General features: G+C 34.9%; 52 protein-coding genes, 1 pseudogene and 2 riboswitches (2 of these 55 running past the window's edge). Of the genes and pseudogenes, 43 read left to right on the top strand and 10 right to left on the bottom strand.

The window, feature by feature from the left end:
- Together CaldiYA01_RS07050 and CaldiYA01_RS07045 are read left to right on the top strand one after the other, a co-directional pair.
- A protein-coding gene (locus tag CaldiYA01_RS07050; RefSeq protein ID WP_207178219.1) for a VanW family protein crosses the window boundary here: on the top strand, positions 1–680 show its final stretch. It extends 697 nt beyond the left edge of the window; only the last 680 of its 1,377 coding nucleotides appear in the window; its start codon lies beyond the left edge, outside the window; its stop codon occupies positions 678–680.
- 19 nt (positions 681–699) lie between these two features.
- Positions 700–1,365, top strand: a complete 666-nt coding sequence (locus CaldiYA01_RS07045) for a DUF2225 domain-containing protein (RefSeq protein ID WP_207178217.1) — start codon at positions 700–702, stop codon at positions 1,363–1,365.
- Positions 1,366–1,611: 246 nt separating this feature from the next.
- On the opposite strand, the gene CaldiYA01_RS07040 is transcribed toward CaldiYA01_RS07045, so the two are convergent.
- Positions 1,612–2,841 carry an IS256 family transposase gene (locus tag CaldiYA01_RS07040; RefSeq protein WP_207178215.1) on the bottom strand — a complete coding sequence of 410 codons (1,230 nt, stop codon included), beginning with the start codon at positions 2,839–2,841 and terminating at the stop codon, positions 1,612–1,614.
- Between the two features lie 70 nt (positions 2,842–2,911).
- Here CaldiYA01_RS07040 and CaldiYA01_RS07035 point away from each other — a divergent pair.
- Positions 2,912–3,184 (top strand): annotated as a pseudogene (locus CaldiYA01_RS07035) (hypothetical protein); the annotation flags it as partial.
- Between the two features lie 104 nt (positions 3,185–3,288).
- Here CaldiYA01_RS07035 and CaldiYA01_RS07030 read toward each other — a convergent pair.
- Positions 3,289–4,203: an ArsR/SmtB family transcription factor gene (locus CaldiYA01_RS07030; protein WP_207178213.1), complete on the bottom strand. Its 915-nt coding sequence runs from the start codon at positions 4,201–4,203 to the stop codon at positions 3,289–3,291.
- Between the two features lie 253 nt (positions 4,204–4,456).
- On the opposite strand from CaldiYA01_RS07030, the gene CaldiYA01_RS07025 reads away from it, so the two are divergent.
- From CaldiYA01_RS07025 to melA, 11 genes are all read left to right on the top strand, one after another.
- Positions 4,457–5,806 (top strand): ABC transporter substrate-binding protein, encoded by a 1,350-nt coding sequence (locus CaldiYA01_RS07025; protein ID WP_207178211.1) that lies wholly within the window; start codon positions 4,457–4,459, stop codon positions 5,804–5,806.
- A 126-nt stretch (positions 5,807–5,932) separates the two neighbouring features.
- Positions 5,933–6,820, top strand: a complete 888-nt coding sequence (locus tag CaldiYA01_RS07020; RefSeq protein WP_013403509.1) for a carbohydrate ABC transporter permease — start codon at positions 5,933–5,935, stop codon at positions 6,818–6,820.
- A 30-nt stretch (positions 6,821–6,850) separates the two neighbouring features.
- The gene (locus tag CaldiYA01_RS07015; RefSeq protein WP_013403508.1) at positions 6,851–7,705 is read left to right on the top strand and encodes a carbohydrate ABC transporter permease; all 855 of its coding nucleotides are present in this window, start codon (positions 6,851–6,853) and stop codon (positions 7,703–7,705) included.
- Between the two features lie 685 nt (positions 7,706–8,390).
- Positions 8,391–12,713: a LamG-like jellyroll fold domain-containing protein gene (locus CaldiYA01_RS12470; protein WP_207178209.1), complete on the top strand. Its 4,323-nt coding sequence runs from the start codon at positions 8,391–8,393 to the stop codon at positions 12,711–12,713.
- Between the two features lie 272 nt (positions 12,714–12,985).
- Positions 12,986–13,882 (top strand): carbohydrate ABC transporter permease, encoded by an 897-nt coding sequence (locus CaldiYA01_RS07005; protein WP_013403506.1) that lies wholly within the window; start codon positions 12,986–12,988, stop codon positions 13,880–13,882.
- Positions 13,883–13,903: 21 nt separating this feature from the next.
- The gene (locus tag CaldiYA01_RS07000) at positions 13,904–15,538 is read left to right on the top strand and encodes an ABC transporter substrate-binding protein (protein ID WP_207178207.1); all 1,635 of its coding nucleotides are present in this window, start codon (positions 13,904–13,906) and stop codon (positions 15,536–15,538) included.
- Between the two features lie 128 nt (positions 15,539–15,666).
- Positions 15,667–16,626, top strand: a complete 960-nt coding sequence (locus CaldiYA01_RS06995; RefSeq protein WP_013403504.1) for an ABC transporter permease — start codon at positions 15,667–15,669, stop codon at positions 16,624–16,626.
- A gap of 104 nt (positions 16,627–16,730) precedes the next feature.
- Positions 16,731–19,178, top strand: coding sequence for an alpha-L-arabinofuranosidase C-terminal domain-containing protein (locus CaldiYA01_RS06990; RefSeq protein WP_238480488.1), 2,448 nt, complete (start codon positions 16,731–16,733; stop codon positions 19,176–19,178).
- Between the two features lie 14 nt (positions 19,179–19,192).
- Positions 19,193–20,689, top strand: a complete 1,497-nt coding sequence (locus CaldiYA01_RS06985) for an arabinan endo-1,5-alpha-L-arabinosidase (RefSeq protein ID WP_207178203.1) — start codon at positions 19,193–19,195, stop codon at positions 20,687–20,689.
- A 118-nt stretch (positions 20,690–20,807) separates the two neighbouring features.
- On the top strand, positions 20,808–22,325 hold the full coding sequence (gene arfA / locus CaldiYA01_RS06980) for an arabinosylfuranosidase ArfA (protein ID WP_207178201.1): 1,518 nt from the start codon (positions 20,808–20,810) through the stop codon (positions 22,323–22,325).
- Positions 22,326–22,489: 164 nt separating this feature from the next.
- Entirely contained in the window at positions 22,490–23,806 is a 1,317-nt protein-coding gene (melA, locus tag CaldiYA01_RS06975; protein ID WP_207178199.1) for an alpha-glucosidase/alpha-galactosidase, read from the top strand.
- 90 nt (positions 23,807–23,896) lie between these two features.
- On the opposite strand, the gene CaldiYA01_RS06970 is transcribed toward melA, so the two are convergent.
- Positions 23,897–24,379 carry a GNAT family N-acetyltransferase gene (locus CaldiYA01_RS06970; RefSeq protein ID WP_011917090.1) on the bottom strand — a complete coding sequence of 161 codons (483 nt, stop codon included), beginning with the start codon at positions 24,377–24,379 and terminating at the stop codon, positions 23,897–23,899.
- 158 nt (positions 24,380–24,537) lie between these two features.
- Here CaldiYA01_RS06970 and ruvC point away from each other — a divergent pair, with 158 nt between their 5' ends.
- The 16 genes from ruvC to purB all read left to right on the top strand — a co-directional run bounded on the left by ruvC (position 24,538) and on the right by purB (position 37,727).
- Positions 24,538–25,038 (top strand): crossover junction endodeoxyribonuclease RuvC, encoded by a 501-nt coding sequence (ruvC, locus tag CaldiYA01_RS06965; protein WP_207178197.1) that lies wholly within the window; start codon positions 24,538–24,540, stop codon positions 25,036–25,038.
- Positions 25,035–25,628, top strand: a complete 594-nt coding sequence (gene ruvA / locus CaldiYA01_RS06960; protein ID WP_207178195.1) for a Holliday junction branch migration protein RuvA — start codon at positions 25,035–25,037, stop codon at positions 25,626–25,628. The genes ruvC and ruvA overlap by 4 nt, the downstream gene beginning before the upstream one ends.
- 33 nt (positions 25,629–25,661) lie before the next feature.
- Positions 25,662–26,678 (top strand): Holliday junction branch migration DNA helicase RuvB, encoded by a 1,017-nt coding sequence (gene ruvB / locus CaldiYA01_RS06955; protein ID WP_207178193.1) that lies wholly within the window; start codon positions 25,662–25,664, stop codon positions 26,676–26,678.
- Positions 26,675–27,211 carry an epoxyqueuosine reductase QueH gene (locus CaldiYA01_RS06950; protein ID WP_207178191.1) on the top strand — a complete coding sequence of 179 codons (537 nt, stop codon included), beginning with the start codon at positions 26,675–26,677 and terminating at the stop codon, positions 27,209–27,211. Before ruvB ends, CaldiYA01_RS06950 begins: the two co-directional genes overlap by 4 nt.
- A gap of 167 nt (positions 27,212–27,378) precedes the next feature.
- Positions 27,379–27,690: a 50S ribosomal protein L21 gene (gene rplU, locus CaldiYA01_RS06945; protein WP_207182762.1), complete on the top strand. Its 312-nt coding sequence runs from the start codon at positions 27,379–27,381 to the stop codon at positions 27,688–27,690.
- A gap of 15 nt (positions 27,691–27,705) precedes the next feature.
- On the top strand, positions 27,706–28,047 hold the full coding sequence (locus CaldiYA01_RS06940) for a ribosomal-processing cysteine protease Prp (RefSeq protein ID WP_207178189.1): 342 nt from the start codon (positions 27,706–27,708) through the stop codon (positions 28,045–28,047).
- Complete coding sequence (rpmA, locus tag CaldiYA01_RS06935; RefSeq protein WP_207178187.1) at positions 28,031–28,330, top strand: 50S ribosomal protein L27; 300 nt, start codon at positions 28,031–28,033, stop codon at positions 28,328–28,330. Before CaldiYA01_RS06940 ends, rpmA begins: the two co-directional genes overlap by 17 nt.
- Before the next feature lie 104 nt (positions 28,331–28,434).
- Complete coding sequence (obgE, locus tag CaldiYA01_RS06930) at positions 28,435–29,718, top strand: GTPase ObgE (protein WP_207182761.1); 1,284 nt, start codon at positions 28,435–28,437, stop codon at positions 29,716–29,718.
- A gap of 108 nt (positions 29,719–29,826) precedes the next feature.
- Positions 29,827–30,012 (top strand): hypothetical protein, encoded by a 186-nt coding sequence (locus tag CaldiYA01_RS06925; RefSeq protein WP_011917100.1) that lies wholly within the window; start codon positions 29,827–29,829, stop codon positions 30,010–30,012.
- Between the two features lie 113 nt (positions 30,013–30,125).
- A complete protein-coding gene (locus tag CaldiYA01_RS06920) occupies positions 30,126–30,413 on the top strand; it encodes a YhbY family RNA-binding protein (RefSeq protein WP_207178185.1) in 288 nt (95 codons plus the stop codon).
- 72 nt (positions 30,414–30,485) lie between these two features.
- Positions 30,486–30,608, top strand: a riboswitch (SAM riboswitch).
- 112 nt (positions 30,609–30,720) lie between these two features.
- A complete protein-coding gene (locus CaldiYA01_RS06915) occupies positions 30,721–31,998 on the top strand; it encodes an O-acetylhomoserine aminocarboxypropyltransferase/cysteine synthase family protein (RefSeq protein ID WP_207178183.1) in 1,278 nt (425 codons plus the stop codon).
- Between the two features lie 123 nt (positions 31,999–32,121).
- Entirely contained in the window at positions 32,122–33,267 is a 1,146-nt protein-coding gene (metX, locus tag CaldiYA01_RS06910; RefSeq protein ID WP_207178181.1) for a homoserine O-acetyltransferase MetX, read from the top strand.
- Positions 33,264–33,986 carry an MBL fold metallo-hydrolase gene (locus tag CaldiYA01_RS06905; RefSeq protein ID WP_207178179.1) on the top strand — a complete coding sequence of 241 codons (723 nt, stop codon included), beginning with the start codon at positions 33,264–33,266 and terminating at the stop codon, positions 33,984–33,986. The genes metX and CaldiYA01_RS06905 overlap by 4 nt, the downstream gene beginning before the upstream one ends.
- Positions 33,987–34,019: 33 nt before the next feature.
- The gene (locus CaldiYA01_RS06900; RefSeq protein WP_207178177.1) at positions 34,020–34,913 is read left to right on the top strand and encodes a dipeptidase; all 894 of its coding nucleotides are present in this window, start codon (positions 34,020–34,022) and stop codon (positions 34,911–34,913) included.
- A 129-nt stretch (positions 34,914–35,042) separates the two neighbouring features.
- Positions 35,043–36,236, top strand: a complete 1,194-nt coding sequence (locus CaldiYA01_RS06895) for a pyridoxal phosphate-dependent aminotransferase (RefSeq protein WP_207178175.1) — start codon at positions 35,043–35,045, stop codon at positions 36,234–36,236.
- A 60-nt stretch (positions 36,237–36,296) separates the two neighbouring features.
- Complete coding sequence (gene purB / locus CaldiYA01_RS06890; RefSeq protein ID WP_207178173.1) at positions 36,297–37,727, top strand: adenylosuccinate lyase; 1,431 nt, start codon at positions 36,297–36,299, stop codon at positions 37,725–37,727.
- Positions 37,728–37,776: 49 nt separating this feature from the next.
- Here purB and CaldiYA01_RS06885 read toward each other — a convergent pair whose 3' ends face one another.
- From CaldiYA01_RS06885 to CaldiYA01_RS06860, 6 genes are all read right to left on the bottom strand, one after another.
- The gene (locus tag CaldiYA01_RS06885; protein WP_207178171.1) at positions 37,777–39,492 is read right to left on the bottom strand and encodes a methyl-accepting chemotaxis protein; all 1,716 of its coding nucleotides are present in this window, start codon (positions 39,490–39,492) and stop codon (positions 37,777–37,779) included.
- A gap of 89 nt (positions 39,493–39,581) precedes the next feature.
- The gene (rgy, locus tag CaldiYA01_RS06880; protein ID WP_207178169.1) at positions 39,582–42,950 is read right to left on the bottom strand and encodes a reverse gyrase; all 3,369 of its coding nucleotides are present in this window, start codon (positions 42,948–42,950) and stop codon (positions 39,582–39,584) included.
- 137 nt (positions 42,951–43,087) lie between these two features.
- Complete coding sequence (locus CaldiYA01_RS06875; protein WP_013432426.1) at positions 43,088–43,555, bottom strand: ACT domain-containing protein; 468 nt, start codon at positions 43,553–43,555, stop codon at positions 43,088–43,090.
- 12 nt (positions 43,556–43,567) lie between these two features.
- Entirely contained in the window at positions 43,568–44,326 is a 759-nt protein-coding gene (dapB, locus tag CaldiYA01_RS06870; RefSeq protein WP_207178167.1) for a 4-hydroxy-tetrahydrodipicolinate reductase, read from the bottom strand.
- Between the two features lie 37 nt (positions 44,327–44,363).
- Positions 44,364–45,251, bottom strand: a complete 888-nt coding sequence (gene dapA / locus CaldiYA01_RS06865) for a 4-hydroxy-tetrahydrodipicolinate synthase (RefSeq protein ID WP_207178165.1) — start codon at positions 45,249–45,251, stop codon at positions 44,364–44,366.
- A 53-nt stretch (positions 45,252–45,304) separates the two neighbouring features.
- Complete coding sequence (locus tag CaldiYA01_RS06860) at positions 45,305–46,288, bottom strand: aspartate-semialdehyde dehydrogenase (protein ID WP_307729600.1); 984 nt, start codon at positions 46,286–46,288, stop codon at positions 45,305–45,307.
- Positions 46,289–46,424: 136 nt separating this feature from the next.
- Positions 46,425–46,608: riboswitch (Lysine riboswitch) on the bottom strand.
- 156 nt (positions 46,609–46,764) lie between these two features.
- Here CaldiYA01_RS06860 and CaldiYA01_RS06855 point away from each other — a divergent pair.
- The 12 genes from CaldiYA01_RS06855 to CaldiYA01_RS06800 all read left to right on the top strand — a co-directional run bounded on the left by CaldiYA01_RS06855 (position 46,765) and on the right by CaldiYA01_RS06800 (position 56,938).
- Complete coding sequence (locus CaldiYA01_RS06855; RefSeq protein WP_207178161.1) at positions 46,765–47,157, top strand: nucleotidyltransferase substrate binding protein; 393 nt, start codon at positions 46,765–46,767, stop codon at positions 47,155–47,157.
- Complete coding sequence (locus CaldiYA01_RS06850) at positions 47,154–47,453, top strand: nucleotidyltransferase family protein (RefSeq protein WP_045165812.1); 300 nt, start codon at positions 47,154–47,156, stop codon at positions 47,451–47,453. The genes CaldiYA01_RS06855 and CaldiYA01_RS06850 overlap by 4 nt, the downstream gene beginning before the upstream one ends.
- 5 nt (positions 47,454–47,458) lie before the next feature.
- Positions 47,459–47,932 (top strand): 2-C-methyl-D-erythritol 2,4-cyclodiphosphate synthase, encoded by a 474-nt coding sequence (gene ispF, locus CaldiYA01_RS06845; RefSeq protein WP_207178159.1) that lies wholly within the window; start codon positions 47,459–47,461, stop codon positions 47,930–47,932.
- Between the two features lie 65 nt (positions 47,933–47,997).
- Positions 47,998–49,170, top strand: a complete 1,173-nt coding sequence (locus CaldiYA01_RS06840) for a DNA double-strand break repair nuclease NurA (protein ID WP_207178157.1) — start codon at positions 47,998–48,000, stop codon at positions 49,168–49,170.
- Between the two features lie 17 nt (positions 49,171–49,187).
- The gene (locus CaldiYA01_RS06835) at positions 49,188–49,781 is read left to right on the top strand and encodes a hypothetical protein (protein WP_207178155.1); all 594 of its coding nucleotides are present in this window, start codon (positions 49,188–49,190) and stop codon (positions 49,779–49,781) included.
- A 7-nt stretch (positions 49,782–49,788) separates the two neighbouring features.
- Positions 49,789–51,453 (top strand): ATP-binding protein, encoded by a 1,665-nt coding sequence (locus tag CaldiYA01_RS06830; RefSeq protein WP_207178153.1) that lies wholly within the window; start codon positions 49,789–49,791, stop codon positions 51,451–51,453.
- A gap of 26 nt (positions 51,454–51,479) precedes the next feature.
- The gene (locus CaldiYA01_RS06825) at positions 51,480–52,751 is read left to right on the top strand and encodes a metallophosphoesterase family protein (RefSeq protein WP_207178150.1); all 1,272 of its coding nucleotides are present in this window, start codon (positions 51,480–51,482) and stop codon (positions 52,749–52,751) included.
- 16 nt (positions 52,752–52,767) lie between these two features.
- Positions 52,768–55,341 carry an AAA family ATPase gene (locus CaldiYA01_RS06820; RefSeq protein ID WP_207178148.1) on the top strand — a complete coding sequence of 858 codons (2,574 nt, stop codon included), beginning with the start codon at positions 52,768–52,770 and terminating at the stop codon, positions 55,339–55,341.
- Between the two features lie 54 nt (positions 55,342–55,395).
- Positions 55,396–55,737 (top strand): YbaB/EbfC family nucleoid-associated protein, encoded by a 342-nt coding sequence (locus CaldiYA01_RS06815; protein ID WP_207178146.1) that lies wholly within the window; start codon positions 55,396–55,398, stop codon positions 55,735–55,737.
- An 18-nt stretch (positions 55,738–55,755) separates the two neighbouring features.
- A complete protein-coding gene (gene recR / locus CaldiYA01_RS06810) occupies positions 55,756–56,355 on the top strand; it encodes a recombination mediator RecR (RefSeq protein WP_207178144.1) in 600 nt (199 codons plus the stop codon).
- Between the two features lie 76 nt (positions 56,356–56,431).
- On the top strand, positions 56,432–56,680 hold the full coding sequence (locus CaldiYA01_RS06805; RefSeq protein ID WP_207178142.1) for a hypothetical protein: 249 nt from the start codon (positions 56,432–56,434) through the stop codon (positions 56,678–56,680).
- A gap of 75 nt (positions 56,681–56,755) precedes the next feature.
- Complete coding sequence (locus CaldiYA01_RS06800) at positions 56,756–56,938, top strand: pro-sigmaK processing inhibitor BofA family protein (protein ID WP_207178140.1); 183 nt, start codon at positions 56,756–56,758, stop codon at positions 56,936–56,938.
- Here CaldiYA01_RS06800 and CaldiYA01_RS06795 read toward each other — a convergent pair.
- Positions 56,882–57,472, bottom strand: coding sequence for a hypothetical protein (locus CaldiYA01_RS06795; RefSeq protein ID WP_207178139.1), 591 nt, complete (start codon positions 57,470–57,472; stop codon positions 56,882–56,884). The two genes, CaldiYA01_RS06800 and CaldiYA01_RS06795, sit on opposite strands and share 57 nt — an antisense overlap.
- 127 nt (positions 57,473–57,599) lie before the next feature.
- On the opposite strand from CaldiYA01_RS06795, the gene CaldiYA01_RS06790 reads away from it, so the two are divergent.
- Positions 57,600–57,671, top strand: partial view of an NAD-dependent epimerase/dehydratase family protein gene (locus tag CaldiYA01_RS06790; RefSeq protein WP_207178137.1) — the start only. 846 nt of this gene lie beyond the right edge of the window; the window shows 72 of its 918 coding nt (coding positions 1–72); its start codon is at positions 57,600–57,602; the stop codon falls past the right edge of the window.

Raw genomic sequence — 57,671 nt, 5'->3', positions numbered from 1 at the left:
TTGCAAGAAGCGAAAATATAAGGGTGGCTGCCCAAAAGATAAACGGTAGCTTAGTAATGCCGGGCGAAATATTTTCGCTGTCAAAGGCAATTGGACCTGTAACAGTTGAGAATGGTTTTAAGATTGCAAAAGTTATTGTCAATAATGAGTTTGTAGACGGTGTTGGTGGAGGGCTTTGTCAAATAGCAACCACTATGTACAATGCAGTTTTGATGGCCCAGCTGAAGATTGTGGAAAGAGCACCACATTCAGCTCTAATTTCGTACGTGCCACCTGGCAGGGATGCAACAATTGCTTCAGGTTCAATAGATTTTAAATTCAAAAATACAACAAATGCGCCTATCTATGTTGAAAGTTATACTTCCAAGAATACTGTGACAGTCAACCTCTATGGCAAAAACAGTCATAAAGATGAAATTGTCAAATTCGAATCGGAAATAATTGAAAGGGTACCTTATAAAAAAGTCTACAAAAATGATCCAACACTTCCTCAAGGAGTAGAAAAGCTTTCCAATAAACCCCAGAATGGCTTAAAGGTAAAAACTTATATGCTTGTTTATAAAGATGGCAGGTTAATAGAAAGAAAGCTTCTGTCCTATGACTATTATAAACCTGTAAATGCTGTGATACTGGTTGGAACAAAAGCAAAAGAGACCGTCTCTTCATCTGTTTATGAGTGAAAGGGAGAGGATAAGAAAAATGGACATTTATGAAAAGACATTAGAGTGCCCTGTATGCGGTAGCACAATCAAAGCACCATTTGTAAAAAGTTCAGCAATTTATGTAGAAAGCCGGGATACTGACCTTTGTGTTTACTACAAGGGCGTCAATCCTCTTTTGTATGATGTTATTGTCTGCGGGGAATGTGGTTATGCAGCGCTTAGCAAAAATTTTGGGAAACTTACAAAATGGGATGTAGAATCATTAAAAGAAAAGGTTGCTTCAAAGTGGGTAAAAAGAGAAGTCCCGTTTGAAAGAACCGTAGATGATGCCATTACATTGTACAAGTTGGCTTTGATTACGGCAACATCTAAAAGAAAAGTTAACAAATATGAGGTTGCAGGAATTTTGCTGAGAATTTCATGGCTCTACAGGCTAAGTCAAGATAAAGAAAAAGAGCTTGAATTTCAAAAACTTGCTCTTCAAACATATAAGGATGCATTTGAACATGAAGAAGGGGCAGCTGATGAAATAGATTTGGCAACTGTCATGTATTTGATAGGTGAGCTTTCAAGACGAGTAGGTGACCTTGACGAGGCAAGAAAATGGTTTTCAAGGCTTATATCAAGCAAAGAAGCACGAAACAATCCTCACATTCTTGAACTTGCAAGAGACCAGATTCAGGTTATGAAAGATATGGAATAAAATACAAGGAAATTGGTAGAAGAAATATAATATAATCTTTCTATAAAATTTGAAAACTCAGGAGGCAAAAAAATGCCAGAAATTGATGTCCTGCAAGCTATATTTACAACCCTTGAAAAGATTAATGGGCGACTTGATACTATTGAGAAAAGATTAGATAAGATTGAGCAGAGGCTTGACAAAGTAGAAGAAAGACTCGATAAAGTAGAAAAAAGACTTGATATTGTGGAGATGAGAGGAGACTTGTCAAGAATTTTGTGTTTCCAATTTATAACGCAAGTTGTAAAGTTGGGTTATGTTATTGATGCATTTTCTAATACTGGGAACTCCATTTTTCCATTTTGTACGGCGTAAGTTCTCTCGCTGTAAGTAAATATTAATTTCTAAGACTTCAACAGACTGAAAGTATCCACCTGAATTTACTCTAATCTTTTCAATCATGCTATTTACACTTTCAACGGCGTTTGTGGTGTAGATATGCTTCCTTAATTCCTCAGGGTATTTCATATGGGCAAGATAAAACTCTGCTTTTTCTGATATTGCTTTAATAAATCGAGGATATTTTGAAAGGTATCCATCGCAAAGTTCTTTAAATTTCAGTACAGCTTCGTCAAAATCGGAGGAAGAAATTCTAAGTCTGTCTAAACTCTTGTTAAAAGCTGAAGCATCCTCTTTTGTCATATGTTTTCTGACATTACGTTGGAGGTGGACAAAACACAGTTGATGGTCAGCAAGAGGATAAGCAAGTTTGACAGCATCTATAATACCAGGGAAGTCATCACTTATGACAATTAGAATCTCTTTTAGCCCTCTTGTAATTAAGTCTTCAAATACTTTCATCCAATCAGCCTTATTTTCTTTGCCGAAGAAAGTGTAGACACCGAAAATGTCTTTTTTACCTTCTAAGTCGATACCGAGGACAACATAACAAGTAGCTTGTTTAACCTTAGAATTATCCTTAACTTCACAATGATAACCATCGATGATGAGAGCAAAAGCACTTGTTGGTAGTTCTCTTTGTTTGAATAACTGAAGCTCATTTTTAAGGTCTTCTTTGATTTTTAGTATTTCATTTTCGGAATATGGAAGATTCAAAGCTTTCAAAGTCTGGACAAGGGAACTTTCGGAATAACCATTGACGACTAAAGACATAAGCAGGTCAGTGTATGAACTATCAACTCTTTTGTAGCGGTCAGGGAGGATAGAAGGTCGGAAATTACCAGTACGTGTGCGAGGGACAGAGATTTCAAGACTGCCAACAGGTGTTGCAAGTTTTCTATCGTAAAAACCATTGCCTTTGTCATTGTCATTTTTAGCAAGGTACACTGATCTTTCCGATAACATAAAGCAATCGAGCAAGTTTTCTAAGAGTTGCTTTAGAGCTGGGCGGTTAGGATCATCTTTGGAGCAATACATATTTAATACTTGCTCTACAGCCATGTTTTTAGCAGTCTCAATAATTTCGTTTTTATTCATTTTAAGTAGCCCCCTTGATAATTATTTCAATACTAATTATACAGTGGACACAATTTTATTTTAACTCCCGATGAGATTGGATAAGCTTGAAGAGAGGGTTGCAAAATTAGAAGAAGATGTTCAGGTTATCAAACAGGACATTGTTATATTAAAAGAAAATGACAAAGAGCTAACAAGAAGAATGAACGCTGTATATGACCAGGTTGCGTTTCTAACTGAATTTCGAACAGAGATGATTATGTTCAGAGATGAGGTGTACAAGAGATTTGACAATTTAGAGCAGCAGACAGGAAGATTAAAAGAAGGGTTTGAGTATTTATGTGACATGACAGTTGAGCATTAAATTGATATTCGATTTTTAAAAAGAGTTGTGAGAGCTTCATAGTTTATATAGAAAATGATTAAAAGCTTGAGAGCACGAAAGAGGGGAACATTCCCCTCTTTTGTTTAAATTTCTTCATAAAATATTCGGAACTTTATATCCTGGTCATAGTTTCCAAAGTTTCTTCCAAAAAGAGTAACTCCTCCAATGTTCTTTGCGTGATCAGGTACAGCAACTCTGAACCTTATTTCATTTTTGGACTCAATATCAATATCTTTTATAGTGACATTAGAAATTTTAAATCCGTCTATATATGTCCCATCTTCTGAAACTGAAAGAAGTTTTAAAAGTCCATACTGGTTCCAGTTAGGGAACCACCAGTCAGGTGTAAAGATTCCTTTAGTCTCTCCTCCGAAATCCCCTGGGCTTGTCCAGTAACCAAGTTCAACTCCATTTAAGTAAAAGTATATATCTGAAGGCCAGTTTTCACTAACACCTGGGGCTTCTGAAGAAATTTCAAATGAAATCTGAATTTCAACAGCTTTTTGATTTTGGCGCAGAAAATTGGGGATTATATATTCTACATAACCCTTTGTAAACCAGATAATATCACAGTTAACATGCTCAGGATGAGCAAAGTATTTGGGGTCATCCACCTCTCCGATTAACTTGTCTTTTGTAGCAAGTCCACAGGTTGGATAAACCTCAAAGATAGAATAATTACCAACTTTGATTTCGCACTCATATAATTTTTGAGGATGCTTTGTGACAATGTTAATAATTATTTTGTCTTCAACAAGACGGCAAATCTTTTGATTGCCATGTTTTCCTGCAGCCGCACTGATTGTAACAATCCCAGCAGCAATTAGCTTTTTCATGTGCTGAGTAACTGCGCCATTTGTAAGTCCAAGTTTTTGCGCAATTTCATTCATATTCATTTCACGATGTTTACTCAGAAGGTTTATAATTTCTAATCTTGCATCAGAAGCTAAAGCTTCAAAAAGTATTTTTGCTTCTTTGAGATTGTCTATTTGTATCATATGTCTTACCACCCTTGAATTTATTTAGGGAGAAACCTTTTTTATTTTACATCATTTTAAAACAAAAAGCAACTTAAAGTACAATATAAAATTTTAAATATTTTTTTAAAAAAAGCTAAAATGAAGGTAGATAATAAATAAAAAAATTAAAAAATATATTGACAAGTTTATAAAAAATCTATATAATAAAACTAAAAAGTTTAGCTATATAAAAATTATTTTAGAAAAAATTAAAACAAAGGAGGTTAGCTTCATGTTAAAAAAATTTAAAAAAGCGTTAAGTTTAGTTGTGTGTCTTATCATTTTTCTTTCATTATTCACTGTCATCAACATTAACAACTCGTCAGTAGAGGCATCCTCAAAAATAAAAATAACATGGATGGGATTTGGGCAACCTCATGAAAAAGAATTGTACACTAAATTGGTAAAAAAATTTATGGAAAGGTACAAAAATATCACCGTTGATTATATCTGTACTGCCCCCGGACAAGAGTATGGGATGAAAATTCAGGCTGCAATGGCTTCTGGAAAATTACCGGATGTATTTTATGTTCCACCCGAAAATTTAAGAGCATGGGTTGATGCGGGAAAACTCTTAAAAATAACTAAATACGTTAAGGCATCAAAAGAAATTAACCTAAATAATATATGGCCGCAAGCTATTTCACGCTATATGTATGATGGTAAAACTATAGGTAAAGGTGATATTTACGCTTTACCAAAGGATGTAGGTCCGTTTGCATTTGGTTACAACAAAACTATGTTTAAAAGGGAAGGTATTCCACTTCCAGATCCCAAGAAACCATATACGTGGGAAGAATTTACCAAGATATGTAAAAAAGTTACAAAAGATACAAATGGTGATGGTAAATTAGATCAATGGGGAACAGATTTGGATGTTAACTGGACACTTCATATGTTTGTATGGTCCAATGGAGCAGATTGGTTAGATAACACAAAAACTAAGGTTACAATTGACGATCCAAAATTCATTGAAGCATTACAGTTTTTTGCAGATCTACGTAACAAATATAAAGTAACTCCAACTGCAGTGCAAGGACAATCTATAAGCGGATACCAAAGATGGTTAAATGGACAATTAGCATTCTTCCCTGTTGGACCATGGGATGTACCAGTTTATAATAAGCTTAAATTTGAGTATGATTTGATACCACCTCCAGTTAGTCCAAGAACTAAAAAGCCTGCAACATGGTTAGGATCGCTTGGTTTTGGAGTAGCATCAACAACTAAATATCCACAACAAGCTGTGGATTTGGCTGCTTTTCTTTCAACAGATAGAGAAGGACAAAGAATGGCTTACCAGATGGGATTACAAATACCAAACTTAATTGATATGGCAAAAAATGAATATGCAAAATGGAAGGAAAAACCAAATAATAAAATGGAATTTATACGTGTAGTTGAAGATTATGGAAGAAGGTTCCCGTTTGAATACACTTATGATAGAGAGTGGTATGATACCTTCTATAGTGGATTACAACCAGTCCTGGACGGAAAAATGACAGCAGAACAATATTGCAAACAAGTAAAATCTAAGATTCAGAAATTGCTTGATAAAGCAAATCAGAAAGCAAAGAAGTAAATTATTTAACGATTTTTCCACTCCAGAGGTTAACATATTGCCTCTGGAGTGGCACATTTTGAATTGTTAGTGAATTATACTAACAACTATTTTTGAATATATTTCAAAAGGTCAGGTGTCTTAAAGATGAAATTTTCAATTTATAACAAAGAGAAAGTGGTAGGATATTTATTTATTTTAGCGCCAATTCTCCAATTCTTTATCTTTGCGTTGGGACCATTAATTTACTCCTTTTATGCCAGCTTTACCGATTGGGATGGTCTTACCCAGCCAAGTTTTATAGGATTAGAGAACTATAAAGAAATTGTACTTGATGATCGATTTTGGAAAGCTCTTTATAATACAATCTTCTACATGATAGGTATACCTATAGGAATGTTTTTGTCAATTATATTAGCAATACTTATGAATCAGAAATTAAGAGGTATAAGCATCTATAGAGTAATTTATTACATTCCCAATATTTCCTCATTAGTAGCAATAGCAATCTTGTGGCAATGGATATATAATCCGGATTATGGTATTTTAAATAACATGCTATATAAGTTGTTTCATATACAAGGGCCCAATTGGTTATATAATACAACATGGGTAAAACCAGCAATTATTATTGTAACTGTTTGGCGAGGCTTAGGATATTCAACTCTTCTCTATTTAGCTGGACTTCAGAATATACCACATGTTTATTATGAGGCAGCAGAAATTGATGGTGCCAGCTCGTTAAAGAAGTTCATTTATATAACATTGCCTTTATTAACGCCAACAAGTTTTTACATAGTTGTAACAACATGCATAGGTGGATTGCAAATGTTTGTTGAACCTCAGATTTTAGCTAACAATGGGGGACCGGAATATAGTGCGGCAACAGTAGTATTTTATTTATGGCAGAAAGCTTTTATTAACTATGATATGGGGTATGCTTGTGCAGTTGCTTGGATTCTGGGGGCGATAATATTTGTTGTAACACTTATCCAATTTAAATATGCTAATAAATGGGTGTATGGTATGGATTAAATTTAAAAGCTCAAAAGGAGTAGAGATACAATGAATGTTGGTTTAACAAAAAAGAATGTGAGAGTGATAACGGCTTTATTAACTTACTTAATACTTACTGCTGGTGCGATAATAATGATCTTACCATTATTATGGATGTTATCTACTGCTTTAAAAGAGAAGGAGGCCGCTTTTTTACTTCCTCCTCGTTGGATTCCAAATCCTATAAAATGGAATAATTTTATTAATGTATTTAAAAAAGGGCCAATTTTATCAGGATTTAAAAATAGTTTAATTGTTGCTACAACAGTAATAAGTGTAGGGACATTTACTTCTTCTCTTGCAGCCTTTTCGTTTGCAAAATTAAAATTTCCGGGCAAAGATAAAATATTTTTGATGTTATTAGGAACAATAATGATTCCGTACCCTGTAGTAATGATACCACAATTTGTTATGTTTTCAAAAATTCATTGGACAGATACTTTGTTGCCTTTAATTGTTCCTGGTATGTTCGGTAATGTTATGATGATATTTTTCTTAAAACAAAATATAACTTCTATTTCTGACTCACTGATTGATGCAGCTAAAATTGATGGATGTGGATATTTTAAGATGTATTACAAGATTATCTTACCATTAGTTAAACATGCTGTAGCTACTCAAATAATTTTATGGTTTGTGGGTATTTGGAACGATTATTTAGCTCCTTTGATATATTTAAATTCCCCTGAAAAAATGACAATACAGGTTGTTATTGCTTCATTTAATTCCTTTTATGCTATTCAAAATGATTATCCGTTAATTATGGCAGCTTCATTAATTTCGATGTTGCCAATAATTGTGGTATTTATGATTTTCCAAAAACAAATAATTGAATCAATAATGATTAGTGGAATTAAAGAATAGAATTTATAATAATAGAATTTTTAGAGAAGAAAGTATTAGTTTTGGAAACCGCAACTATTTAGTTTTGATTACTATATTAATTTGGATATATAAATAACCACTGTGAATGATAATCTTATGGGAAAATCGCGATTCGAAGATGAATAAAATTATTTATTCCAAGGCATTACCTAAATTCACATTATATGATTTATCATAACCTAACTGTAATTAATGTTCATAACAGCTAAGTATGATATATACTCAAAGAGATATCTAAGATGACGGGGTTACAAATTCAGGTATTTGGATAATGATGTCAAGTGATCTCATAAATTAGTAATTTATCGAATACATCTTGAGGGGGATTTAACATTTTCGACAAATAAAGGAACGTACATACCTAAAATTACTAGTTACCAGCTGCAAAAAGGAGCCAAAATACATTAGCACCAAATCTTATACACCATTATTGTTTCAAACAATATTAAGTCTCCAGTTTTTCTTTTGAAAAGAGTTGTATTTAAGATGGAAGTTTAAATTATTATCTTTACTGCTAGGTGTAGGGTATTCTTGTATTGGTCTTTTAAAATTAACACTAAAGCCATTTGGATGGAGAGTGACGCTTTTGTATTCATAACAGCTTTCAACTGCTCGTAATGAGCAGTTTGCACATTTAAAGAAATAAGTAGAAAGGAGGAAAAATATGATTTTATCAAAAAGAAAATTTTTAGTAAAGGTTTGTGCCATAACAGTAATATTCTGCATAATTTTTTCGTTTTTAATTCCTGCCTTAGCGTATGTAGATAATGAAAGTCATTGGGCAAATTTGAGTGCTAAAAAGTGGGTAGAAAGAGAAGTGTTAAAAGGATATCCCGACGGATCTTTAAAACTCAGCAAGAATATAACAATTGGAGAATTTTTAGCATTACTATGTAGAATTTTTAATTACGAGTATATTCCTCCAGAATTAAACCAAGCAATTAAAGAAGAAAATTGGCAAAAAGAATTTATTTTAAAGGCAGCTGGGGCAGGGTTAATTGATCAAGAGATAGTTGATGTTTATATGCTAAATGGATATATAACAAGACAAGAAGTAGCGTATATTTTAGCAAAGGCTTTTGATTTGCCTGCAGGGGACAAGAAAGTATTAGAGGCATTTAGTGATTCTCAACAGATAGCTGAGGAATACAAAGACAGTATTGCCTCACTAGTTCAGCTGGGATACATGAGAGGAAAACCAGGCAGGAAAATTGATCCTCTTGGATATTTAACGAGAGGAGAAGCAGTCAAATTGTTAGACAATTTAGTGTCTGATTTGAAGAACAAACCAGGAATATATTCAGGTCAAGTAAAAGGGAATATTGTAGTCAATACAAGTGATGTTCAACTCAATAATATGAGGCTGGAAGGTGATTTGTATTTAACAGAGGGTATTGGTGAGGGTGAAGTCTATCTTAAAAATGTTGACGTTAAAGGTAGAATACTTATAAAAGGTGGAGGAATTAACAGTATTAAACTTGAAAATGTTAACTTAGAAGGACAATTAATTATAGATAAGAAAAACGGGACAGTGAGAGTTATTACAATAGGAGAAACGAATATTCCCAACGTAATTGTTAAGAGTGGAGCTATCTTAGAGGAAGAAAAAATATCAAGTAAAGGATTTTTGAATATTAAGATAGACAATAATCTACCAGATTCGATTGTTATTTTAAATGGACAATTTGAGAATGTTGAAATTAATGGGGACCGACAAGAGGTAAAGCTTGAGTCAAATACAAAAGTTGTAAATTTAAAAGCTACATCTAATGTAAGAATTACGGGAAATGGCATTTTGGAAAATGAACCTTTAATAGACAAGAGTAAAGTTGTTGTAAATGTAAAGGTAGTTCAGAAAGAGAAAAATGAATTTAAAGAAGAAGAGGGTAAAAAAGCCTCTGAAAAGCAAACCGATGAAAAATTATCTACAAATCCAATAGTGACTTATATACAAACAAGTTCTAATCAAACCTCTTCTACTAATCAGACTCAGCAAGGTAGTAATCAACAGACAAGTGGTAGCACAGGGACTTCTCAACAAAACAATGAGAACCAAACAACCGAGGAAAGTGTTTATTTGCCTGAAAGTCCTGCATTTAAAAATGTCTCAGTTCATGATCCTTCTGTAATTAAAGTAAATGATACCTACTATATTTTTGGTTCTCACTTAGCAGCAGCAAAAAGCAAAGATTTAATGCAATGGGAATTGATTGATTCTGGGGTTCGTAACGATAATAAAATAATACCCAATGTATTTACTGAGCTTGCAGAAACATTTGAATGGGCTCAAACAAACACATTATGGGCTCCTCATGTTGTTCAACTTAAAAATGGCAAATTCTATATGTACTATTGTGCATGCAAAGGAGATTCTCCACTTTCTGCATTGGGCATAGCAGTGGCAGATAATGTAGAAGGTCCATACAGGAATCTTGGAATTATTTTGAAATCAGGTATGAAAGGAACCAGTGAAGACGGAACTCCTTATGATGCGACAAAGCATCCAAATGTAGTTGATCCACATGTATTCTATGACAAAGAGGGTAAGTTGTGGATGGTATATGGATCGTATTCGGGTGGTATTTTCATTTTACAACTGGATCCAGAAACAGGGTTGCCGTTACCTGGTCAGGGTTACGGTAAGAAGTTAGTAGGGGGTAATCATAGCAGAATCGAAGGACCGTTTATACTTTACAATCCTCAAACAGATTATTACTACTTATTCTTGAGCTTTGGTGGTCTTGCTTCTGATGGGGGGTATAATATTAGAGTTGCACGTTCAAAAAATCCTGATGGGCCTTACTATGATTCAGAAGGACACGACATGATAGAATGTAAAGGAAAAGAAGGTTCATTTTTTGACGATGCTTCCATTGAGCCCTATGGAGTTAAACTTATTGGTAATTTCCTATTTGATACAAATCCACAAAATGTGAATGGACCAGGTTATGGATATGTTTCACCAGGACATAATTCAGCATATTATGATCCACAAACAGGCAAATATTATTTAATATTCCATACAAGATTTCCAGGAAAAGGAGAACAACATGAAGTAAGAGTTCATCAATTATTTTTCAATGAAGATGGGTGGCCAGTTGTTGCTCCTTCTCCTTATGTTGGAGAAAAAGCAGTAAAAGTAAAAACTCAAGATATTGTGGGAGAATACTTGTATATCAATCATGGGAAAGATATAAGTCCAAAAATCAAAGGAGCTTCTATTATCAATCTCAACAATGATGGAACAGTAAGTGGCGATGTTTATGGAACATGGAACTTGAAGGGGGATTATTATGGTGAAATTGTCCTCGAATCAAATGAAAATGGGGTAAAAACGCAAGAGATATATAAGGGTGTGTTTGTTAAATGTTGGGACCCAACAACCAAAAGTTATGTTATGACATTTAGCGGACTATCACAAAAAGGAGTTTCTATTTGGTTAAAACAAATCAACAAGAGCACTCTTGCTGATGTTGTAATTAATAGCATTAGTATACCAACAACTGTTGGAAACGAAGGTATATCACTACCAACAATTGGTTACTTGAATGTTCCTATCCAATGGCATAGTGATAATCCAGATATTTTATCAGATTCCGGATTAATTATATCAAGGCCTGAAAATTCAACAAAAGTTGTTCTCACAGCTACTGTAACTTATGGTGGTGTGACAAGAACAAAACAATTTGAAGTACTTGTTACAGGCAGTAAATTTGACCCCGATAATGATTTAAGTCTTATTGCTTATTATCCATTTGAAGGGAATCTAAATGAGGCAACCGGTAAGGTTGGTCCAGGTATTGTTACAGGAAATAGGATAAACAATGAAGGTGGGAATATTACCTTTAGTGAAGGAATAAAAGGTAATTCAGCAGTTTTTGATGGTGAATCAGGAATTAGATTACCAGATGATTTGATTAAAGATTGGACTTATACTGTTTCTTTCTGGGTTTATGCTGAACAATTAACCCAGTTTACAACTACCTTTTTTGGAGCATATAATGAAAACTCATGGATTAGTTTTACACCACGTGGTTGGGATGGCGCTAGCAGTATCCTCTGGTCAGGTTCTGACCCATGGTATGATGGGATATGCAGTAATAACGTAAAGATTGGCGAGTGGACTCATGTAGCAATTACAGTAGATAATGGTATAGTGAAAGTTTACATGAATGGAAGACTTGTTTTTGAAGGTAGTAATTTCCCTGATAGATTTAGCAAAAAACCTGGCGGTATCTTTGCGTTAGGTGTAAACTGGTGGGATCCGCCATTTAAAGGGAAAATCGATGAATTAAGAATATATGATAGAGCACTCTTGCAAGATGAAATTAAAGTTTTGGCAGAAGATAAAGTAAAGGAAGGCGGTTTAATTGCATGGTTTAAATTTGAAGATAATCTTCAGGATTCTACGGGTAATTTCAATGAAGGAGTTGTAATAGGCAATAAAATTGATGTACCGGGTGGTCAGATTTCTTATGGTGAAGGAGTTGTGGGTAAAGCTGTATATTTGGATGGAAATTCAGGTGTTCGATTGCCGAATGGGCTTATTTCAAGTTATGAGTATACAGTATCTCTATGGGTATACGCTGAAAAACTCACAATGTTTACACCAACATTTTTTGGGGCAATGAGCCAAACGAAATGGATTAGTGTTGTCCCTTATGGTCACAACGGTGTAGATAACAGTATAATGGTATGGTCTGGAAGTGAAAGATGGATAGATGGTGGGACTGGTGTAAAAATAAATCCTAATACATGGACACATATAGCTTTTACAGTAAAGAGAGGAAATTTGACAGTTTATGTTGATGGAGAAAAGAAATTTGAAGGAACTGGTGTACCTAACATATTTAATTCTTATGATGGAATCTTCACCTTAGGGGTAAATTGGTGGGATGCTCCATTTAAAGGTATGATAGATGAATTAAAAATTTATGATATTTCCTTGTCACAAGATGAAATTAAAAAATTGTTTCAAACAAAATGAAAATTTAATTATGTATGTGGTTGATGGTAGGTAGGTACTCTTTTTTAGAAGTGCCTACCTAACGATTGATTTTTTTGTTTCTATAGTTAAGAGGATATTTACTATTAGTTATTCACAAAAATTTTAAAAATGTACTTGACAAAATTAGATGATAGAACTATAATAAAGTATAGATAGTTTAATTACGAATAAATTATTTTATGAAAATCTAAAAACACTATAAGAGGACAAAGAGAGAGCAAGATAGTAAAGGTAAATTGGAGGGTTTCAAAATGCAAGGGACAGTGAAAGAAACAACAAGTGATAAACTATTTGACTTTTTTAATTACATGATAATGATTATGACGTTAATAATAGTTGGATATCCAATGTATTTTGTTATAATAGCTTCATTTAGTGATCCTGACTTAGTGAACAGAGGAGAAGTGTTGTTTTGGCCCAAGGGGTTTACTCTTCTGGGATATCAAAGATTATTCCACTATCCACAAATTGTGACAGGATATAAAAATACAATTCTTTATACTATTGTGGGCACAGTTGTTGGTGTTTTTTTAACATTATCAGCTGGGTATGCAATTTCACGTCGAGACTTGTTCGGTAGAAGGTTTATAATTTTAATGTTTACTTTCACTCTTTTCTTCAACGGAGGTTTAATTCCTACATATCTTTTAGTCAAAAGCCTTGGTTTGTTAGATACATTCTGGGTGATGATAATTCCAACTGCTGTATCAGTTTTTAACGTAATTATTGCAAAGTCATTTTATGAAGGCAGTTGGATTGATGAACTAATTGAAGCAGCTCGGATTGACGGATGTGGCGACTTAAGGTTTTTCTTCATGATTGCTCTTCCGCTATCAGTTCCTCTTATAGCAGTTATGACTTTATTTTATGCTGTTGGCAAATGGAATTCTTTCTTTGACGCTCTAATTTATTTAAAATCTCCAGAAAAGTATCCACTGCAGCTTGTTCTGAGAGACATTTTAATTTCTAATCAGGTAACGATGGGAGGTGCTATGCAAGATGTAAGTGATATAACACAGCGTCTCAAAACTGCACAACTTGTTAAATATTCTATAATGATTATTTCAAGTTTACCAATTTTGGTGTTTTATCCTTTTGTTCAAAAGTATTTTGTAAAGGGTATTATGTTGGGAGCTATTAAAGGTTAAAAAGAGGAGGAGGTTTAGGAAATGAGAAGGAAAAAGTTTTTAAAGAGATTATCATGGTGTGTAATTGTTTGCTTTGTTGTTTCTATAATTGCTGTCTCCACAATGATGCTTGTTAGTGCATCATCCAATTTCAACAAAACTGGCTTTCCAATAGTTAAAAACAAAGTAACACTTACAATTTTAGTAAATAATTACAGCGCAGATATGCCCAAGGATTATAATGAGTACAATCAATTCAAAAGATTAGAGAAACTAACAAATGTGCATATTAAATGGATTATGCCAGGTAGCCAATTTGCTGAGAAAAAGAGCTTAATGTTAGCAAGCGGAGATTTACCAGATATTATATTTGGTTGCACAGATTTTGAGTTAGCGAAGTATGGTGGAATGGGTGTTTTTAAACCGTTAGAAAAATTGATTGATCAATATACTACTAACCTAAAAAATATATTCAAAAAACATCCGGCAACAAAAGCATTAGTAACTGCACCTGACGGACACATATATACAACTCCTCGTGTTAATGAAGGACCATGGATGTATAGAGAAGGTATGGGAGTTGGAGTAATAAATGTAAAATGGATTAAAGATTTGGGGCTTAAAATGCCTACTAATATTGATGAATTTGAGAAGGTGATGATAGCATTTAAGACAAAAGATCCTAATAAGAACGGAAAAGCTGACGAGATACCAATCACAGCTATTGGTAATCCGATGGAGATGCATGGATTGGGATATTTAATGGATTCGTTTGGAGTTAGTGCGAGATGGTATTTTGCTGATGTTAGAAATGGAAAAGTTGTATTTTTAGGAACATTGCCAGAATACAAAGAGGCTATTAAATGGTTGAGCAAACTATGGAAAGAGGGACTTATTGATAAAGAATGGTTTACCCAAGATTATGCTAAGAAAGCTTCAAAATTAAACGCTCAGCCTTACATTGTTGGTTATGCAGATTTATGGGATATAAATGATGATTTTTCGTCCAAAAAAGCTCATGATTACTATGATTACATGCCTCCGCTCAAAGGACCAAATGGTAGGAAACCTGTTATGTACAGAGCGGCGTATCCTGGATATGATAGATGGGGTGCGGTAATAACAAGAGCTTGTAAGATGCCTGAAGTTGCGATTAGATACATTGACACGATGTATGATGAGAAGATGTCAGTTGAACTTATTGAGGGTGAATTTGGAGTAAGACTTAAGAAAAGTTCAGAAGGGTGGTATTATATTCCTGATCCACCAGCTGGTATGAATCAGCAACAGTGGCGTTGTAAAGTATCCCCTGCACACAGCGTTCCTTGGGCAGTTTTTGAAGATCCGGGTTATACAAAGATCTTGAGACTTACCTATACTGATCAGAAAGTTAACTTTATGAAAAAATATGTAGCACCATATGCAGATCCTGATCCATGGCCACCAGTATTCTATTCAGCAGATGAAGCTGATAAAATAAATCAGATTCAAACCAACTTGATAAATTACGCAAATAGAAAAGCTGCTGAATGGATAATGAAAGGTACAATCGATAAAGAATGGAATGCATACGTTAAAGAACTAAATAAGATGAAATTGCAAGAATGGTTGAAAATAAATCAAGCCGCATATGAAAGATTTATGAAGAATCTTAAAGCATTCTCTTCTGGTAAATAATAAAGTAACAATTACAGTGGTTTGATAATAATAGAGAGAGGCTGTCTTATCCATTTTTGAGACAGCCTCTATTAAGCAAATATGTACATTTTTTGCTTAGTCAGTTGATGAAGAGAGGGGAATACTAAATGTCTGATACAACCATTCCAACAAAAGGCGCTTTTGAAATAAAGCAAAAGAAAAAAAGAATTGCATTGAAAGAATTTAAAAATAGTTTGGGATTATATATTTTGCTGTTGCCCACTTTAATTTATGTAATTGTCTTTCTGTATATTCCTATGTATGGTGTAATTATTGCTTTTAAAGACTACAATCCTTTAATAGGAATAATTAAAAGTAAATGGGTAGGTTTGAAATATTTTTATGATTTTATTACTGCATATAACTTTGGTCAGTTATTATTCAATACATTGACTCTCAGTGTTTATGGTTTTATTGTAGGGTTTCCTCTTACCATAGCATTTGCACTACTTTTGCATTATTTACCTAATAAACCACTTCAGAAAGTGGTGCAAAATGTTACATTTGCTCCTCACTTTATTTCGACAGTTGTAATGGTAGGAATTTTGCAAGTTTTTTTAACAGATCAAACAGGAATAGTGAATTTGCTTTTAAAAAAGATAGGACTTGAATCTATTAATTTTTTGGGTAGTGCTGCGCTTTTTAAACATGTTTATGTATGGTCAGATATTTGGCAGCATATAGGCTGGAATGCGATCATCTATTTGGCTGCCTTGACAAACGTGGACCCTGAACTTCATGAAGCTGCAATAATTGATGGAGCAACAAAATTACAAAGAATCAAATATATTGATTTACCAGCAATAATGCCAACGGTAATTACTTTGCTACTACTTGGAATAGGAAATATTATGTCTGTTGGCTTTGAAAAGGCGTATTTAATGCAGAACAATTTAAACATTGAATCTTCTGAAATTATTGCTACATATGTTTATAAACTTGGTCTAATAGGAGCTCAATGGAGTTTTTCAACTGCTGTGGGTTTATTCAATTCTGTTATCAATTTTGTGTTGTTAATAAGTGCAAATATAATATCTAAGAAAACGTTGGGTCATGGGATATGGTAAAAATTCTCATGTGAGGTGCAAGATGAGCAATGAAATTAAGAAGAAATTTAATTTTTTTTGTTTTGATAATTTTTTTAGTTTCTATTTTAGTAGGAGGATATTGGATGCAGCAAGAGAGCGTAGCATATGAAAGATCATCAAGTAGTAATATTTTCCAGGAATCGATATCAATAGATGTAAACAAAAAAGGTATTGCTATTAGTCCAATGCTCTATGGTGCCTTTTTCGAAGATATAAACTCAGGTGCTGATGGAGGGCTTTATGCAGAGCTTGTTCAAAATAGGTCATTTGAATTTCCAGACGGTCTTCAAAGTTGGGATATAAGCGCAATAGGAAATGATAAAGTTGAGTTTTCTGTAGAGGACAAAGGCAGTATTAGCAGTAAAAATCCACATTACCTTCGAGTGCAGGTAAATAAAATTGACAAAGGCGTAAAGATAGTTAACTATGGTTACAATGGTATAACTATTAAATCAGGAGAATCCTATAGGTTATCTTTATATGCAAGAACTCCAAATAACAAAATCAATACCATTATAGCAACCATTGAAGATGACAATGGAAAGATAGGAGCAAAGGTTGAAGTAAAGGGAATAACAAATGCTTGGAAACAATATGAGCTGACCTTTAAAGCAGCTAATACAATTTCAGATGGTCAACTTGTAATAAAAGTAGCTAAAGAAGGAATATTAGATTTGGACATGGTATCTCTATTTCCTCAGAAAACATGGAAGAATAGAAAAAATGGATTAAGATATGATATCGCAAAGCTTATTGCAGATTTGAAGCCAGCTTTTTTAAGATTCCCCGGTGGTTGCATAGTAGAAGGAAGAACAATGGCAACCGCATATAGATGGAAGAATACCATAGGTGATATTTCAGAGCGTCCAACAATAGAAAACTTATGGGGATACTATCAGTCGTTTGGTTTAGGATTTTATGAGTATTTTCAGTTTTGTGAGGACATAGGTGCAGAACCTGTGCCAGTTATAAACTGCGGTATGGCTTGTCAAGCAAGAAATGGTGATATGATAGATTTAAATAGACTAGATGAGTACATTCAGGATGCTTTAGATTTAATTGAGTTTGCAAATGGGGATGTAAACACAAAATGGGGATTTGTGAGAGCTAAGTTAGGACATCCGAAACCATTTAACTTGAAATTCATAGCCATAGGAAATGAACAATGGGGGACAGATTATTATATCAGATATGAAAAGTTCTATGATGCAATTAAAAAGAAATATCCTAACATAAAGGTGATTTTTGCAGCTGGACCTGCTCCAAGTGGAAAGATATTTGATGATGCATGGACATGGGCTAAAACGACGAAGAAGGCAGATATAATTGATGAGCATTATTATATGGCACTCGAATGGTTTTTGATGAATACGGATAGATACTCAACATATGACAGAAAAGGGCCGAAGGTATTTGTAGGGGAATATGCTGCGCATGGACTTGGGAGGAGAAATAATTTAGAAGCTGCACTTGCAGAAGCTGCTTATTTATTGGGTTTAGAGAAAAATTCAGATGTTGTATTGATGGCATCTTACGCACCACTTTTAGCAAAACAATATGCCACACAATGGGAACCAACTCTTATTAAGTTTAATAATGAAATGGCTTATGCAACACCAAATTATTATGTTCAAAAAATTTTCAATGAAAATAAGGGAAAGTATATATTACCAATTACTCTCAAAACCACATCATCTAATAAATCAGCAGATATTACTGGCATGGTCGGGCTTGGTACATGGATTACAGAAGCCGAGTTTAAAGACTTTAAGGTTATAGACAACAAAACTAGAAGAACGCTTTTTGCTGATAATTTTAAAGACTCATATGGCAAATGGCAAATTGTAAGAGGAATGTGGAATATAGAAAATGGGATATTTTCACAGACAAGCAATGCTGAAAACTGCTACGCTGTTGCTGGAGATTCAAATTGGAGCAATTATACCATTCAAGTTAAGGCAAGAAAAGTAAGTGGTAATGAAGGATTCTTGATTATATTCGGATTAAAGGATTCAAACAATTATTATTGGTGGAACATTGGAGGATGGGGAAATACAACAACAGCCATTGAAAGATGTGTAAATGGTACAAAGTATATTGTTGGGAAATCAGCAAATGTTACAGTTATGCCCAACAAATGGTATGATATCAAAATTGAATTGGATGGTAATAGAATTAAATGCTATCTTGATGGAAAATTGATTCATGATGTAGTTGACAACATGATTATCAAAGACATTTATGCAAATGCCTCAATAGATTCAAACAATGACATTATAATAAAAGTAGTCAATATATCTTCCTCAAATAGAAAAGTTAGAATCAATCTAAATGGGATTGCTAAAGACAAGATTAACCCAGAAGGTACAGCAATAGTACTAACATCCTCTAATTTGGAAGATGAGAATAGCTTTGAGCAACCAAATTTAATAACTCCCAAGACAAAGAAAATAAAGGGAATAAGTAATAGTTTTGACTATACTTTTGATAAATATTCGGTTACAGTTTTAAGAATTAAGACGAAAAAGTGATGGAGAGGATTAAAATGAGTGTGGGAAATAAAAATTTGATTTTAAAAGGTGGACTTTTAATTCTTCTTTGTGTAATAGTTGTTTTAGTAAATGTATTAGTCTTTGCCTCAGCAGGTAAAAAAGATATTAGCGCTTCGTCAACCAAGAATATTAAAGTAACTTACCCTAAAGCACCTCCAAAAATAACCTTATATGATCTGTCAATTATAAACGATGAAAAGAAGTGGACGGTCAACAATGTTCATGACCCTGCAATTATCAAAGCTGATAACGGATGGTATTATATATACTCTACTGATGTAAAAGTTGGAGGTGTGCCAAAACCAGGAATACAAATTCGAAAATCAAAAGATTTGATTAACTGGCAGTTTGTTGGATATGTATTCAATGGAAAAGATTATGTTTATGGTGGTATTCCAAAAGGTGCTTATGAATGGACCCAGGCAACAAATCTTTGGGCTCCAGATATAAAAAAGATGAATGGTAAATACTACCTTTATTATGCTGCGTCTCAATTTGGAAAGAATCAATCGTATATTGGTTTAGCCACAGCTACAAATCCAGAAGGGCCATGGAAAGACGAAGGTGAGGTTATAAAAACAAAACAGGGTGATTTTGTCAACGCAATTGACCCATGCCTTACATTTGATGCAAATGGTCAGCCTTGGCTTGTGTATGGTTCTTTCTTTGGGGGAATATATATAATCAAAATTGATAAAAAAACAGGCAAGCCCACTGAAAAAGGGTTTGGAAAGCTTATTGCAAGAAGAGATATGAGTGTTCAAGATGCAATCGAAGGACCGTATATCATTTACAATCCAAAATTTAAAAAATATTATCTTTTTGTCTCATATGATTCGCTGTTTAACGATTACAATGTTCGTGTTGGAAGGTCAGACAAAATTACTGGACCGTATAGAGATTACAATGGCAAACTTATGACTGATATTGAATCTCCCCCTTCTGAAGTTGGAACTAAGATTTTGGGCGGTTACCATTTTGAAAATGATGATGGTTGGATTGCACCAGGACACAACTCTGTACTGATAGATGGGAATGATTATTATATAATCCATCATGCAAGAGGAGCTTTGGATAAAAACTGGCCTTATCTACATGTACGGAAAATCCTTTGGACAGATGATGGATGGCCTGTTGTCTCACCTGAGAGATATGCGGGTGAAAAAGAACAGGTTCTGTATAAAGACTTGGTTGTTGGTATTTGGGAAAGGATAGTGTTTGACCCGTATGATTATCTCCAATCAGAGCCCGTAAAAATTACTCTTCTTAAGAGTGGAAAGATAAATTCTGAAAATAGTAGCGACTTTTGGTCATTTGTTTCCCCAAATACGATAAAACTAAACTGGTGCAAAGATAAAACCAAAAAGATTTATGAAGTTGAAACTGTCAAGGTCATACCAGCATGGGATTGGGAGAACTGGAAGCCCACCTTAGTCTTCACTGGTCTTAGCAACAAAGGAATTGCGGTTTGGGGGAAAAAAGTAAAATAAAGAGCTTGTAAAGAGTCATACGAGTTTAAAAAAGTTTGCGGGGTATGACTCTTTGAAAATAAATACCGAAAATAATTTTTAAAATCATTACTAATTTTGAGGGAGGATGAAAAGAAACATGAAAAAAGCAAAAGTCATCTATGATAAGGAGTTCGTAATTGGGCAAGTAGACAAGAGAATCTACGGTTCATTTTTGGAACACATGGGAAGAGCAATATACACAGGAATCTATGAACCAGACCATCCGCAGGCTGATGAAATGGGGTTTAGAAAGGATGTTTTAGAACTTGTTCGGCAGCTGAATGTTCCTATTGTAAGATATCCTGGCGGCAATTTTGTGTCGGGGTATAACTGGGAAGACGGTATTGGTCCAAAAGAAAAAAGACCGAGAAGACTTGAGCTTGCGTGGAGAGCCATCGAGACAAATGAGGTTGGTGTAAACGAATTTGTTGAATGGGCAAAAAGAGCAAACACCTCTGTTATGATGACAGTAAACCTTGGCACACGTGGAATTGACGCTGCAAGAAACTTAGTTGAATATTGCAACTTCCCAGGCGGCACATACTACAGTGATTTGAGACGTCATCATGGTTATGAACAGCCGCACAACATAAAAGTATGGTGTCTTGGGAACGAGATGGATGGTGACTGGCAGATAGGTCATAAAACAGCCCATGAGTATGGCAGAATTGCAAGAGAGACAGCAAAGGTTATGAAGTGGATAGATCCCACTATAGAGCTTGTTGCAGCGGGAAGCTCAGGTCCCAAAATGCCAACATTTCCTGAGTGGGAAGCAATTGTTTTGGACCACACATATGACCTTGTAGATTATGTTTCTCTACATGTGTACTATGGAAATCCTGAAAAAGACACAAAGAATTTTGTTGCAAAATCATTTGAAATGGAAGAGTTTATCAAAACAGTTATATCAACAATTGACTATGTAAAGGCTAAAAAGAGAAGCAAAAAGGTTGTCAATATCTCATTTGACGAATGGAATGTATGGTACCATGCTCATCTTGAGGGAAAAGACCAAAAAGCAGAGCCCTGGGCTCAAGTTCGTGCTATTGCTGAAGAAGATTATGTGTTCGAAGATGCAATTTTGGTGGGATGCATGCTGATTGCGCTTTTGAAACACTGTGATAGAGTCAAGATGGCGTGCATGGCACAGCTTGTAAATGTAATTGCCCCAATTACCACTGTAAAGGGTGGAATTGCTTACAGACAGGTAATCTATTATCCTTTCATGCATGCTGCAAACTTTGGACATGGAGTAGCACTGCTTCCTAAGGTAAATTCTCCTAAATATGACTCAAAAGACTTTACTGATGTTCCATACATTGAAACAGTTGCAACATACAATGAGGAAAAGAATGAAATAACAGTCTTTGCAGTCAACAGAGATTTAGAAGAGGAGATGCAAGTTGAATTTAAGCTTGATGGTTTTGAAGGCTTTGAGGTTGTGGAGCACATTGTATATGAAAGTGATGATATTTACAAAGGAAACACTCAAGATAAGCCTGACAATGTTGTGCCCCACAAAGGTGGAAATTCAAAGATAGAAGGCAATGTTTTAACATCCATATTGCCCAAATTCTCATGGAATGTTATCAGGTTAAAGAAGAAAGAAAATTAATTGCATTGCATAGCTAAGCAAGACAGCTTCTTAAAGAGTATAAAATTTAAGAAGCTGTCTTGTTTGTTTTATAAAATCTGATAGAAGTTTCAAAATTATAAGAATTTAAATACAGCGGCCGAAAGGTTAAAATAAAAGATATATTCATGGAAGGAGATGAGAGTATGCTCAAAATAGCTATCATAGGTGCAGGAAGTGGAGTTTTCACAAGGAACTTGGTAAGAGACATTTTGTCATATCCAGAGCTAAGAAACTCTACAATAGCGCTTATGGACATTGACAGTATAAGGCTTGAATTTATGAGAAAAGCTCTGCAAAAGCTCATTGAACAGGAAAAGTATCCTACTAAACTTGAAGCTACAACTGATAGAAAAGAGGCTTTAAAAGGTGCAAAATATGTTATTATCACAATACAGGTTGGAGGTTTAAAACCTTTCGAGTATGACATTTACATTCCTCTAAAATACGGTGTAAAACAGGCAGTTGGTGATACAATAGGTCCGGGTGGAGTTTTCAGGGCTTTGCGAACAATACCGGTTTTACTTGACATTGCAAAGGACATGGAGGAGCTATGTCCTGACGCACTTTTGCTCAATTATGTAAATCCAATGGCAATGAATTGCTGGGCGTTGAATAAGGCTACGAATATAAAAAATGTAGGGCTTTGTCACAGTGTTCAAGGAACTGCTGAATTTTTAGCAAAGATTATTGGGGCAAAAATGGAAGATATATCATACTTATGTGCAGGTATAAACCACATGGCATGGTTTTTGAAATTTGAGTGGAAAGGAAAAGATGCATATCCTCTTATAAGAGAAAAAGCAAATGATCCAGAAATCTATACACAGGATGTTACAAAATTCGAGATACTAAAACATTTTGGATATTATGTTTCAGAGTCAAGTTTTCATATGTCTGAATATGTTCCCTATTTTAGAAAAAGTGATAATTGGATAAATAAAATCCATAGAACACATTCATGGCACAAAGAACATTACAATGGTATGTATTTGCATTGCTGCTTAGATGCTGCGAAAACTTTGCTCGAGGACCTGAAGAAAATGGCAGAGGCAGACTACATCGACCCGAAAAGAAGTAACGAATACTGTGCAACTATCATCCATTCTATAGAGACAAATACTCCAAGTGTGATAAATGGTAATGTTGAAAATAAAGGTTTGATTACAAATCTGCCTGATGGATGCTGTGTTGAAGTGCCATGTTTGGTTGACAAAAATGGTATTCAGCCAACTTATGTTGGAAATCTACCACCACAGCTTGCAGCTTTGAATAGAACAAATATAAACGTTCAAGAGCTAACTGTTCTTGCTGCTTTGACAGGTGTTAGAGAAGCAGTTTATCATGCGGTTATGATGGACCCTCTCACAAGTGCAGTTTTGGATTTAGACCAAATACGCCAGATGGTAGACGAGATGTTTGAAGCTGAAAAAGAATGGCTGCCAGAAAAGTTTTATAGGTAATTTTGATTAATATATAAATTAAAGCCGAAAAGGGCTTTGCATGCACAAGAAGCTCAAAATCCCATGTTACAATGAGCTATGCAAAGCCCTTTAGTTTTCTTCATCATACTCTTTACACAAAAGTGCTCTAATATACCCATTTTCATTTGAGGTAGAAACAATGTAAAAGCCTCTTGCATAATAGAATCGAACAAGATCGCGAACCTTTGAAGCTGTGTGAAGATAAACCTTTTTGACCCCAAGTTCTTTTAGTCTTTCATCTACTACCTTCATAAGAGCTTTTCCAACACCGTTATTTTGATAGTTGAGTCTTACTCCAAACCTGCTTATATACGCCGTTTTGTCAGGAAATATCTCCACTCTAATAGTGCCTACAATTATTCCATCCATAAAAGCAACATAAACCTCTTTGGTATCAATATCCCTTTTTATATCCTCTTCAGTCTCATTCACAGCTGCATTTTTGGCAGGGTCAATACCTGCAAGCTCACAATACTTTGTAAACGCCTCTTTTGTTATTTCTTTTATAGCCTTTACATCATCATAAGTTGCTCTTCGAACCACAAATTCCATTATTCTTTCCTCCTTCAATGCATAATTATAAGTTAAAAAGAATAAAAATGCAAGCATATATTTTGTAGATAAAAAAATTAAATTGTGCTAAAATGAATAAAGAATCAATGTTTGTAGGGGTTAAAAATTCGAAATATAGAGAAAGGATTTGAGAAAAGTTGCGAGTGCTTGGTATTGACCCTGGAATTGCGCTAAGTGGTTATGGTGTTATAGAGTCTAAAAATGGCTCAGAGTTTAAAGTAATCGACTATGGCAGAATAGAAACTTCGAGCAGTCTCAAAAAGTCGATGAGACTTTTACATCTTTATACTGAGCTTTGTAGCATAATTTCGCTGTACCAGCCTGACGTTGTTGCAATTGAAGAACTTTTTTTCAATAAAAACTCAAAAACTGCTATCACAATTGGTGAGGCAAGAGGTGTGATTATTCTCACATGTATTCAGAATAACCTGAGCATTTACGAATATACCCCCTTGCAAGTTAAACAATCCATAACTGGATACGGTAGAGCAGATAAAACTCAAATACAAAAAATGGTAAAAAGTCTACTTGGTCTTTCTGAAATTCCTAAGCCAGATGATGTTGCTGATGCTTTGGCTGTTGCTTTGTGTCATATACTGTCAAGCTCTTCGGTACTTTATCAGGAGGATGAAGTATGATAGATTCTATTGTGGGAACCATCCAAGAGGTATTTAATAACTATGTTATCCTCAATTACAATAACATATACATAAAAATACTTTGTAATGGCACAAAATTCTCTGAATTTTTAGGCAAAGAAAAGAGAGTATATGTTAGCCTAAAGTTTAACGAAAATTTATCAGAGCTTGAATGTTACGGTTTTTTGACAAGGGAGGAAAGAGAACTTTTTTTAAAGCTTCAGAAGGTAACCGGTGTGGGCAGCAAATTAGCTCTTCAGATTCTTTCTTCAATAGACTTTCAAGAGCTTATTGTTGAGATTGCAAAGGGAAATGTGGCAAGGCTTGAGAAGGTAAAAGGAATTGGGAAAAAAACTGCAAGCAGGATAATTCTTGAGCTCAAAGAGACACTCAAAAAAGAGTTCAAAGTGGCTTCTACTTCAGGTAAAGAAGAAAAAACTTATGAAAAACTTGAAGAGATATCTTTAGCACTTTTATCCTTGGGATATGAGATAGATGAAATCAACCAGGTTCTTTCATCCGAAGATTTTTCTGAACTTTCTTTAGAAGATGGAATAAAACTTGCTTTGAAAAAATTATCAAAGATTTGAGAAAAAAATAAATCCAAAGAGGAATGAAATAAAATGGAAAGATTACTGGATAATAAATTTTCTGTTGAGGATGTTCATGAGGAGTCACTACGACCAAAGATGCTTGAAGAGTATATTGGTCAGAAAAAGGTGAAAGAAAAAATAAAAATCTTTATTGAAGCTGCTAAAAAAAGAAAAGAACCTCTTGACCATGTACTCTTATATGGTCCGCCTGGTCTTGGGAAAACCACCTTGGCAAACATCATTGCTAATGAAATGGGAGTTGATATAAAAGTAACATCTGGTCCTGCAATAGAAAGAGCAGGCGACCTTGTTGCCATTCTTACAAATATTGGTGAAAATAATATTTTATTTATTGATGAAATTCATAGACTAAACAGGACAATCGAAGAGGTTTTATATCCTGCAATGGAAGACAAAAAGGTTGATATTGTGATTGGCAAAGGTCCGTCCGCAAAAACTATAAGATTGACTTTGCCACCTTTTACACTCATTGGAGCAACCACAAGGGCAGGTCTTTTATCATCACCGCTGAGAGACAGGTTTGGAATAATAGAGAGGCTTGACTACTACACAGTTGAAGAGCTAAGCCAGATTGTTATGAGGTCTGCCAGCATTTTAAAGTGCGATATAGAAAAAGAAGCATGCATAGAGATTGCAAAGCGCTCAAGAGGAACTCCAAGGGTTGCAAACAGGCTACTTAGAAGACTTAGAGATTATGCTATGGTAAAGCACACAGGAAGTATAACATATGAGGTTGCAAAAAGTGGTCTTGAGATGTTTGAGGTGGACGAATATGGACTTGACCTTGTTGACAGAAACATTTTAGAAGCGATAGTTTACAAGTTTGGTGGAGGACCTGTTGGACTTTCTACAATTGCAGCTGCTATTGGCGAAGATGAAGGAACAATTGAAGATATCTATGAACCTTATTTGATTCAGGAAGGTTTTTTGGTAAAGACTGCGCGAGGAAGAGTTGCAACTCAAAAAGCTATAAGTCATATAGCAAAGATAAAGTTTAAGCTTAATGAGAGCGGTGATAAAAGATGAGGTTACTTATGCACACATGCTGTGGTCCTTGCAGTGTGTATCCTTTGGAAAAGCTAAGTGAAGAAGGGCATGAAGTTTTTGGGCTTTTTTTCAATCCCAACATTCATCCTTATACAGAATTTAAAAACAGATTGGATTCTGCAAAACTTTTTTATGAAATGAAAGGTAAAAAACTTATTGTGATAGATGAATATCCCTTGGAAGAGTTTTTGCGAAACTGTGCTTTTAGAGAATATGCAAGGTGTATTTATTGTTATTCTGTAAGATTGGAAAGAACTGCCTTGGTTGCGAAAAAAAGTGGGTTTGATGCCTTTACAACCTCTCTTTTGGTAAGTCCTTATCAGAAGCATGAACTTATAAGAGAACTTGGAGAAGCAATTTCTAAAAAATACGAGATTGAATTTTATTATAGAGATTTCAGGGAAGGATTTAGAGAAGGAAGGCAAAAAGCAAAAGAGTTAGGACTTTATATGCAAAAGTATTGCGGCTGCATTTACAGTGAAAAAGAGAGGTTTTACAAGGAAACAAAATAATAAAGACACAAAGGGTTTTGAGGAAAATTTGCTATTGTAATGGGCAATATTCAATGCTATAATATTGAATGTTGTTTTATGAGCGCTCGCAAAGGGTAAATTGCTCCCGTAGCGGCGTGCATGTGGATTTGAAAAATTTCTTAAAAGCAGGAGGTATGAAGAAGAGGATGTATGCAATAATTGAAACAGGTGGAAAGCAATATAAGGTGCAGGAAGGCGATGTTTTAAAGGTTGAAAAATTAAAAGCTGATGTTGATTCTGTGGTAAAGATTGACAAGGTGTTGGCAATTTCGTCCGACGATGGGTTTGTTGTTGGAAAGCCGTACGTAGAGGGCGCATATGTTGAAGCGAAGGTTTTAGAACATGCAAAAGACAAAAAAGTCATAGTATTTACTTACAAATCAAAAACAGGTTATCACAGAAAGCTTGGACATCGCCAGTGGTATACAAAGATTCAGATAACAAAAATAGCAAAGTAAATTAAGCTGCCAAAGATGATTGAAGCTACTTTTTTAAAATCACAAAACAAAGGGTATTACAAAATAGTTGTAAAAGGGCACAGCCATTTTGCCCCAAAGGGTAAAGACATAGTTTGCAGTGCAGTCTCTTCAATAGTACTTGCAAATGTAAATGGCTGCATTGAGATATTGAAAGCTGAGCATTCGTTGGAACAAAAAGAAGGATATTTGGAATTTGAAGTGCTAAATAACAATGAAGAAGTAACAAAAGGCTGTTCGCTTCTTCTTCAAACAGCATATTTAGCTTTAAAAGAGATAGAGTCTCAATATCCAAAATATGTTAAAGTGGAGGTGAAAGAGGATGAAGCTAATGTTTGACATTCAGCTTTTTGCACACAAGAAAGCTGGTGGTTCAACAAGAAACGGAAGAGATAGCGAGTCAAAAAGACTTGGTGTTAAAAGGTCAGACGGTCAGTTTGTTTTGGCAGGAAACATCTTGGTAAGACAGAGAGGGACTAAATTCCACCCAGGCAAAAATGTTGGTCGTGGTGGAGATGACACACTTTTTGCTTTAGTAACAGGGTATGTAAAGTTTGAAAACAAGAGAGGAAGAAAAGTTGTGTCTGTTATTCCAGCTGAAGAGATGGTTGCTGTTCAATAAAAATCTATTATGGTTTAACGCTTTTCAAAAAGAGGCAAACTGACAAAAGAGGTTTGTCTCTTTTTTTGTATCTTTTAGTTGTTCTTAAAAGAGGTGAGATTTTCATGTTTGTGGATATAGCAAAAATTTATGTCAAAGCAGGGGATGGGGGAGACGGCATAGTTGCATTCAGACGCGAAAAGTATGTTCCTGCAGGAGGTCCTGCAGGTGGCGATGGCGGAAAAGGTGGAGATGTTATATTTGTTGCTGACAGGGAGCTGAACACCCTGCTTGATTTTAAATACAAAAGACATTACAAAGCACAAAACGGTGAGCGTGGCGGACCTAACAATATGCACGGCAAAGACGGTGAGGATTTGATAATAAAGGTTCCTGTTGGAACTGTAATAAAAGATGCTGAAACTGGTGAGATAATTGCTGACCTGTCGAGAGAAGGCGACAGAGCGATTGTTGCACATGGTGGTAGAGGTGGTAGGGGAAATGCTCATTTTGCAACATCAACCCGTCAGGTGCCAAGATTTGCTGAAGTGGGGGAAAAAGGTGATGAACTTTGGGTGATATTGGAGCTCAAAGTTTTAGCAGATGTTGGGCTCATCGGCTATCCCAATGTTGGAAAGTCAACCTTCTTGTCCGTTGCAACAAATGCAAGACCTGAGATAGCAAACTATCCATTTACAACAAAGTATCCAAACCTTGGGATTGTATATATTAGTGAGGGTGAAAGTTTTGTTCTTGCCGACATTCCGGGGCTTATTGAAGGTGCAAGCGAAGGAGCAGGTCTGGGGCATCAGTTTTTGCGACATGTTGAAAGAACAAAGGTCCTGATTCATATTGTTGATGTGTCTGGAAGTGAAGGAAGGGAGCCTGTTGAAGATTTTATAAAAATCAATGAGGAGCTTAAAAAATACAGTCCAGATCTTGCACAAAAGCCTCAAATTGTTGCTGCAAACAAGATGGACCTTCCTGATGCACAGGCGTATTTTGAACTTTTCAAAGAAGAGATTGAAAAGATGGGCTATGAAGTGTATCCCATCTCTGCTGCAACTGGCATGGGTGTAAGAGAGGTTTTAAAAAGGGCTTATGAACTTTTGAAGCAGCAAAAGGCAGCTGAAAATGAACAAGAGGATGCAAAGCCGCGGACGTTTGTGTACTATAAGAAAAAGGATGTAAAGCCGCTAACTATCAGAAAAGAAAATGGTATATATATTGTAGAAGGAACAGTTGTAGAAAAGGTTGCAAGAAACATAGTTTTAAATGACCATGACTCATTCAGGTATTTTCAAAATTTCTTAAACAAGCTTGGTGTCTTTGACAAGTTAAGAGAGATGGGAATCCAGGATGGCGACATTGTGAGGATACTTGATGTTGAGTTTGAATATTATGAATAAGTTTTAGATTTATCATAAAAATGGATATAGACAAAACAGCAAAAATGGGTTAAAATAATTGACAAGCAAAAAGAAATTCTTAAAAGGTTTGGAGGTTATCTTTTCTAAATGGAGTGCATCAATTGTGGGAACTGCAAGGTAGGTAATACCACATACTTTTGTTTTAAGGAAAACGGGTTTGTTGTGGATGTATCAAAACAAAAGGTGGTTGAGAAGGTAAGAAGCGGTTGGAAAAAGGGGGATCCAGAGTACGAGAAGCAGCGGCGCAGGTCTCGAAAAGAAGTAGAGGTCTAAAAATAAAAAAACGCCGGCAGAAAGGATTTTTACCTTTCTGCCGTTTTAGTTTATAAATAGCGAAAAATATGTAGTTTATCAAAAATTAAATTCAAAAAGAGGTGAAAGATATCTTGTTAACATCCAAACAAAGAGCAAAACTCAGGGGTATGGCAAATACAATGGATGCAATTATTCGAATTGGCAAGGAAGGGATTACAGAAGGGGTGCTCAAACAAATAGATGAAGCACTCACTGCAAGAGAGCTTATAAAAATTGCGCTTGAGAAGAACTGCGAGATAGAGCCGAAAGAAGCGATAGCTTATATATGCGAAAAACTAATTGCAGAGCCTGTACAGGTGATTGGCAGAAAAATTGTAATCTATAGAATGTCTGAAGAAAATCCAAGAATTCAGATTTAAAAAGTAGGGTATTGACCAATAGAATTATTAATGGTATAATCAAAACAACAAAATTGAATATCAGAAAATTACTTCTTATCAAGAGTGGCGGAGGGACTGGCCCAATGAAGCCCGGCAACCGGAAAAAGGTAGGGGTGCCCTTTTTCTTGGTGCCAATTCCAGCAGGTATTTTTTTAAATACCTGGCAGATAAGAAGTAAGAAGATTTTGAAAAAAGTCTTCTTGTAGCTTATCTGCAGGAAGACTATTTTTTTATCTTTTTTGAAAACCAGGATATTATAAAAATTAACGAAAGGGGAAAAGAGAAGATGGAAGAAAAAAAATACGGTTTTGATACTCTTCAACTTCATGCAGGGCAGTTTGTTGATAGAGAGACAAAATCAAGAGCTGTTCCAATTTACCAGACAACCTCTTACATCTTTGAAACACCTGAAGAGGCAGCAGACCTGTTTGCACTCAAAAAAGCGGGAAATATCTATACAAGAATAGGAAATCCGACAACAGATGTTTTAGAAAAAAGAATTGCAGCACTTGACGGTGGGGTTGGAGCTGTTGCAACATCTTCAGGGCAGGCTGCTATCACTTATGCGATTTTAAATATCGCAAGAAGCGGTGATGAGGTTGTTGCAGCATCCACTTTATACGGCGGAACATACACCCTTTTTGCTCACACTCTTAGAAAACTTGGAATTAGAGTGAAGTTTGTAAATCCTGACTATCCAGAAGAATTCGAAAAGGCAATCACAGATAAGACAAAGGCTATATTTGTAGAAACTCTTGGAAATCCTAATATAAACATACCTGATTTTGAGGCAATAGCTGAGATTGCTCACAAGCATGGGATTCCATTTATTGTTGACAACACGTTTGCAACCCCGTATCTATTTCGTCCTATTGAACATGGGGCAGACATTGTTGTGTATTCAATGACAAAGTTTTTGGGCGGGCATGGAACATCAATTGCAGGTATTGTTGTTGACTCTGGCAAGTTTGAGTGGAACGAAAAATTCCCAGATTTGATTCAGCCAGACCCAAGCTACCATGGACTTATTTACACAAAAGAGTTTGGAAATGCTGCATACATTGCAAAACTAAGACTTACGCTCTTGCGCGACATTGGTGCATGCCTTTCCCCATTTAACTCGTTTTTGATACTGCTTGGTGTTGAGACGCTCTCTTTGAGAATGCAGAAACATGTTGACAATGCAATGAAACTTGCCAAGTTTCTAAATGACCATCCAAAGGTTGAGTGGGTAAACTACCCAGCTTTAGAAGGTAACAAGTATTATGATCTTTACAAGAAATATCTTCCAAAAGGACCGGGTGCAATCTTCACATTTGGTCCAAAAGGTGGCTACGATGCTGCAAAGAAGATTATAAACAATGTAAAGCTCTTTTCACATCTTGCTAATGTTGGTGATGCAAAATCACTCATCATTCATCCTGCATCAACAACCCATCAGCAGCTAACAGAAGAAGAGCAAAGGCAAGCTGGAGTTTTGCCAGAGATGATTAGACTCTCTGTAGGTATTGAAGATATTGAAGATTTAATATATGATATTGAGAGTGCACTGAATAAAGTGTAAAATAGTTTTTAAACTGACATCTCAAGTAGCAATGAAAGATTGCTCCAAAAATCAAGATTTATTAAATAAAAGATGGGGCAATCTTTCATTTTAATTAATCTTTTTGGTGGGGGTAAAGAAAAGTTGGAAAAATTTGAGTTCTGGGAAGAGGGTTACAAAAAGTTTGTAAAATTTGCACACAACAAGGATTTTGTATTAGAAAGTGGCAAGAAATTTGGACCAATTACAGTTGCTTATGAGACATATGGAGAAATTAATAAGGAAAAAAACAACGTTATTTTGATAACTCATGCCTTGACAGGCGATTCACATGTTGCAAAGCATTCAGAAGATGACCCTAAGCCAGGATGGTGGGACAAGTTTGTTGGTCCCGGCAAGATGATTGACACAAATAAATATTTTGTAATATGTTCAAATGTGTTTGGGGGCTGTCAGGGGACAACAGGTCCTTCTTCTATTGACCCTGAGACAGGAAAACCTTACGGTGCAAGGTTTCCTATAATAACCATAAAAGACATGGTGAATGTTCAGAAAAAGCTTTTAGAAGCTCTAAAGATAGACCATATACTATGTGTTGTTGGCGGTTCCATGGGCGGAATGCAGGCTTTGGAGTGGGCTGTGAGCTACCCGGATTTTATGGACGGGGTTATAAACATTGCATCGCCACTTAAACTCAACGCGCAGTCAATTGCATTTAATGAAGTTATGAGAAGGGCTATTATGGCAGACCCAAACTGGCACGGTGGAGACTACTATGACAAGACAGGACCTTCTCAGGGACTTTCAATTGCCAGAATGCTTGGCATGATAACATACCAGTCTGATAAGCTCATGGATAAAAAGTTTAATCGACGAATGAAAGACCCTGTTGAGAGCTTTTTTGAGTCGTTTAACACCGAGTTTGAAGTAGAAAGTTATTTACACTATCAGGGTATGAAACTTGTTCAGAGGTTTGATGCAAACACGTATCTTTATCTCACACGCGCAATGGACCTTTATGATTTGGGAAGGACATATGGCAGTGAAGAAAAAGCTTTAAGACGAATAAAGGCAAAATTTATGCTAATTGCCATAACATCAGATATACTCTTTCCGCTATCTCGGATGAGATTTATGAGAGACAAGCTTTTAGAAGCTGGGGTTGACCTTGTTTACAAAGAGATTGAGTCTGATTATGGTCACGACTCTTTTTTGGTTGAAGAGGAGAAGTACAGGAATATTATATCTGAATTTTTAGAATTACTATATAACAAGGAGATGATAAGATGAGATTGAATATCTTGGGAGCAAGAGGACCTTATCCGGCAAAAGGTGAGCCTACATCGGGGTATCTTTTGAGGACAAAAGAGGCAAATATTCTACTTGAGTGTGGAAGTGGAGTTTTGACAAGGCTTTTGAACTTTATTTCTTTTGATGAGATTTCATTTATTATTTGCAGCCACCTTCATGCTGATCACACAAGTGATTTGGGAGTTTTGAGATACTATCTTGCATCAAGAGGCAAAGAAATAGACCTTTATATACCTTCTGAGCCAAAAGAGGAGTATGATCTGATAAGAAAAGGAGTGTACAGGGTTAAGGAAATTGAAAATAATATGGAAGCAAAAATAGGAAATCTTACAATCAACTTTTTAGAAGGTCAGCATCCTTACAAAAGCTTTGCTGTAAGAATTGAAGTAGATGACAAGGTTTTTGGATTCTCAGGTGATACAGGATTTAAAGAAGAATTGATAGAATTTTTCAAGGATGCAGATGTGCTTTTGTTAAACGCAGCATACACAGACAAGGAAGTGGAGAAAATTGAACCTGAAAAGAGATTTCATTTGAGTCCAAAGCAGGCAGCTGAAATTGCAAAAAAAGCAAATGCAAAGCTTCTTGTTTTGACCCATTTAAAGCCTGAATGCAGCGAAAAAGAACATCTTCTGTCTGCAAAAGAGGTTTTTGAAAATGTTGTTCTTGCAACTGATAATGACACAATAGAATTATAAATGAGAGGCCAAAAATCCAGCGAGCTTTGTAAAATGTTTGCCGATGCCCATAATGATACGGTGACCACCGCTTTTTCCAAAGGTGAGAATCTTTACAAAAATTCCTGCCAGTTTGACTTTGAGAGGGCAAAAAAAGTTAATTTAAGACTTCAATACATGGCAATATGGCAAGACACACGTCAAGAAGGCATTGATTTTTTGAAAAATGCCTTTTATTTTTTGGACAGAATAAATGAGTACGAAATAAACAACGTAGCTAAAAGCCAAAAAATCGAATATGTCATGATAAACGTTTTACTTTCAATTGAAGATATATCTTTTATAAATGACATATATGAGATAGAGCTTCTAAAACAAAGAGGGGTAAAAAGTGCAACACTTTCCTGGAATCACGAAAATAAACTTTGCGGTGGTGCATATTCAGATAAAGGCTTGACAAGTATCGGACAAAAAGTTTTAAAAAAGCTACTTGAAGAAAACTTTATCATAGACCTTGCACACGCATCAAAGAAGACTTTTTTGGATGTTATAAAGCATCTAAATAAACCTTTTATAGTAAGCCATTCTAACTGTTTTAGCTTATGCCCGCACCCACGAAACCTTACAGATGAGCAGATAAAAATTGTGAGAGATTTCGATGGCATAATAGGAATTAATTTTTATTCTCCATTTGTAAAATATAAAGGTAAAGCTAATTTGAATGATGTTGCCAAACACATAGCATATATTGCAGAATTAATTGGTGTGAAGTACATTTCGTTTGGGTCTGATTTTGACGGGGCAGATGATTTCCCGGAAGGCTTGAGAGGAGTTGAAGATTTGCCGAACATACAAGAAGAACTCAAAAAATGGGGATTTTCTGAAAAAGAGATTATGGACATTTGCTATTTTAATCTTTCAAGGTTTACTGAAAGATTTTTAAAATGAAATTTTTATAGTAGCTTCTTGCGTTTTTAGTTGAAAAATTCTTAGTTTTCTGTACCAGTACTATTGAAAAATGCATATAAATATGATATAGTATTGCAAAAATGATTTGAAGGAGAGAATCAATAAAAAATGAAATATTCTCAAAGAGCACTTAATATTTCAGCATCACCGACACTTGCCATCGATAGCCTTGCAAAAAAATTAAAAGAAGCTGGTGAAAACGTAATCGGATTTGGTGCGGGTGAGCCTGATTTTGATACTCCAGATAATATTAAATATGCTGCAGTTTCAGCTATTGTAAAAGGGTATACAAAATACACGCCAGTTGCGGGGATTAGCTGTTTAAAAGAAGCTGTTGCAAAGTATTACAGAGAGAATTATGCAGTAGATTATTCTCCAGATGAAGTGGTTGTTTCAAATGGTGCAAAGCATTCGCTTATGAACGTGTTTTTTGCACTTTTAAACGATGGTGATGAGGTACTTTTACCATCTCCATATTGGGTTACATATCCAGAACTTATAAAACTTGCAGGTGGGAAGGTAGTAGTTGTCCCAACAACAAAAGAAAAGAATTACAAAATAACAGTATCTGACATTGAAAGGTATGCGACGTCAAAAACAAAAGCGCTTGTGCTGAATTCACCTTCAAATCCCACCGGTATGGTCTATACATATGAGGAGCTTAAACAAATTGTTGAGTTTTGTATTGAAAGAGAAATATTTATTGTCTCTGATGAAATATATGACAAGTTGATTTATGATGGCAAAAAGCACATATCGGCGGCATCGATAAATGAAAAGGCAAAAGAGTTTGTAATTGTTGTAAACGGTGTTTCAAAATCGTATGCGATGACAGGATGGAGAATTGGTTATACCCTTTCAAACAAGGAACTTGCAAAGATTATGTCAAACCTTCAAAGCCACACAACCTCAAACCCAAATTCAATTGCCCAGTATGCTGCGTATGAAGCACTGGTAGGTCCGCAGGATAGCGTAAAAAAGATGATATGCGAATTTGAAAAGAGAAGAGACTTAATTTATAGCCTTGTAAATGATACCAAGTTTTTATCTGCACTGAAGCCCGAAGGTGCATTTTATATCTGGGTTGACGTATCTGCTACTGTTGGAAAGAGTTTTGAAGGCAAATTAATAGACTCGGCAAATACATTTGCAAAAATTCTTTTGGAAGTAGAAAAGGTAGCTGTAGTTCCAAGTGAAGGATTTGGAATGGAAAATCATATAAGACTTTCATATGCAACATCCGAGAAGAATATAAGAGAAGGGCTTGAAAGAATCAAGAGGTTTGTTGAAAAGCTAAGTTAGTAGTATAATATATGGTATCAAATGCTAAAGAATTGAGAAGTAATGGGGATGTGAAGTAAGGTGAACGATATTTATGAGACACCACTAAATTCAAGATATGCAAGCGATGAGATGAAGAGACTTTTTTCAAATGATACACGTTTTAAGCTTTGGCGCAAGCTCTGGATTGCACTGGCAGAGGCACAAAAAGAGCTTGGCCTTGATATTACAGATGAGCAGATTGAAGAAATGAAAAGATATGCAGAGGATATAAACTATGAAGTAGCAAGGCAAAAGGAAAAAGAACTCAGGCACGATGTGATGGCGCATATCCATGCGTTTGGCGAGCAGGCCAAAAAAGCAAGACCAATAATTCATCTTGGTGCAACAAGCTGTTTTGTTACAGACAACGCAGATATTATCATTATGTATGAAGCGTTAAAACTTATCAGAAAAAAACTTGTAAACTGCATAAAGGTTTTGTCCGACTTTGCTCTAAAGTATAAAGATATGCCCACGCTCGGATTTACGCATTTTCAGCCTGCACAGCTGACAACTGTGGGCAAAAGAGCTATGCTTTGGGTTCAGGATTTGGTGATGGATTTAGAGTTTCTGGAGTATGTTATGGAGCATACTTATCTGAGAGGAGTCAAAGGAACAACTGGTACTCAAGCAAGTTTTATGGCACTTTTTGATGGCGATGAAGAAAAGGTAAAAATGCTTGACAAGCTTGTATGCAAAAAGATGGGGTTTGAAAAGAGTTTTCCGTTGACATCACAAACATATCCACGAAAATATGATTTTCTGGTCTTATCAGTTTTAGCTTCAATTGCACAAAGCAGTTACAAGTTTGCAAATGATATAAGACTTTTGCAACACTTAAAGGAAATTGAAGAGCCGTTTGAGAAAACTCAAGTTGGTTCATCTGCAATGGCTTATAAGCGAAATCCTATGAGAAGTGAAAGAATCTGCGCGCTGGCAAGATATGTCATGGTGAATATTCAAAATCCGCTGTTTACAGCATCTGTTCAGTGGCTTGAAAGAACATTGGATGATTCCGCAAACAGAAGAATATCAATTCCAGAGGCGTTTTTGGCAACAGATAGTATTTTAAACCTTTATCACAACGTTGCAAGTGGGCTTGTTGTGTATGAAAAGATGATAGAAAGGCATATACAGCAAGAACTTCCATTTATGGCAACTGAGAATATATTGATGGAAGCTGTAAAGCGTGGCGGTGACAGACAAGATTTGCATGAGAAAATAAGAAAGTATTCCATGGAAGCTGGAAGAAATGTCAAAGAGTTTGGGAAAGAAAATAATCTTATAGAGCTTATTTCAAATGATCCAAGTTTTAAACTTTCAAAAGAGGAAATTCAGGCTATTTTGGACCCCAAAAAATTTGTGGGTAGGGCTCCTTCACAGGTGCAAGAGTATTATGATGAATATGTCAAACCAATACTTGAAAAGTATAAAGGAGATCTTAATTTTGAGTCGCAGGTTAATATATAAATTAGGGACTTTTACCTTTAAAGGTAAAAGTCCCTAATTTTCTGTATTTCTATATTTTAAATATTTCAACTTTTTTAGCCATTTGCTGCGCTAAGTTTTCTAAATTTTTCATTGTAGATGCAATTGTCTGAGCTGTTGCAGTTTGTTCTTCTGTTGATGCAGCAGTTTGCTGGGTTGCAGCAGCAGTTTCTTGAGCTATACTTGCTATATTAGCAATTTCCTGAGATATTATGGAGATGCTACTGCTTGCTATTTCTGCGCTTTTTGTCACATTATTTATCATTTCAATTAGATCTTTTGAAAACTGCAGAATTTGTAAATAAACCTCTTTGGTCTGTTTTGTTATGTTATCTTGAGTTTCTAAAGACTTGTTAAATACTTCAAACTGGTTCGAAATTGTTTGAATATTTTGGTAAATATCTTTTAAGAGTATTCCTATTTGTTTTGCTGAGGTTGATGTCTGTTCGGAAAGTTTTCTTATCTCATTTGCAACTACCATGAAGCCTTTACCTGCTTCACCAGCTCTTGATGCTTCAATTGATGCATTCAAAGCAAGAAGGTTTATCTCTTTTGAGAGATTTGTAATGAAAGAGGTTATCTTGACAATTTCATTGCTCATCTCAGAAAACCTTGTCATAATATTTTGCACATCTTGCCATATTTCTTTTACTCTGTTCATGTTTTGTTCTTGAGATAAGATTAATTCCTGCCCATCGTTGATTGTCTGATGTACAGCTTGGACTGAAAAGTAAGCTTCTTTCATTTTTTCATAAATGCTTTGTACAGAATTTGAGAGGGAAGATAGTTTCTCACTTGATTTTTCAATTGAGCTTGCCTGTTCAGAGCTTCCCTTTGCGACATCCGAAATTGCAAGTGCTATTTGTTCTGACACATTTGCAATCTCACTTGAGGCAGATGTAAGCTCCTTTGCAGCATCTAAAACTGAACTTGCAACATCTTTTATTTGTTTTATCATATCCTTAAGATTTTTACTCATCGTAATGAAAGCATCCATGACCTTTCCAATTTCATCTGAACTAATAGTTTTAAGTTCGTCTGTCTTAGACAGGTCAAAATGCGAAAGCTGATCTGCCATCTTTTCAACCTGAGAAAGTCTTCGGCCAAGTGATAATGTTATTGAGAAGATGAGAAATATAGCTATCAGAAGTATTAAACCTGCAATTGATCTAATAGTCATTTTAATTTTGTTTTGATATTCAACCAAGTCATCTATGTAAATACCTGTACCTACTACCCAGCCCCATGGTTTGAACAATACTACATATGACATTTTCGGATAGAGCTTTTTTGTATTGGGTTTTTCCCATTGATACTTTACAAATCCTTCTCCTTTTTTCTTAACTATATCAACCATTGCAACAAAAAGTTTGAATCCTGTTGGATCTTTGTAATTGTCTAAATCTTGTCCTTCTAATTCTTTCTTAAAAGGATGCATAACCATTTTTGGTTGCAAGTCATTTATCCATAAATAGTCTGTAGCGTTGTACCTTAAATTTCTAATTATCTCTTTAGCAGTATTCTGAGCTTGCTGCTGTGATTTCTTACCTGATTGTTGTAACTTATACTCATTTTCACAAATAGAAACTGCTACTTGAACTACATTTTTTAGTTTATTTTTTATCTGACTTTCAATGGTTGTCATAACAGAGGGGATGATATAAGCTTCTAAGGTAACGATAAAAGCTAAAAAAATGAAAGAAAAGAGAAAAACAAGCTTTGTTCTTATTTTAACATTTTTAAACAATATCAATACCTCCTCTTTAAGTTTACTCAGAATCCTTTGTGTTTTTAATATATTTTTACCCAATATTAGACAGGCAAAACACAACCCTATTACTTGTTTAAAAGTCCACTTATATCATTGTAAAGTTCTCGCAATATTTCCTGATAATCTCTCTTTCCCTCTTCTACAATGTCCATAAGCTTTTCAAGCTCGCGTGTAGTTTGTTCATTTACGTATTCACCATATTTTTGGGAAAGATAATAATATACCTTCTTACCAAGCGATGTTGACCTTATTCTTCTAAAACTATCTTCAAAAATATATCCTCTTTTGAAAAGTGTCTCTACCATCTTTGCATATGTTGAAGGTCTTCCTATGTTTTTCTGTTTCATTTCCTCAATAAGGCTTGCTTGAGTATAAAGTTGAATAGTATGTTTTTTGTAACTTCGCTTGTCAGTTACGTTGTAGTACTTATTATCAAACAAAGGATAAATCTGCATAGGGGAAAGTTCCAGCCAACCTTCTTCTTCTACTTTCACAAAGATATCTTTAACCATTTCGATGTCATTGATTTTAAAATATACTTTTTGAACTAAAACCTTAGGATTTCTCATTTGGCTACTCATAAACCTGTTGAAAATAAACTGATAAACTTTTATGTGATTTTGTGATATACCCTGTGCATATTTTTCAAAAGCAAGTTCTTTCAATTCCTCAGGTGATATTGGTTTTACAGGTCGTATTGCTTCATGAGCACCCTCATCTCCAAAACTTCTTGGTGAGAACAGCTCTTTTTTACCAATCTTTTCTAAAAATATTCTTGCAATGTTCTGACCTGTTATTGAAATCCTTGTTGAGTCTGTTCTGTGATAGGTGATAAAACCATGCTCAAACAAAAACTGTAAAATTTCCATTATTTGCTGAACACCTAAATTCAATTTCTGTGAAGCTAATGATAGTAAGGATGAAGTTGTAAAAGGAGCTGGTGCAGGTATTTCTTCAATTTTCTGTTCAACAACTTCTGCTTTTACTCTGTGGCACTCTTCTTCACCTTCAATTTCAAGACTATATCCATTTTCAAGTTTTAAAAGAGTAAATGTTCTTTCACTTTTTGCATATTCTTTTTCTCTTTCAACAATCCAACCAAGGATAGTTGATTGCACTCGACCAGCAGAGAGGTTATAATTCTGGAAATTCTCTTGCAGCTTTGAAGAAAGCTCAAATCCTACCCATCTATCTTCTATTCTTCGCACAATTTGAGATTTTACAAGATTTGTATTAAACTGTCGTGGGTTTCTCAAGGCACTGTCAAGTCCATAGCGCGTAATTTCATGCATTTCAATTCTTTTGATGTTACTATTTGCAGGCTTTAAATACTGTGAAATGTCCCATGATATCTTTTCTCCTTCAACATCAGGGTCTGTTGCAATCAATACTTCGTCAACCTCAAGTGCAAGTTCACGCAAAGTCTTTAAGATTTCTTTTTTATCATCGATTGTATTAGATGCGCATTTGGGACAGCTTTCAAGCTCATCTGTGAATTGTGTATTGCATTTCATACAGCGTTTAATAGAGTTGTAATAGGGAATAAATTTTCCATCATGATATTCAACACCATGTAATCCTTTTTTTGTCTCAAGATCATACACATGCCCTTTTGATGCACTGATAAGCAAAATTCCTTCCGGTGTTATTGACTCATATACAGAAAGCTTACCGTACCTTCTTGTTGATGCCTTTTCCAAAAACTTGGATATTGTGTCAGCTTTTGTTGGTGATTCAACTATCATAAGTCTTGATTTTATATCGATTATATTAGAATCCTCATTTCGACTTTTTCTGCTTTCTTCCACCTCGACTATTAGACTTTCAAGCTCTACATCATTTTCCTCAATCCATTCTTCATCGAGCAAAAACATAAGCCGCGATTTTAAACTTTCAAAAACTGTGTCATCTTCCTCAAAGAGGATTGAAATTCCTTTTGTCAGGCGCATCTCGAACATTCTTGACGTTCGGCCAGATCCTTGAATGTATGTTGGAACATCTGGAATAACAAGTTTACCATCATCAGTTATCTTTAAGTGTGAGAATAGTTCCTGTACAATTTTGTTGTAGGTTTCTTCTGAAATATACTTTAAAACAAGCTGTCTTAACTTTTCTGTTTGCAAGTTTTCAACATTCTTAAAATACTCTTTTAATTTAGGATGTTCTTCAAGATACTCAACAAAAACCCTTTCAAGTACAAATCGAGGAGCTTTGTCGATGTCAACCGAAAATCTGAAGCTTGGAGTTCCCCAGAAAATACAGTATTTTATACGATCAGGAAGATCAATTCCTCTAATGAGTTTTCCATAATAAGATGAAACCCCGCAAATAACATTTAGTTTTCTTTCTTTGAAAAGTTCAAATTCCTCTTCAAAATTGATCCATGTAGTTCCAATCTTAATACCATTTTCGGCGAGAAATTTAACAATTTCTTTTCCTTCTTCTTCGGTGTTGACAAACAGAAGTATACCGTCTTTTAAGATATTGATTATTTCGAGTAATTTTTCTTTTGACCTCTTTCTAATTCTTATATTAGTGATATTTCTTATATTGAACGTAAATCTTCCAATTTCAAAACCCAGAAGTTCTCTGAAAAGAAGTGGCTTTAATCCTTGCGGCTTTGCTGTTGCAGAGGATACTATAAGCATTCCCTTATTTTTAGAACCATTTGAAACTGTATCTTGCCCATTTTCTTTATTTTTGCTTCTCAATCTTTCGAACGCTTTTTCAATCTCATCTTCTGAAAAGCCTATCATCTGGAGTAATGTATCGATATTCTTTGAAGACTTCAAAATAGCGTCAACATCGTCCACAAATACAAGGTCAAAAAACATTTTAGATAGAACATCTTTTCTTTTTGAAACAAACTGAGTGGTGATTATAAGTATATCAAAGTCGCAAGATAAAAACCTTTTTTCAAACTCTTCTTTTCTACTTTTTGTCATCGAAGAGTTAAATAATAAGATTTTCACTGTGTTTGCGTTTTCTATTTTTGCTTTAAACTCTTCAAGTCTTTCAAAAGACTGCTGAGCAAGCGAGACGGTAGGAAATACAAGAGCTGACTTTTTGCCATTTAGCGCTAAAAAGAGGCTTGCTACAAGTCCAAAAGTGGTTTTACCAACTCCTGTTGGGGCAACAAGCGTGAAGCTTTTTGAAAGCAAAAAACGTCGTGCCCATGTTCTTTGGTATCCTGTCAATGGTTTTTGAAAAATATGCTCAAAAAACTTTCCGAACGTATCAAAGTTTTGCTGAAAGTTCCAGTATATTTGGTAGTCTTTCAATGTTCCCTTCTTTTTTAAAGATTCAAATATATTTCTACTTATCTGTTCTTGGCTGAGACACTGTTCGCATGGGAGTCCTTTTTCATTTCTTGTATCTGTATTTATCCCGCCACAATTTATGCAAGAGTGATAGTATTTTGCTCCTGTTGCCAATCAGCATTCCTCCTGCTATTTGAGTTTTAAACACCTCTATTTTTCAATAATACTAAGTGGAAAACCAAAATTCAATACTGTCAAAAAAAATAAGCTGCCCCAGCTTAAAAGGCTGTTTTGGGCAGCATGCACACAACCTACTTTAAATCAAATCTTTCTTTTATAATCTGAACAGCTTTTTCCTCGTCTTTTTGGTCAATTAAATATGATATGTCAACCTCACTTGTTGTTACCATCTTAAGCTCAACACCTGCTTCAGCTAAAGTGGTGAAAAGTGATGCTGCAACGCCCGGAATGTCTTTCATTGCCTCACCGAAAATAGAAAGCTTGCTCAAGCCCGACACGATATCAATTCTCAGGTGAGGAATCTCTTTTTTAAACTTGCTGAGTGCTGATATTGCCTTTGGTACATTTTCTTCATCAAGGCTAAATGATAGGTTTATGTTTCCTTTATAAGGTGCTGTTTGGCTTATCATATCAATATTTATTCCATGGTTTGCTACTTCATTAAAAATTGAGGCTATTAAATCAATTTTATTAGGGACATTGTCAAGGGTTATCATAGCAACGTTCTGGGTGACATTTAAATTTGTCACAGGCTTCAAATTTAAAACACCTCACATTGAATTAATCAAATCTTTCATATTATATATACCCGCGCCTTTGCCTTGAATAAACATTGCAGCCTTAATTGCTCCATTTGCAAAAATTTCTTTTGAAAGTGCAGTGTGCTTTATCTCAATAATCTCATCAGGGCCAGCAAAAATGACACTGTGCTCACCCACAATTGTTCCACCGCGCACAGATGATATTCCTATCTCGTTTTGCTGTCTTTTCTTTCTCCTTGTATGCCTGTCATAGATATACTCATATGAATTATTTGCAACCTCGTTTATTGCATCAGCAAGCATCAGAGCTGTGCCCGAAGGTGAATCTATTTTTTGGTTGTGATGTTTTTCAATGATTTCAATATCAAATGAAGGACCAAGAGCTTTAAAAGCCTTTTGGATGAGCTCTGCAACGAGATTCACTCCCAAAGACATATTAGCAGACCAGAAAATAGGAATTTGCTTTGAATATTTCAAAATTTTAGTTTTCTGGTCAGATGTAAATCCTGTCGTTGCTATTACAACTGGTTTGTTTTTTTGTTTTGCAAACTCAAGTATTTTCATTGTTGCTTCAGGAAGAGAAAAGTCAATTATAACATCAAAGTTTTCAACCACTTCCTCGGGACTTTGGTATACAGGATAGTCAAAGTTTTTGTCTGTATTTAAGTCAACTCCTGCAACAATCTTGATATTGTCATAGTTTTTAGCAACCTTGCTCACAACCTGACCCATTTTACCATTGCAGCCATTAAGTAAGATGCTAATCATTTGTGTCTCACATCCAATCCTTGTTATTATTTTATTCTCATTCTTTTATCGAAATGCCATAGTCAATAAGTGCTTTTTTGAGTATTTCTCTGCTCTTTTCTGTCATAGTGGTAAGTGGCAATCTCGGCTTTCCAACTTTAAATCCCATCATGTTCATAGCTTCTTTTACAGGAATTGGGTTTACTTCAATAAAGAGTGCTTTGATTATAGGAAGAAGCTTTAGCTGAAGTTGTCTTGCTTTTTCAATTTCACCGTTTAAAAAATATTCTACAATATCATGTGTCTCATCAGGCAGAATATTTGCAAGCACTGAAATAACACCAATTCCACCAACAGAGAGAATAGGTACTATCTGGTCATCATTTCCAGAATAGATATCAATTTCGGGACAGAGCATAGCAATTTCGGCAACCTGTGTGATGTTGCCACTTGCTTCTTTTATCGCTTTTATATTTGGCAGTTTTGCAAGTTCTTTCATGGTTTCAGGCAAAACATTTAGCCCTGTCCTTGATGGTACATTGTAAACAATAATAGGAATTGATACAGCATCATTTATTCTTTGAAAGTGCTCAATTAATCCTTTTTGAGTTGTTTTGTTGTAGTATGGTGTTACATGCAAAAGACCATCTGCACCAAGTTCCTGTGCTTTTTTGGAAAGATAAACGGCATGTTTTGTGTGATTGCTACCAACACCAGCAATAACAGGTTTTTTGCCAGCAACCCTATCAATTACAAATCTGATTACTTCTAAATGTTCATCATCTGGCATTGTTGAAGGCTCTCCAGTTGTACCACATACAATGATTGCATCTGTCTTGTGCTCTAAGTGAAAGTCAACAAGCCTTCCAAGAGTTTCAAAGTCTACATTCTCTTCATCCTTAAAAGGTGTTATTAAAGCAACACCTGAACCTTTAAAAAGAGACATAGCAAATAAACCCTCCCCATTTATTCAAACTTTAAAGTTTAGCCACTTTTCAATTAGCTAAAGAAATATTCTATTACTTTTTCAGCAATCTGGACAGCGTTTGTTGCTGCTCCTTTTCTTATATTGTCAGCAACAACCCACAGATTTACTCCACTTTCAACAGATTCATCTCTTCTAATTCTTCCAACATAAACTTCATCTTTTCCGGAAACATAGATTGGCATAGGATATAAAAGATTTGCAGGGTCATCCTGAACAACTACACCTTTTGCACTTTTGAGAGTTTCTTTTAACTCTTCTAAATCAAACTGCTTTTCGAACTCTACATTTATTGATTCGCTGTGACCGTTGAAAACAGGCACTCTCACAGTTGTTGCAGTAATCTTTATTGAGTCATCATGTAAAATCTTTCTTGTCTCGTTTATCATCTTCATCTCTTCTTTTGTATATCCATTTTCTAAAAAAACATCAATATGGGGAATAACATTTCCTGCAATTGGGTATGGGAACTTCTTTGGCGGAGCACCTTTTAATCCTTCTTCTAAATCCAAATATCCTTGATATCCTGCACCTGAAACTGCCTGGTATGTTGAGTACACAATCCTTTTTATTTTGTACTTGTCATGCAAAGGTTTTAAAACAACAACCGCCTGGATGGTTGAACAGTTAGGGTTTGCAATAATTCCCTTGTGCCATTTAATATCTTCAGGGTTGACCTCCGGTACAACAAGAGGAACATCCTTTTCCATACGCCATGCACTTGAGTTGTCAATTACAATACACCCTTTTGATGCTGCAATTGGAGCAAAGTGAAGAGATGTTGAAGCACCAGCAGAGAACAGAGCAATGTCAATCCCCCTGTCGAATGAGTCTTCTTTTAACTCTTCAACTATGTATTCTCTTCCCATAAACTCAACTTTTGTCCCTGCTGACCTGCTTGATGCAAAAAGGAAATATTCTTCAACAGGCAGATTTCTCTCTTCCAAGACCTTTAAAAATGTTCTTCCAACCATGCCTGTTGCGCCAACTATTGCCATTCTAATTTTCTTTGCCACTTTATTGTAAACCTCCTCTTCAAAAATTAAAGATATGTTATTCTGTTTGTGCAAACTAAAAAAAGCTGGTTTTAGAGCCAGCTTCTGTTAATATATTGTACATTAGCCATACAATATATTAACAGATAGCGCTCCACCAATTTTTCAATTGGTGACAGTTGCATGGATATTCTCCATGCACCCAGGGAAGTTTCCAAGAAGAAAGAAACTCCCTTCGGCGTCTTTTCCTTTCAGCAGGTTTCATCTGTGTCTTCTTTCACATCCACCTGCCTACTCTTAAAAGACGCGCCTCTATCTATTAATATATTATGAGCTATTCACTTGTGGTGTTTATTTAATAATACCATTAAGATTCTTTGTATGTCAAATTTTTTTGAAAGACTAAGAGGTTTTTTTCATGTGATATAATTTAAATATCGAAAAGTAAAAGAACAAAAAGAAAATGGAGGATGAATGATTTGGAAAAAATTAGAGAAAGATTTGCTAACTTTCAGAAAGCACTTTTGAGATTGAAAGAAGCGGTGTCGGAAAGAAGCGATAATCCTCTTTTGTATGACGGTGCTATTCAAAGATTTGAATTTACCTATGAGCTTGCCTGGAAATTATTGAAGGCGTATTTGGAATATCAAGGCATAGTAAGTATTTCTTCGCCTAGAGCAGTTTTCAAAGAAGCATTTTCAGTGGGCTTGATTGAAAATCAAGAAAAATGGCTAAGGATGATTGAAGATAGGAACTTGACGGTCCACACCTATGATGAATGTGTTGCCAAAATAATATTTGAGAGAATAAAAAGTGACTACTTACCTTTGTTTGAGGAACTTGAGAAAAAAATTGAGGAGTTGATTAAATGAAATTTGGGATTGAAGATGTCATATTTGAGAAAATTATGGAGCTCATCAGGAGTGAAAGGACAATAAAAAAGGCTATATTATTTGGTTCAAGAGCAAGAGGTGATTATAAAATAAATTCGGATATTGACATTGCAATAGTGGTAGATGGTGAAACAACAGCTGGTTTTAAATTAGATTTGGATGAAGCTGCAGGGCTTTATAAGGTTGACTTAGTTGAACTTGAGAAATTAGAAAACGAAACATTCAAAAATAAAATCTTAAAAGAAGGAATTGTAATATTTGAAAGGAGAGTTTAAGTCAAATGTTTAAAGTAGGGATTGGATATGATGTTCACAGATTTGTCGAGGGAAGAAAACTTATATTGGGCGGGGTTGAAATACCGTTTGAAAAGGGACTTCTGGGCCATTCAGATGCAGATGTTCTGGTCCATGCTATAATTGATGCTATTCTTGGTGCTATGGGGGAAAATGATATTGGAAGGCTTTTCCCAGACACTAACCCTAAGTATAAAGACATTTCAAGCTTGGTTCTTTTAAAAGAAGTGGCAAGGCTTTTGGAAGAAAAGAATATGAAAATAGTGAACATCGATTCAACAGTAGTTAGCCAAAGGCCCAAGATTTCTCCTTATACTAATGAGATGAAAAATAAAATTGCAGATTGCCTCAAGATTGAAAGTACGCAGGTAAATATAAAAGGAAAAACAACTGAAGGATTGGGATTTGAAGGAAGAGAAGAAGGAATTTCAGCATATGCAGTGGTTTTGATTTGCGAATAAATGTTTGATAAAATGAAGTACAAGAGATATAATTAAGTATAAGAATAACTTTTGGATGTGATAAGATGTTAGACCTTTACAGATTGTCTGTACAGATAAATGAAAAGAAAGAGGTTTTAGCAAAGCATGAGGAAGAATTAAAATCAAATGTTGAAGATGTGTTTGCGTTTTTAAATTCGGTAGATAGAAAGAAAATTCAAAATGTTCTCTCAAAAATTCCTAGCAAGGACGAGAAAAATGAGATTTTATTCTGCCTTCCATACTATAGCAATTACAATGAATTTTTGAAATCTCACAAATGCCATTTGAATACTGACTATGAGGTTTTTGCAGTAGATGGCAGTAATACAGAAATAGATAGGCATATTCTAACACCTTATTATGTGTTGAACATTGCCTGTGTCTCTATTGCCTATGGAGAAAAAGAAAGTAGATTTTGGTACAAAACTTTTCCCTACATTTATCTTGACCAAGAATTGTATTCTGACAAAGACGATGTTACTTTTAAAAATTCATCTGAGATATCACAAGAACGCCAACAGAAAGAGTTTGAAACAATTTTAGAGTATATAGAAAAGAGTACTCAAACAGATAAGCTTATGATAGTACTTTACGATGGGAATCTCATTGACTGGTCACAAGACAGGCAAGGCATGCGTTTTGGCAGAAAAGCAAATGCTATTCTTGAAAGGATATTCATCCTGGCAGAACAAAAGAAAATTGCCGTGTGCGGTTTTATTTCTGTTCCCAAAAATTCAATTATTTCTAATATTTACAGAATACATATGTGTGAAAAAACAAGGATAAATTGTAGAGAGTGTCCAAAGGAGCAAAAAAGAGAGTGTGAAAAAATAGGTAGAATAAAGGATGTCGTTTTATTTTCCGACCTTAAGGAAGGAGAGTATTCAAACATCTTTTACACATTAGGTAGAGCTTTTGATGAGTTTGAAAAGACCGATATAGGCTTTGTTTATTTGAACACAGGTTACGAGATAGCACGAATTGAGTTTCCGTTGTATATAGCAAACGATAAAAACTGGTTTGAGAGTTGCTTGGGTGCTATTTACCATCAGTGCCAGCTGGGGTTTGGCTATCCCATATCTTTAACACATGCTCATGAATTTTCTGTAATATCAAAAGACGACAAGGATTCGATAGAAAGCATACTGCAAAGTTTTGAAGATAATCTTGTGCACTTCTCTGCTAAAAAGAACAACAAGGTAAAAAGGATAATATAAGAAGGAGTAGTTTTGTGATGATAGTAGGTGAAATAATAGATATCTCTTTTACACATCTTATCTGTGAAGCAAAGGATTTGAATAACATACCTACACCCGGGAGGTTTATAAAATTTAATTTAGATGATTACACAGTGGTGGGATGTGTTACAAGATATGATATTGGTAGTATATCCGAGGGAGGATATCCAAGAGCTCTATGGAAATCCCAAGAGGAGATAAGAAAACAGTACCCACAGATTGACCAAATTTTGAAAGGATATTTTAAATGTGTAGTTTTGGGATACATAGTAGATGGCAAATTTGTTGGATGTCTTCCTGACAAAAGTATAAGACTTCATAGTTTGGTTGAACTTGCAACCCAAAAAGAAATTCTTCTTGCTACTCAAAATAGTCTTTTTCTAAATTCTGTACTAAAGGCAAAAGATGTAGATATTATTGAAGTTATTCCATGGATGCTTTTTTTTGCATATCTTGCAAGAGGAAAGGACTATTATTATATAGAACAGATGGGAAAGAGCTTGAATGCTTATCTTAAATATGACCTCAATCTTCTTGAACCTATAATTGAGAGGTTAGAGAATCTGATTATGACTGTACAAGAAGGGTGATTGAGATATGCCAAGTAATATGTATGAAGAGAACAGAATTGGCAAAATCATAGGTGGTTCCTATTCAGAAGGTCTTGCGATAAAAGTCGAGGATGATTCTGTGGTGGAAAATACAAGGATTGGAGCAATTCTTGTTAGCCAAACAGAAAAAAGGAAGTACTATTGTATGCTTACCGACATGGTGATAGAGGGTATGAACAAGCAAGCTTTGTCAGAACTTCCGCGAGGGAACTCAAGCCTACTATTGAACAGAATTACAAGGGGAACTTCGATTTATACTGTGTTTAAGGCACAACCAGTTCTTTCTTACGACCTTGAGGAAAAGAGAAATCAGCCTATAAGAAACATACCTGTTCACGCTTCAAGTGTAAGAAAAGCTACTTATGATGATATTTCAGACGTGTTTGGGAGTTTTGAAAAAAATCCAAAACGTTATTTTCCTGTTGGCAATGTTCTTGACATGGACGAAAACTCTACAGTATGCATAGACATGGAGAGATTTATTGAACGAAGCAGTGGTATTTACGGCAGAACTGGTACAGGAAAATCATTTTTTGCAAGGTTGTTGATGGCAGGGATAATCCTTTGTGATAAGGCATCGCTTTTAATTTTTGATGCTCACTCAGACCATGGACCTGATAGCGTTGATGAGGAAAACCGACATGTTAGAGGACTTAAAAGTCTTTTTGGAAGTAAAGTTCAGATAATGACAGTTGAAAATTCCACGTCAATGGCGGGTGTTTTACCAATTGAGATTGATGTAAGGGATGTTGAGATTGAGGATATTTTATCAATTGCAGAAGAGCTAAACCTCAATGAGACAGCTGCCCAGGTTATGATTGCACTGAAAAATAAATTGGAGACAGAGAACAAACACTGGCTTGAGGAGATACTCATAAATGGTGAGGACTTAGCAGAGAGGTTTAAAGACAGCGAAACAGTAGTCAACAGAAGTTCGCTTTTGGCACTTATCAGAAAACTTTCTGTGTTAAAAGAATTACCATACCTTAGATATGATAGACGACCTGGTACAAACTCAATTGATATTATTTTAAACTATCTTCAAAAAGGTATAAGTGTTGATATAACATTTGGCAAAAGTGATAAATTACTTAATTACCTCTTTGTTACAAACGTACTATCAAGACGTATTTACCAAAGATATATGGAGATGTACGAAAGGTATATCTCAAACAGACAAAAATATTCGCCGCCAAGGCCACTTGTGATTGCTATCGAAGAAGCCCACAGATTTTTATCGCCCGAGGTCGCAAAGCAAACAATATTTGGAACAATAGCAAGAGAGATGAGAAAAGCAAAGGTAAGCCTTATGTGTATAGACCAAAGACCATCACAGATAGATGGTGAGATTGCATCACAAATTGGAACAAGAGTTATTTTATCTCTTTCTGATGAAGCTGACATTACAAGTGCACTTGCTGGTATGAAAAATAGCAAACAATTAAGATCAATTATAGAATCACTTGATTCAAAACAGCAGGCTTTACTAATAGGTCATGCAGTTCCTATGCCAATTGCAATAAAGACAAGAGGGTATGATAATAGCTTTTATGATTTTATTTCAATTTATGCCCCCAGAGATGAGGTAGACGAAAAGTATAAAAAAACGGTAGAGGCATCTAAGAAGTGGCTTGATGAGATGGACTATTAAAAATTTTTCATAAGAGGGAGAATAAGATGGCAATTAGAGGAGTTCATACAGCTGACCTACATTTTGGAGTGACAACTTATAGCCGTGAAACTCCAGACGGACTTGGTTCACGAGTACATGATTTTTTCAAAACATTTGACAGAATACTGCAGTTTGTGCGGGAAAATAGCATTGATCTTTTACTTATAACTGGTGATATTTTTAAAGACAGAGAACCAAACTCTACACTGAGGAATATGTTTTACAAGAGGATTGTGGATATCTCAAAAGAAGGTGTTTTGGTCATAATAATTCCAGGGAATCATGATATGCATCCATTTGAGACAAAAGACCATTCTATAAAGGTCTTTGAAATATTCGACCAACCAAACATTGTTGTAATGGACAAACCTTTTGAAGTCAAAGAATTTGAAATAAAAGATGAAAAGCTCCGTATTGTGGCTGTGCCATACCTTTATCTGGAAAGGTTTGTGGATGAGACATTTCCTCAAAACACAGAAGAGCTTGATTTGGTAACAGCGAACTTTTTTAATAGAAAACTTGGCCATATTTTAGACTCTTTAGAAGACAATATTCCAACAATCCTTGCAGGGCATTTTACTGTAATAGAGGCACAGATTGGCAGTGAGAGGTCAATTATGCTTGGCAAAGATATAAAAGTGCCTCTTTCTTGCCTTTTAAACCCAAAGTTAAAGTTTGTTGCGCTGGGTCACATTCACAAACCTCAAATTTTGTATGCGGCAAACCCTACTGTGTTGTATTGTGGTTCTCCTGATAGAATAGATTTTTCTGAAGCAAACGACAGCAAGGGATTTGTTGTGTTTGAAATAGATAAAGATAGCTTCAGGTTTGAGTTTCAACCTGTTAAGGTAAGACCTTTTTGCCAGTTAGAAGTTGATGTGTTTGAAAACGAGATAGAAAATCTTACTAAAAAGCTACTTGACACAATAGAAGAGAAAATAAAAATGTTTGAGCAAAATACTTTAAGTAGTATACAGGTTTCAGTTGTAAAACTTATAATAAAAACTCAGAGTTTGATAAAAGAAAAAATTGACATTGGGCTTATTGAAAGGTTTTTGAGAGACAGATGTTTTGTTTTAGCGCCTATTGAAGTTGAAGTAGTTGATTCAAAGAAAGATTTTAGAATTGCTGAGGTTGACGAGAAGTCAGATCCTGTTTATGCCTTTGAAAAATTTTTATCAGCAAATAAAAAATACACTGGTATAGAAAATAAAGATAAAGTTATATCAGAATTCAAAAAGCTTTTGTATGAAGTGCAGGAAAATGAAAGTAAATAAAGAGGTGGGATGAAATTTGAGACCTCTTTTTTTGAGGATCGAAAATTTTAAATCATACAAGAATACTCAGAACGAGATTGATTTTAGCAATATAAAAGTTGCTTGTATCATAGGTAAAAATGGCAATGGGAAATCTTCTATTGCTGAGGCAATTGCCTGGGCGCTTTTTGGCGAGTTTGAAAGACTTCAGACGGGAAAACGTGGAAAAGTTGCAGAAACAGAGTACATAAACTCACATAGGGATTACATGCAGGTTGAATTTGAATTCGAATTGAATAAGACCATATATAAAGTTGTGAGAAGACTTGATAGGAAAGGAAAAAAGTATCTTTCACTCTTTGTTAGGAAAGGAGACAGTCTCATTCCTATAAATGAAGCAACTTACACGCAGACTCAAGTAAAGCTTCAGAATATTTTAGGAATAGATTTTAATGTCTTTTTACATTCAGCATATCTTTCTCAAAAGCGAACAGAAGATTTTTTGCTGTCTTCACCAGAGGACAGGCGTGAAGTTCTTGCAAAGATACTGAACCTAAGTATATATGACAGGATAAACGAACTTGCAAAAGAAAAACGAAAAGAAGTAAAGGCTTTGCTGGATATAAAAAACAAGGAAATAGAGGAAGAAAATAAGATTTTGTCAGAGGAAGAGTCTATAAAATCTTTGGTAGCTGATTTGGAGAAGAGAAGAACAGAAATAGAAGCTGAATTAAACTGTTTGAGAAATAGACTAAATGCCCTTATTTCGCAGAGATCTGAAATAGAACAAAAACTTGGTTTATTGAGTCAGAAAAAGAATGAAATGATAGAACTTCAGAGAAAAGCTGAGGAGATAAGGTATAAGGTTGAAGTTTCTAAAAAAGAGCTTTTGAAGATTGAAGAAAAGTTAAAGGATGAAGAAAAGATAACTGCTATGGTTAAAGATTACGAGATGATAAAAGAAAAGGTTGAGCTATTGAGGAAGGATTATGAAATGTATCTTGAGCTCAAAAATAAAATTGTACTGTGTGAAAGGGATATAAAAAACAAAATAGATCAGAAAAAGATATTTGAAAAGAATATTGAAGAGAGTAATTTCCAGCTGAATAAAGAAACTTCTGAGATTTCAAAGTATGAGGAAGAGATAAAAAAAGTGGAGGTAGAAATTTCGAAGGTCGAAAATGAGCTGGAAAAAGTAAAACAGTATAAACAGGAACAAGATAAAAAAAGAGAGGAAATTGTAAAATATGAAAAATTGTTAGAAGTAGTGGAGAACAAATTAAAAGATCTTGCTTCAAGTTACAGACTCATAGAGGCAAATCAGGGAAGGTGTCCAGTATGCTTGCGCCAAATTAATGGCGAGGAAGAAAAAGAGCATATAAAAAATGAAATTGCAACCCAAGGAAAAGAATTTAAACTAAGAAGAGACAGTTTGACCCAAAAACTTGAAATTCTGAGAAGAGAGTTTTCTGAGCTTGAAGAAAAGATAAAAAATGAAGAAGTTCTAAGGACAAGAGAAAAAAAGCTTCATGGAATGTTTGAAAACCTGAAGGCTAAGGTTGGTCAAAAAACACAAAACATTGCTAATCTACAAAATTCAATAACTCAGCTAATCCAAAGTATAAAGCTTTGTGAGGAGGAAATAGCAAGGTTAAAAGATACGATGACAAACCTAAAAAGAGAAATTTCCATTTTGAACTTTGACGAGAATTACTACACCCAGCTTTTGCAGAAAGAAAAAGAACTTGAAATATATCAGAGACTCTTTAGCGATCTTACTGTAAACAAGGTGAAAGCTGAGAATTTAAAAAAGGAGATTTTTGAGTACCAAGAACAGGAAAAAGAGATTTTGAAAAAGGTTGAGGATTTAAAGCAGGAGATAGCAAATTTATCTACTTTTGCACATGCTTTGATGCTTGAAAAGGTAAAGTCAGATATTCTGAGCTGTGAAAATAAAATAAAAAATCTTCAAGAAAATCTTAATTCTGTTTTAAAAGAATTGGGAATCCTTGAGCAGAAGCTAAATCAGATTGAAGAGGCAAAAAAGAATTTATTGAAGCTTGAAAGTGAAATAGAAGAGATGAAAAGAAAGATTGAAATATATGACATAATAATTGATATCACCGGACCAGATGGAATAAAAAACGAGATAATTGCAAATACTTTGCCACAAATAAAAGATGAAGCAAATGGACTTTTAAAAATTCTGACAAACGGTGCATTTTCAATAGATTTTAAAACTCAAAGAGAAACAGCATCTGGCAAAACAATAGAAACACTTCAAATAGAAATTTCTGATGTAAATGGTACAAGAAACTATGAACTTTTTTCAGGTGGCGAACTTTTTAGAATAAATTTTGCGATCAGAATTGCTCTTTCAAAGGTACTGCTTAAAAGATCAGGCGCTTCCATCAGAATGCTAATTTTGGACGAAGGATTTGGATCTCAAGATGAAGAGGGAAAAGACCACATTGTTGAGTGCCTGAATAGAATTAAAAACCAGTTTGACACTATACTTGTAATAACCCACATTGAGGACTTAATGGATGCATTTGACCAACGAATTATTGTTAAAAAAGATATAGAAGGGTCTAAAATTTTTGTTGTATAATATTAAAGTATTTTTTGAGAGAAAATTAAATGTTGAATAAGGAGGTAAACTTTGATGGCAAAGAATAGGTTTCCTGGACTTGGTGGTGGTTTTAATATAAATCAGCTTCAAAAACAGGCAAAAAAGATGCAAGAGGAAATAGAAAAGTTACAAGAGGAATTAAATCAAAGGGAAATTGAGGTTAGTAGCGGCGGTGGCGCTGTTAAGGTTGTTATTAATGGGAAAAAAGAGATAAAAAGTATCCAAATATTACCAGAAGTTATTGACCCGGAAGATGTGGAAACTTTGCAGGATTTGATAGTTGCATGTGTAAATGAAGCTATAAGAAAAGTTGATAAGATGGTTGAAGAAGAAATGCAAAAAGTTGCGGGATTTGGTATTCCAGGCCTTTTTTAGAACGAGGTTGAGAGGAAGATGCAGCAAAAGGAAAATATTATATCAAAACTTATCCAGCAGCTTGAAAAACTTCCGGGAATTGGGCAGAAAACTGCCCAGAGGCTTGCATTTCATATCATTAATATGAAAACTGAAGATGTCAAAGCACTTGCTGATGCTATTTTAAGTGCTAAAATCAGCACAAAACTTTGCAAGGTGTGCTGTAACTTTACAGAAGATGAAGTATGTCCAATATGTAAAGACGAGAAAAGAGATAGAAGTATTATATGTGTTGTTGAAGAGCCGCAGGATGTTGCAGCGCTTGAACGAGTGAAGGAATATAAAGGACTATATCATGTACTTCACGGTGCGATATCCCCGCTTAAAGGTAAATACCCTGAACAGCTTACGATTGATGTTTTAATTAAGAGACTTTCTGACCCACAAGTCAAGGAGGTTATAATTGCTACAAATCCAGACGTTGATGGTGAAGCAACTGCCTCATACTTAGCAAGGCTAATAAAACCAATGGGTATCAAGGTTACAAGAATTGCCAGAGGAATTCCAGTTGGTGGTGACATTGAGTACGCCGATGAGGTTACAATTCTCAAAGCAATAGAAGGAAGAAGAGAAATTTAGTAGTATATTAAATAAAATATTGGCGCATAATATGTAATAAAGAAGTTTTATGATTGAGGGTAAATGTTAGTTTAAGATGAAAATGGATATTTTAAATGTTGTTACAAACCAATTTGCAAATAAACTTAGCAAAGAAGTAGATGACCAAAAAAGAAATGACTATGAATCGTTACTTAATTATGTAAAAGGGTTACTTGCCTCAGCAAACACTATTTTTAATTTTGCTTCTGACCAAGATCTTATAGAAATAGCCATCTATCAACAAATTCTTGCTGAAAAATGGTTAAACTACCTGTATAAAGTTCTCAAGCAGAACCCTCATTAAAAAAGAGGGTTCTTTTTATTTTTGGTTTCACATAAATTTATATATTAGAAAAGTAAACTCTGAGGTAATCTATATATGAAACTTTTTGATTTAGTTGTAAGATTTATTCTTACTGCATCTTTTATCATCCTTTTTAATTTAATTTGCCAACCATATGGTCTTCATATTGGGTTTAATACAATAAACCTTGCAATTGGAACTTTAATAGGATTTGCCGGTTTTGCTCTCCTTTTTATTTTGGCTCTTCTTTTTAGGTAAAAAAGTATATTCAGGAAGTTTTATAAATTCTTTCTTTTCCAATACACCAATTAAATAGCCTAACCAGGATGAAACAGGCAAAAATAAAGATGTTATCCAGTAAGTTATTATTATTACATTGACTGAATTTTTAGCTTTTGCAATCTCATCTGCATATGAATATACTCCAATAAAAGGGGAATTCCAAAGTCTGAACGTCACATTTGCCCAGTGAGTATTTAAAAAACCCTTATTATTCAGAGAAACATAATTTGTTGCCAGTATAGCTAAGACAATCGTGGGAAGTGAAGCTATAGCTATAGCTACAACAGCTTCTAAAAGAGACAGTGCATCTCTTTTTTTTGCATGAAACCTGCCACTCGAAAAATTTCCATACAAATAGATAAGACAGATAAATATGCCACTTATAAGCTGTGAAGTTACTCCCCTGAAAACCGAAAAATATAGGTACATGAAGGCTATAAATATTACAGTTGTTAGAAAGTGGTTTTTTATAATATGAAAGCTGTATAGAAATATCTTTTTAGTCTTCATTTTGTATTTAAAAAACCTCCTAAGGTTTTAGTTTATTTCATTCTCTAATTATATCAAAGTTTGCAATTGAAATAAATTAGATATATACTTTTTCTATATAAAAAATCAAAAGGAGTGGAAATGCATTTTGGCAGTTCTTGTGACAGGTGGTGCTGGTTTTATAGGGTCGCATATTGTCGACAAACTCATTGAAAGAGGG

Origin of the sequence: Caldicellulosiruptor diazotrophicus (assembly GCF_017347585.1) — a bacterium.
In the GTDB taxonomy this organism is placed as follows: domain Bacteria; phylum Bacillota; class Thermoanaerobacteria; order Caldicellulosiruptorales; family Caldicellulosiruptoraceae; genus Caldicellulosiruptor; species Caldicellulosiruptor diazotrophicus.
Note: the sequence above shows the minus strand (reverse complement) of the source record. Positions and strands in the feature narration are given on the sequence as shown.

Excerpts from the sequence above, each read along its gene's own strand:
- CaldiYA01_RS06895 (WP_207178175.1), top strand. The coding sequence starts at position 35,043 with ATGAAATATTCTCAAAGAGCACTTAATATTTCAGCATCACCGACACTT.
- CaldiYA01_RS07045 (WP_207178217.1), top strand. The coding sequence starts at position 700 with ATGGACATTTATGAAAAGACATTAGAGTGCCCTGTATGCGGTAGCACA.
- CaldiYA01_RS06990 (WP_238480488.1), top strand. The coding sequence starts at position 16,731 with ATGCAGCAAGAGAGCGTAGCATATGAAAGATCATCAAGTAGTAATATT.
- CaldiYA01_RS07025 (WP_207178211.1), top strand. The coding sequence starts at position 4,457 with ATGTTAAAAAAATTTAAAAAAGCGTTAAGTTTAGTTGTGTGTCTTATC.
- dapB (WP_207178167.1), bottom strand. The coding sequence starts at position 44,326 with ATGATTAGCATCTTACTTAATGGCTGCAATGGTAAAATGGGTCAGGTT.
- obgE (WP_207182761.1), top strand. The coding sequence starts at position 28,435 with ATGTTTGTGGATATAGCAAAAATTTATGTCAAAGCAGGGGATGGGGGA.
- CaldiYA01_RS06900 (WP_207178177.1), top strand. The coding sequence starts at position 34,020 with ATGTTTGCCGATGCCCATAATGATACGGTGACCACCGCTTTTTCCAAA.
- ruvB (WP_207178193.1), top strand. The coding sequence starts at position 25,662 with ATGGAAAGATTACTGGATAATAAATTTTCTGTTGAGGATGTTCATGAG.
- CaldiYA01_RS07030 (WP_207178213.1), bottom strand. The coding sequence starts at position 4,203 with ATGATACAAATAGACAATCTCAAAGAAGCAAAAATACTTTTTGAAGCT.
- CaldiYA01_RS07000 (WP_207178207.1), top strand. The coding sequence starts at position 13,904 with ATGAGAAGGAAAAAGTTTTTAAAGAGATTATCATGGTGTGTAATTGTT.
- CaldiYA01_RS06795 (WP_207178139.1), bottom strand. The coding sequence starts at position 57,472 with ATGAAGACTAAAAAGATATTTCTATACAGCTTTCATATTATAAAAAAC.
- CaldiYA01_RS06830 (WP_207178153.1), top strand. The coding sequence starts at position 49,789 with ATGCCAAGTAATATGTATGAAGAGAACAGAATTGGCAAAATCATAGGT.
- arfA (WP_207178201.1), top strand. The coding sequence starts at position 20,808 with ATGAAAAAAGCAAAAGTCATCTATGATAAGGAGTTCGTAATTGGGCAA.
- CaldiYA01_RS06805 (WP_207178142.1), top strand. The coding sequence starts at position 56,432 with ATGAAAATGGATATTTTAAATGTTGTTACAAACCAATTTGCAAATAAA.
- CaldiYA01_RS07020 (WP_013403509.1), top strand. The coding sequence starts at position 5,933 with ATGAAATTTTCAATTTATAACAAAGAGAAAGTGGTAGGATATTTATTT.
- CaldiYA01_RS07040 (WP_207178215.1), bottom strand. The coding sequence starts at position 2,841 with ATGAATAAAAACGAAATTATTGAGACTGCTAAAAACATGGCTGTAGAG.
- CaldiYA01_RS06840 (WP_207178157.1), top strand. The coding sequence starts at position 47,998 with ATGTTAGACCTTTACAGATTGTCTGTACAGATAAATGAAAAGAAAGAG.
- CaldiYA01_RS06860 (WP_307729600.1), bottom strand. The coding sequence starts at position 46,288 with ATGGCAATAGTTGGCGCAACAGGCATGGTTGGAAGAACATTTTTAAAG.
- ruvA (WP_207178195.1), top strand. The coding sequence starts at position 25,035 with ATGATAGATTCTATTGTGGGAACCATCCAAGAGGTATTTAATAACTAT.
- dapA (WP_207178165.1), bottom strand. The coding sequence starts at position 45,251 with ATGTCTCTTTTTAAAGGTTCAGGTGTTGCTTTAATAACACCTTTTAAG.
- CaldiYA01_RS06825 (WP_207178150.1), top strand. The coding sequence starts at position 51,480 with ATGGCAATTAGAGGAGTTCATACAGCTGACCTACATTTTGGAGTGACA.
- CaldiYA01_RS06835 (WP_207178155.1), top strand. The coding sequence starts at position 49,188 with ATGATAGTAGGTGAAATAATAGATATCTCTTTTACACATCTTATCTGT.
- CaldiYA01_RS07005 (WP_013403506.1), top strand. The coding sequence starts at position 12,986 with ATGCAAGGGACAGTGAAAGAAACAACAAGTGATAAACTATTTGACTTT.
- CaldiYA01_RS06850 (WP_045165812.1), top strand. The coding sequence starts at position 47,154 with ATGAAATTTGGGATTGAAGATGTCATATTTGAGAAAATTATGGAGCTC.
- CaldiYA01_RS06940 (WP_207178189.1), top strand. The coding sequence starts at position 27,706 with ATGATTGAAGCTACTTTTTTAAAATCACAAAACAAAGGGTATTACAAA.
- CaldiYA01_RS06815 (WP_207178146.1), top strand. The coding sequence starts at position 55,396 with ATGGCAAAGAATAGGTTTCCTGGACTTGGTGGTGGTTTTAATATAAAT.
- recR (WP_207178144.1), top strand. The coding sequence starts at position 55,756 with ATGCAGCAAAAGGAAAATATTATATCAAAACTTATCCAGCAGCTTGAA.
- CaldiYA01_RS07015 (WP_013403508.1), top strand. The coding sequence starts at position 6,851 with ATGAATGTTGGTTTAACAAAAAAGAATGTGAGAGTGATAACGGCTTTA.
- CaldiYA01_RS06995 (WP_013403504.1), top strand. The coding sequence starts at position 15,667 with ATGTCTGATACAACCATTCCAACAAAAGGCGCTTTTGAAATAAAGCAA.
- CaldiYA01_RS06970 (WP_011917090.1), bottom strand. The coding sequence starts at position 24,379 with ATGGAATTTGTGGTTCGAAGAGCAACTTATGATGATGTAAAGGCTATA.
- ispF (WP_207178159.1), top strand. The coding sequence starts at position 47,459 with ATGTTTAAAGTAGGGATTGGATATGATGTTCACAGATTTGTCGAGGGA.
- CaldiYA01_RS06800 (WP_207178140.1), top strand. The coding sequence starts at position 56,756 with ATGAAACTTTTTGATTTAGTTGTAAGATTTATTCTTACTGCATCTTTT.
- rplU (WP_207182762.1), top strand. The coding sequence starts at position 27,379 with ATGTATGCAATAATTGAAACAGGTGGAAAGCAATATAAGGTGCAGGAA.
- CaldiYA01_RS06925 (WP_011917100.1), top strand. The coding sequence starts at position 29,827 with ATGGAGTGCATCAATTGTGGGAACTGCAAGGTAGGTAATACCACATAC.
- CaldiYA01_RS06905 (WP_207178179.1), top strand. The coding sequence starts at position 33,264 with ATGAGATTGAATATCTTGGGAGCAAGAGGACCTTATCCGGCAAAAGGT.
- CaldiYA01_RS06915 (WP_207178183.1), top strand. The coding sequence starts at position 30,721 with ATGGAAGAAAAAAAATACGGTTTTGATACTCTTCAACTTCATGCAGGG.
- CaldiYA01_RS06950 (WP_207178191.1), top strand. The coding sequence starts at position 26,675 with ATGAGGTTACTTATGCACACATGCTGTGGTCCTTGCAGTGTGTATCCT.
- melA (WP_207178199.1), top strand. The coding sequence starts at position 22,490 with ATGCTCAAAATAGCTATCATAGGTGCAGGAAGTGGAGTTTTCACAAGG.
- rpmA (WP_207178187.1), top strand. The coding sequence starts at position 28,031 with ATGAAGCTAATGTTTGACATTCAGCTTTTTGCACACAAGAAAGCTGGT.
- CaldiYA01_RS12470 (WP_207178209.1), top strand. The coding sequence starts at position 8,391 with ATGATTTTATCAAAAAGAAAATTTTTAGTAAAGGTTTGTGCCATAACA.
- CaldiYA01_RS06985 (WP_207178203.1), top strand. The coding sequence starts at position 19,193 with ATGAGTGTGGGAAATAAAAATTTGATTTTAAAAGGTGGACTTTTAATT.